At 65.4% G+C, this 57,671-nt stretch carries 48 protein-coding genes (1 of these 48 only partly in view); 33 read left to right on the forward strand and 15 right to left on the reverse strand.

Annotated elements, in window-relative coordinates:
- Together AC239G_RS00515 and AC239G_RS00520 are read left to right on the forward strand one after the other, a co-directional pair.
- Window positions 1-1,054, forward strand: the 3' portion of a protein-coding gene (locus AC239G_RS00515; protein WP_487489560.1) for an aspartate ammonia-lyase. It extends 350 nt beyond the left edge of the window; only the last 1,054 of its 1,404 coding nucleotides appear in the window; the start codon falls outside the window, past its left edge; its stop codon occupies window positions 1,052-1,054.
- Between the two features lie 94 nt (window positions 1,055-1,148).
- Window positions 1,149-2,636: an amino acid permease gene (locus AC239G_RS00520; protein ID WP_487489561.1), complete on the forward strand. Its 1,488-nt coding sequence runs from the start codon at window positions 1,149-1,151 to the stop codon at window positions 2,634-2,636.
- Between the two features lie 40 nt (window positions 2,637-2,676).
- Here AC239G_RS00520 and AC239G_RS00525 read toward each other — a convergent pair whose 3' ends face one another.
- Complete coding sequence (locus AC239G_RS00525) at window positions 2,677-3,357, reverse strand: DUF402 domain-containing protein (RefSeq protein ID WP_376905138.1); 681 nt, start codon at window positions 3,355-3,357, stop codon at window positions 2,677-2,679.
- 167 nt (window positions 3,358-3,524) lie between these two features.
- On the opposite strand from AC239G_RS00525, the gene AC239G_RS00530 reads away from it, so the two are divergent.
- Genes AC239G_RS00530 through AC239G_RS00540 form a run of 3 tightly spaced genes read left to right on the forward strand, consistent with a single transcriptional unit; the run spans window position 3,525 to window position 7,752 of the window.
- Window positions 3,525-5,165, forward strand: coding sequence for a class I adenylate-forming enzyme family protein (locus tag AC239G_RS00530; RefSeq protein ID WP_376905136.1), 1,641 nt, complete (start codon window positions 3,525-3,527; stop codon window positions 5,163-5,165).
- Between the two features lie 35 nt (window positions 5,166-5,200).
- The gene (locus AC239G_RS00535; protein ID WP_487489562.1) at window positions 5,201-6,550 is read left to right on the forward strand and encodes a beta-ketoacyl-[acyl-carrier-protein] synthase family protein; all 1,350 of its coding nucleotides are present in this window, start codon (window positions 5,201-5,203) and stop codon (window positions 6,548-6,550) included.
- Window positions 6,547-7,752, forward strand: coding sequence for an acyl-CoA dehydrogenase family protein (locus tag AC239G_RS00540; protein ID WP_139467707.1), 1,206 nt, complete (start codon window positions 6,547-6,549; stop codon window positions 7,750-7,752). The genes AC239G_RS00535 and AC239G_RS00540 overlap by 4 nt, the downstream gene beginning before the upstream one ends.
- 195 nt (window positions 7,753-7,947) lie before the next feature.
- Here AC239G_RS00540 and AC239G_RS00545 read toward each other — a convergent pair whose 3' ends face one another.
- Together AC239G_RS00545 and AC239G_RS00550 are read right to left on the reverse strand one after the other, a co-directional pair.
- Window positions 7,948-8,604 (reverse strand): GntR family transcriptional regulator, encoded by a 657-nt coding sequence (locus tag AC239G_RS00545; protein WP_487489563.1) that lies wholly within the window; start codon window positions 8,602-8,604, stop codon window positions 7,948-7,950.
- 73 nt (window positions 8,605-8,677) lie between these two features.
- Entirely contained in the window at window positions 8,678-10,078 is a 1,401-nt protein-coding gene (locus AC239G_RS00550) for an MFS transporter (protein WP_487490128.1), read from the reverse strand.
- A gap of 198 nt (window positions 10,079-10,276) precedes the next feature.
- On the opposite strand from AC239G_RS00550, the gene AC239G_RS00555 reads away from it, so the two are divergent.
- Genes AC239G_RS00555 through AC239G_RS00565 form a run of 3 tightly spaced genes read left to right on the forward strand, consistent with a single transcriptional unit; the run spans window position 10,277 to window position 13,094 of the window.
- On the forward strand, window positions 10,277-11,092 hold the full coding sequence (locus tag AC239G_RS00555) for an SDR family NAD(P)-dependent oxidoreductase (RefSeq protein WP_229664024.1): 816 nt from the start codon (window positions 10,277-10,279) through the stop codon (window positions 11,090-11,092).
- 47 nt (window positions 11,093-11,139) lie between these two features.
- Window positions 11,140-12,069, forward strand: coding sequence for a transketolase (locus AC239G_RS00560; protein WP_181271149.1), 930 nt, complete (start codon window positions 11,140-11,142; stop codon window positions 12,067-12,069).
- Entirely contained in the window at window positions 12,066-13,094 is a 1,029-nt protein-coding gene (locus AC239G_RS00565; RefSeq protein ID WP_487489564.1) for a transketolase family protein, read from the forward strand. The genes AC239G_RS00560 and AC239G_RS00565 overlap by 4 nt, the downstream gene beginning before the upstream one ends.
- A 195-nt stretch (window positions 13,095-13,289) precedes the next feature.
- Here AC239G_RS00565 and AC239G_RS00570 read toward each other — a convergent pair whose 3' ends face one another.
- The 5 genes from AC239G_RS00570 to pdhA form a co-directional block, all read right to left on the reverse strand.
- Entirely contained in the window at window positions 13,290-14,804 is a 1,515-nt protein-coding gene (locus AC239G_RS00570) for a sodium:solute symporter family protein (RefSeq protein ID WP_181271147.1), read from the reverse strand.
- Window positions 14,801-15,103, reverse strand: a complete 303-nt coding sequence (locus AC239G_RS00575) for a DUF3311 domain-containing protein (protein ID WP_259358100.1) — start codon at window positions 15,101-15,103, stop codon at window positions 14,801-14,803. Before AC239G_RS00575 ends, AC239G_RS00570 begins: the two co-directional genes overlap by 4 nt.
- A 236-nt stretch (window positions 15,104-15,339) precedes the next feature.
- Window positions 15,340-16,842 (reverse strand): dihydrolipoamide acetyltransferase family protein, encoded by a 1,503-nt coding sequence (locus AC239G_RS00580; RefSeq protein WP_487489565.1) that lies wholly within the window; start codon window positions 16,840-16,842, stop codon window positions 15,340-15,342.
- Entirely contained in the window at window positions 16,842-17,957 is a 1,116-nt protein-coding gene (locus AC239G_RS00585; RefSeq protein WP_181271145.1) for an alpha-ketoacid dehydrogenase subunit beta, read from the reverse strand. The genes AC239G_RS00580 and AC239G_RS00585 overlap by 1 nt, the downstream gene beginning before the upstream one ends.
- The gene (gene pdhA / locus AC239G_RS00590; protein WP_181271144.1) at window positions 17,954-19,075 is read right to left on the reverse strand and encodes a pyruvate dehydrogenase (acetyl-transferring) E1 component subunit alpha; all 1,122 of its coding nucleotides are present in this window, start codon (window positions 19,073-19,075) and stop codon (window positions 17,954-17,956) included. Before pdhA ends, AC239G_RS00585 begins: the two co-directional genes overlap by 4 nt.
- A 288-nt stretch (window positions 19,076-19,363) precedes the next feature.
- Here pdhA and AC239G_RS00595 point away from each other — a divergent pair, with 288 nt between their 5' ends.
- The 3 genes from AC239G_RS00595 to AC239G_RS00605 all read left to right on the forward strand — a co-directional run bounded on the left by AC239G_RS00595 (window position 19,364) and on the right by AC239G_RS00605 (window position 21,008).
- Entirely contained in the window at window positions 19,364-19,789 is a 426-nt protein-coding gene (locus tag AC239G_RS00595; RefSeq protein WP_039211600.1) for a hypothetical protein, read from the forward strand.
- Window positions 19,790-19,918: 129 nt separating this feature from the next.
- Window positions 19,919-20,338, forward strand: coding sequence for a VanZ family protein (locus AC239G_RS00600; protein ID WP_482401768.1), 420 nt, complete (start codon window positions 19,919-19,921; stop codon window positions 20,336-20,338).
- A 109-nt stretch (window positions 20,339-20,447) separates the two neighbouring features.
- Window positions 20,448-21,008: a hypothetical protein gene (locus AC239G_RS00605; protein WP_062860487.1), complete on the forward strand. Its 561-nt coding sequence runs from the start codon at window positions 20,448-20,450 to the stop codon at window positions 21,006-21,008.
- Window positions 21,009-21,513: 505 nt separating this feature from the next.
- On the opposite strand, the gene AC239G_RS00610 is transcribed toward AC239G_RS00605, so the two are convergent.
- Window positions 21,514-22,029: a YqeB family protein gene (locus AC239G_RS00610; RefSeq protein WP_181271232.1), complete on the reverse strand. Its 516-nt coding sequence runs from the start codon at window positions 22,027-22,029 to the stop codon at window positions 21,514-21,516.
- Window positions 22,030-22,138: 109 nt separating this feature from the next.
- Between AC239G_RS00610 and AC239G_RS00615 the strand changes: the two genes are divergently transcribed.
- From AC239G_RS00615 to AC239G_RS00630, 4 genes are all read left to right on the forward strand, one after another.
- Entirely contained in the window at window positions 22,139-22,747 is a 609-nt protein-coding gene (locus AC239G_RS00615) for a TetR/AcrR family transcriptional regulator (protein WP_229664026.1), read from the forward strand.
- A gap of 172 nt (window positions 22,748-22,919) precedes the next feature.
- Complete coding sequence (locus AC239G_RS00620; RefSeq protein WP_487489566.1) at window positions 22,920-24,869, forward strand: hypothetical protein; 1,950 nt, start codon at window positions 22,920-22,922, stop codon at window positions 24,867-24,869.
- A gap of 222 nt (window positions 24,870-25,091) precedes the next feature.
- Entirely contained in the window at window positions 25,092-26,984 is a 1,893-nt protein-coding gene (locus tag AC239G_RS00625) for a siderophore-interacting protein (protein WP_259358107.1), read from the forward strand.
- Between the two features lie 69 nt (window positions 26,985-27,053).
- Complete coding sequence (locus tag AC239G_RS00630; protein ID WP_181271140.1) at window positions 27,054-28,067, forward strand: ABC transporter substrate-binding protein; 1,014 nt, start codon at window positions 27,054-27,056, stop codon at window positions 28,065-28,067.
- A gap of 10 nt (window positions 28,068-28,077) precedes the next feature.
- Here the strand turns inward: AC239G_RS00630 and AC239G_RS00635 are convergent, their stop codons facing one another.
- Window positions 28,078-28,533, reverse strand: a complete 456-nt coding sequence (locus AC239G_RS00635; RefSeq protein WP_009883814.1) for an Lrp/AsnC family transcriptional regulator — start codon at window positions 28,531-28,533, stop codon at window positions 28,078-28,080.
- A gap of 419 nt (window positions 28,534-28,952) precedes the next feature.
- Between AC239G_RS00635 and AC239G_RS00640 the strand changes: the two genes are divergently transcribed.
- From AC239G_RS00640 to AC239G_RS00650, 3 genes are read left to right on the forward strand one after another with little or no spacing between them, the layout of a single operon-like run.
- Window positions 28,953-29,729 (forward strand): electron transfer flavoprotein subunit beta/FixA family protein, encoded by a 777-nt coding sequence (locus tag AC239G_RS00640; RefSeq protein WP_139467716.1) that lies wholly within the window; start codon window positions 28,953-28,955, stop codon window positions 29,727-29,729.
- Between the two features lie 11 nt (window positions 29,730-29,740).
- Window positions 29,741-30,718 (forward strand): electron transfer flavoprotein subunit alpha/FixB family protein, encoded by a 978-nt coding sequence (locus tag AC239G_RS00645; protein ID WP_181271139.1) that lies wholly within the window; start codon window positions 29,741-29,743, stop codon window positions 30,716-30,718.
- Between the two features lies 1 nt (window position 30,719).
- The gene (locus AC239G_RS00650) at window positions 30,720-33,317 is read left to right on the forward strand and encodes a cytochrome b/b6 domain-containing protein (protein ID WP_487489567.1); all 2,598 of its coding nucleotides are present in this window, start codon (window positions 30,720-30,722) and stop codon (window positions 33,315-33,317) included.
- Window positions 33,318-33,432: 115 nt separating this feature from the next.
- On the opposite strand, the gene AC239G_RS00655 is transcribed toward AC239G_RS00650, so the two are convergent.
- Both AC239G_RS00655 and AC239G_RS00660 read right to left on the reverse strand, forming a co-directional pair.
- Window positions 33,433-34,554 carry a YkvI family membrane protein gene (locus AC239G_RS00655; RefSeq protein ID WP_487489568.1) on the reverse strand — a complete coding sequence of 374 codons (1,122 nt, stop codon included), beginning with the start codon at window positions 34,552-34,554 and terminating at the stop codon, window positions 33,433-33,435.
- Between the two features lie 198 nt (window positions 34,555-34,752).
- Window positions 34,753-35,415, reverse strand: coding sequence for a GntR family transcriptional regulator (locus AC239G_RS00660; RefSeq protein WP_172172964.1), 663 nt, complete (start codon window positions 35,413-35,415; stop codon window positions 34,753-34,755).
- A gap of 136 nt (window positions 35,416-35,551) precedes the next feature.
- On the opposite strand from AC239G_RS00660, the gene glyA reads away from it, so the two are divergent.
- The 10 genes from glyA to dapA all read left to right on the forward strand — a co-directional run bounded on the left by glyA (window position 35,552) and on the right by dapA (window position 47,839).
- On the forward strand, window positions 35,552-36,943 hold the full coding sequence (gene glyA / locus AC239G_RS00665) for a serine hydroxymethyltransferase (RefSeq protein WP_172172962.1): 1,392 nt from the start codon (window positions 35,552-35,554) through the stop codon (window positions 36,941-36,943).
- Window positions 36,943-38,160 (forward strand): sarcosine oxidase subunit beta family protein, encoded by a 1,218-nt coding sequence (locus AC239G_RS00670; protein WP_139467722.1) that lies wholly within the window; start codon window positions 36,943-36,945, stop codon window positions 38,158-38,160. Before glyA ends, AC239G_RS00670 begins: the two co-directional genes overlap by 1 nt.
- Window positions 38,161-38,182: 22 nt before the next feature.
- Window positions 38,183-38,473 carry a sarcosine oxidase subunit delta gene (locus tag AC239G_RS00675; RefSeq protein WP_139467723.1) on the forward strand — a complete coding sequence of 97 codons (291 nt, stop codon included), beginning with the start codon at window positions 38,183-38,185 and terminating at the stop codon, window positions 38,471-38,473.
- Entirely contained in the window at window positions 38,470-41,397 is a 2,928-nt protein-coding gene (locus AC239G_RS00680) for a 2Fe-2S iron-sulfur cluster-binding protein (RefSeq protein ID WP_172172960.1), read from the forward strand. The genes AC239G_RS00675 and AC239G_RS00680 overlap by 4 nt, the downstream gene beginning before the upstream one ends.
- On the forward strand, window positions 41,390-42,118 hold the full coding sequence (locus AC239G_RS00685) for a sarcosine oxidase subunit gamma (RefSeq protein WP_259358115.1): 729 nt from the start codon (window positions 41,390-41,392) through the stop codon (window positions 42,116-42,118). The genes AC239G_RS00680 and AC239G_RS00685 overlap by 8 nt, the downstream gene beginning before the upstream one ends.
- Window positions 42,118-43,596 carry an L-serine ammonia-lyase gene (locus AC239G_RS00690; RefSeq protein ID WP_458310832.1) on the forward strand — a complete coding sequence of 493 codons (1,479 nt, stop codon included), beginning with the start codon at window positions 42,118-42,120 and terminating at the stop codon, window positions 43,594-43,596. Before AC239G_RS00685 ends, AC239G_RS00690 begins: the two co-directional genes overlap by 1 nt.
- 57 nt (window positions 43,597-43,653) lie before the next feature.
- Complete coding sequence (gene purU / locus AC239G_RS00695) at window positions 43,654-44,508, forward strand: formyltetrahydrofolate deformylase (RefSeq protein ID WP_092009573.1); 855 nt, start codon at window positions 43,654-43,656, stop codon at window positions 44,506-44,508.
- A gap of 157 nt (window positions 44,509-44,665) precedes the next feature.
- Window positions 44,666-45,334 (forward strand): GntR family transcriptional regulator, encoded by a 669-nt coding sequence (locus tag AC239G_RS00700; RefSeq protein WP_139467727.1) that lies wholly within the window; start codon window positions 44,666-44,668, stop codon window positions 45,332-45,334.
- Window positions 45,335-45,479: 145 nt separating this feature from the next.
- Complete coding sequence (locus AC239G_RS00705) at window positions 45,480-46,958, forward strand: flavin monoamine oxidase family protein (protein WP_181271135.1); 1,479 nt, start codon at window positions 45,480-45,482, stop codon at window positions 46,956-46,958.
- On the forward strand, window positions 46,955-47,839 hold the full coding sequence (dapA, locus tag AC239G_RS00710; RefSeq protein ID WP_139467729.1) for a 4-hydroxy-tetrahydrodipicolinate synthase: 885 nt from the start codon (window positions 46,955-46,957) through the stop codon (window positions 47,837-47,839). Before AC239G_RS00705 ends, dapA begins: the two co-directional genes overlap by 4 nt.
- A gap of 17 nt (window positions 47,840-47,856) precedes the next feature.
- Here dapA and AC239G_RS00715 read toward each other — a convergent pair whose 3' ends face one another.
- Window positions 47,857-48,846, reverse strand: coding sequence for an Ldh family oxidoreductase (locus tag AC239G_RS00715; protein ID WP_487489569.1), 990 nt, complete (start codon window positions 48,844-48,846; stop codon window positions 47,857-47,859).
- Between the two features lie 36 nt (window positions 48,847-48,882).
- Window positions 48,883-49,806 carry an IclR family transcriptional regulator gene (locus AC239G_RS00720; RefSeq protein WP_139467731.1) on the reverse strand — a complete coding sequence of 308 codons (924 nt, stop codon included), beginning with the start codon at window positions 49,804-49,806 and terminating at the stop codon, window positions 48,883-48,885.
- Window positions 49,807-49,920: 114 nt separating this feature from the next.
- Here AC239G_RS00720 and AC239G_RS00725 point away from each other — a divergent pair, with 114 nt between their 5' ends.
- The 3 genes from AC239G_RS00725 to AC239G_RS00735 all read left to right on the forward strand — a co-directional run bounded on the left by AC239G_RS00725 (window position 49,921) and on the right by AC239G_RS00735 (window position 53,894).
- A complete protein-coding gene (locus tag AC239G_RS00725; protein WP_487489570.1) occupies window positions 49,921-50,514 on the forward strand; it encodes a dihydrofolate reductase family protein in 594 nt (197 codons plus the stop codon).
- A 228-nt stretch (window positions 50,515-50,742) separates the two neighbouring features.
- On the forward strand, window positions 50,743-52,371 hold the full coding sequence (locus AC239G_RS00730) for a GMC family oxidoreductase (RefSeq protein ID WP_487489571.1): 1,629 nt from the start codon (window positions 50,743-50,745) through the stop codon (window positions 52,369-52,371).
- Window positions 52,368-53,894 (forward strand): aldehyde dehydrogenase family protein, encoded by a 1,527-nt coding sequence (locus tag AC239G_RS00735; protein ID WP_487489572.1) that lies wholly within the window; start codon window positions 52,368-52,370, stop codon window positions 53,892-53,894. Before AC239G_RS00730 ends, AC239G_RS00735 begins: the two co-directional genes overlap by 4 nt.
- A 110-nt stretch (window positions 53,895-54,004) precedes the next feature.
- Here the strand turns inward: AC239G_RS00735 and AC239G_RS00740 are convergent, their stop codons facing one another.
- The gene (locus AC239G_RS00740) at window positions 54,005-55,243 is read right to left on the reverse strand and encodes a PucR family transcriptional regulator (protein WP_487489573.1); all 1,239 of its coding nucleotides are present in this window, start codon (window positions 55,241-55,243) and stop codon (window positions 54,005-54,007) included.
- A 249-nt stretch (window positions 55,244-55,492) separates the two neighbouring features.
- Here AC239G_RS00740 and AC239G_RS00745 point away from each other — a divergent pair, with 249 nt between their 5' ends.
- Both AC239G_RS00745 and AC239G_RS00750 read left to right on the forward strand, forming a co-directional pair.
- On the forward strand, window positions 55,493-56,989 hold the full coding sequence (locus AC239G_RS00745) for a long-chain-fatty-acid--CoA ligase (RefSeq protein WP_487489574.1): 1,497 nt from the start codon (window positions 55,493-55,495) through the stop codon (window positions 56,987-56,989).
- Window positions 56,990-57,080: 91 nt separating this feature from the next.
- Window positions 57,081-57,593: a hypothetical protein gene (locus AC239G_RS00750; RefSeq protein ID WP_139467737.1), complete on the forward strand. Its 513-nt coding sequence runs from the start codon at window positions 57,081-57,083 to the stop codon at window positions 57,591-57,593.
- Window positions 57,594-57,671 lie beyond the last annotated feature (78 nt).

The raw sequence follows: 57,671 nt of genomic DNA on the forward strand, positions 1-57,671 counted from the left end.
GCTCGAGATCATCGGGCAACCGCGCGGAACCTACACGCGGATCAGCCCGAACGACCACGTCAACCTCAGCCAGTCGACGAACGACGCCTACCCGACGGCTGTCAAGCTCGGTACGATCTTCGCGATCAAACGGCTGCTCACCGCCCTCGGGGAACTTCAGGACGCGTTCGCCGTGAAGGCGTCCGAATTCCACGACATCGTCACGATGGGACGCACCCAGCTGCAGGACGCCGTGCCGATGACACTCGGCCAGGCCTTCGGCAGCTACGCGGTGACGATCGGGGAGGACCGCGAGCGCCTCGGGGAGGCCGAGTCGCTGGTCCACGAGATCAACCTCGGCGCCACCGCCATCGGCACCGGCCTCAACGCACCCGCCGGATACGCCGAGGCGGTCCGCGACCATCTCGCGCAGCTGACCGGGCTGCCCCTGGTCACCGCACCCGACCTCGTGGAGGCGACCCAGGACGTCGGATCTTTCGTCCACCTGTCCGGGGTGCTCAAGCGCATCGCGGTGAAGGTCTCGAAGATCTGCAACGACCTGCGGCTGCTGTCCTCGGGTCCGCGAGCCGGATTCAACGAGATCAACCTGCCGGCAGTGCAGTCGGGATCGTCGATCATGCCGGGCAAGATCAACCCCGTCATCCCCGAGGTGGTCAACCAGGTTGCGTTCGAAGTCATCGGCAACGATGTCACGATCACCGCGGCCGCCGAATCCGGGCAGCTGCAGCTCAACGCCTTCGAACCCGTCATCCTGCACAGCCTGCACAAGTCGATCTCCCACCTCGAATCGGCGTCGCGGACGCTGACGACCCGCTGCATCGCAGGCATCACCGCCAATCCGGAACTCACCCGCGCTGCCGTCGAACACTCCATCGGACTCGTCACCGCACTCAACCCGACCATCGGTTACCAGGCGGCGACGATGATCGCCCAGGAGGCGCTGAAGACCGGCCGCGGCGTCGCCGAACTCGTGCTCGAACACGGGCTGATGACCGCCTCCGAACTCGAACGTCTGCTCCGACCCGAACGGCTGGCGAACCTCACGACCGTGTGAGCGAACCGACTCCGGGCCGCCTGCAATCGACCACCTGACCACCTGACCGCCTGTTTCTGACAAGACCATCTGTACTCAACGAACGAGGACACTCATGACTGACAATCTCGGCTCCGACCGCAGCGCCGCCGTCGCACCCGCAGAACCGGGCTCGGGCCCGACCCGACCGAACCTCACCGCCGAGGACTCCGGGTATCAGAAGAACCTGGCCCCGCGCCAGGTGCAGATGATCGCCATCGGCGGGGCGATCGGCACCGGGCTCTTCCTCGGTGCGGGCGGTCGGCTCCACGAGGCGGGGCCGTCCATCGTGCTCTCCTACGCGGTCTGTGGGTTCTTCGCGTTCCTCATCCTCCGCGCGCTCGGCGAACTCGTCCTGCACCGCCCGACCACCGGGTCGTTCGTCTCCTATGCCCGTGAGTTCTTCGGCGAGAAGGCCGCGTTCATCTCCGGGTGGTTCTACTGGCTGGTGTGGGCGACGACCGCGATCGTCGACATCACCGCGGCCGCGCTCTACATGGGCTTCTTCGGCCGCTACGTCGCCTGGATCGCGACCGTGCCGCAATGGGCGTGGGCGCTCATCGCGCTCGTCCTCGTCCTCGGACTCAACGTCATCTCCGTCAAAGTCTTCGGAGAGCTCGAGTTCTGGTTCGCGCTCATCAAGGTCGCCGCCCTCATCATCTTCCTCGTCGTCGGGGTCGGTTTCCTCATCTTCGGCACCCCCGTGGCCGGTCACGATCCCGGACTGTCGATGATCCTCGACAACGGCGGACTCTTCCCCAACGGCGCGCTGCCGGCGATCATCCTCATGCAGGGCGTCGTCTTCGCCTATGCCTCCATCGAGTTCGTCGGCACGGCCGCCGGCGAGACGGAGCACCCGGAGAAGGTGATGCCCAAGGCCATCAACTCCGTCATCCTGCGCATCGCGGTCTTCTACGTCGGATCGCTCACCCTGCTTGCCCTCCTCCTGCCCTTCACCGACTATGTCGACGGAGAGAGCCCGTTCGTCACCTTCTTCTCCTTCATCGGCGTCAAGGGCGCGGACACCGTGATGAACCTCGTTGTGCTCACTGCGGCCCTGTCCTCACTCAACGCGGGGCTCTACACGACCGGGCGCATCCTCAGGTCGATGTCGGTGGCCGGGTCGGCCCCGCAGTTCGCGCAGCGGATGAACCGCAGCGGCGTGCCCTACGGCGGGATCGTCATCACGGCAGTGGTCGCCCTCCTCGGCGTGCCGCTCAACTACCTGCTGCCGAGCGATGCGTTCGAGATCGTCCTCAGTGTCTCCTCGGTGGGGATCATCCTCACCTGGGGCATGATCGTGCTGTGCCAGATGCGGCTCAAGCGGTGGGCCGACCGCGGACTGCTCGAACGCCCCTCCTTCCGGATGATCGGTGCCCCCTATACCGGCTATGCGACGCTGCTCTTCCTCGCCGTCATCCTCGTCATGGTCTTCGCCGATTCCCCGCCGACCCTGGTCGTGACGATCATCGCCTCGGTGTGCATGGTCATCGGCTGGTTCGCCTGCCGGAAGCGGATCAGAGCCATCGCCGAGGCGGGGGAGGCCGTCGAGTTCGAGATGTGAGGTTGGTCGGTCGGCTGGGCCGTGACGGTCACCGGGCGGCTCAGCTCGCGTCGATGTCCCAGGTCGCCTCGGCGGGGAGGTCAGGCATCGGCCAGTCGGGGTCCGGTTGGAAGTCCGGATAGTCGGAGTCGAAGGGGAAGGCCCAAGCGCGGATGTCGTCGATGGCTGCGTCCGCAGCGGTGCGGATGCGTGCGACTTTCTCGTCGGAGAACATTCCGGCTTCGCGCGCGAATTCGAGTTCGTCCTCGTCCTTGAGCCGAAAGGTGCCATCTGAGTCGACGACGATGTCGAGGACGTGGTCGGAGGTGAGGATTCCACGGTCGAAGCGGGTGAAGGGCTCCTCGAGGTTGACGTAGAAGGAATCGTGACGGGCCGAGTCCGGGTTCTCGAAGAACCACACCGAATAGGCTGCTCCCGGCTGGAAGACGGCGACGATGCCCGGTCCCTGCCACCGCTTGAGGCCCTGTGCCCGTGGGGCACCGAAGCGGGCGGGTCCGTCAGCGGTGCGGATTCCCGAGCCGTCGGCGAGCACATGATGAAGAATCCTCGTCCCCGACTCCAGCCAGACGGCCAGGTGGTTCTCGTCATCGGCGATGACCGTGACAGGGCGTTGGTCGTACAGCCCTGGGTGTGCCGGGTTGGTGTAGGTCCACAGGATCTGGTCGCCGTATCGCCAGCGTGGTTCGTCTGCCCGTTCGTCCTGGCTCCCTGCTCCGCTCATGCTCTCATTGTCCCGGACCGGGGTGAGCGTGAGCCGTGAGCAGTCGGCGGTATCGCAGGGCTCCTATACTGAGGATCGGTGCCCGGGGTCTGGTGATGTCAGTCGAGGATCGGGCACATGCCGGCCCGGAATTGGGCTCGTGAGAAACGAATTCGAGGAGGACGGAATTGCCCATCACGTCGAGGATCCTCGAGGTCGCGGCCACCGATCCGGACCAGTTGGCCATCGTCGGCGGCCACTCTGGCAGCCCTGCCCCAGATGAGAGCACCGACCCCGCCGCGGGCACACGGGCCCCACGTTCCCTCACCTATGCGCAGCTCGTCCGGGATTCGGCCGCGATGTTCGCCGCCGTCGACGTCCTCCACAGTGCCCAGACCGACCCGCCGACACCGGCACCCGAGTCCCACGGCATTCCGATCACGGCAGTGAGCCTCACCTCGGCGTTCGAGACCTCCCGCATCATCGCCGGCCTCGCCGGCTTCCGCGCAGTCTCGGCCACGATCGACCCGCGCTGGCCGCTCGACCACCAGGTCGGAGTCATCACGACCACCGGAATCGGCCTCGTCATCTCCGACTCGACCCGCCTCGCCGAGGCGCTCGCCGCCACTGGATGGACCGGAACCGTCATCACCGCGACCGAATTCCGTGCCCGCGAGGACGCCATCGACCCCGCCGACACCGCACCGCCGAGCGTTCGCGAAGCGTCCGAGCCGTTCCTCATGCTCTTCTCCTCCGGCACGACGAGTAACCCGAAGGCGTTCATCAAGACCCGCCAGCAGTACCGCGACAACGTGGCTGTGTCCTCGGCCCACCTCGAACCCTTCGCCGGAGTGGCCACCCTGGCACCTGGCCCCGTGTCCTACAGCCTCACCCTCTATGCCGTCGTCGAAAGCCTCGCCACCGGGGGCAGCGTCCACGTCGCCGACGACTTCGACCCCTTCACCATGGGTTCGCGCATCACCGACGAAGCCATCACCCGCGTCGTCGCTGTGCCCGCCGTGGTCAAGGCTCTCGCCGAGGCGGCCCGTCGAACGCCGGAGAACTTCCACGGCCTCGACCTCGTCGTCACCGGAGGAGCGAACCTGCCCGCTTCCATCCGCTCGGCACTCGCCGACGTCCTCCCCGACGCCCGGCTGATCAGCTACTACGGTGCCGCCGAGATCGGATTCATCGGCGATAGCCGCGACGGCGACGGCACCTGGATCTCGATCTACGACACCATCGGCGTCGAGGTCCGCGACGAATCCGGTGCCCGGCTGCCCGACGGAGAGATCGGCACGGTCTGGATCAGAGCCGCCGCCTGCTCCGACGGCTATGTCACCGGCACCACCGACGCTCGGCTGCGACGCCCCGACGGCTGGGCCACGGTCGGTGACCAGGGACGGATCGAAAACGGACTCCTCCAACTCGCCGGACGGGCCGGTGACATCGCGATCACCGGAGGGCACAAGGTGTCCCTGCCCGAGGTCGAACGAGCCTTCGAGGGATTCGACCGCGCGGATCCGCGGTCGGGGCAGGGCCGCCTCGGCGAGGTCTGCGCGATCGCCTTGCCCGACGGCGGTCTCGGCAGCATCGTCGCCCTCGTCATCGAACCAGGCGCCCTGGGTTCGGGGAGCCATGCCGGGGATGGCGAATCGACTGCGCCCGACAAAGCAGCACTGCTCGACCACGCCCGGGCGGAACTGGCCCCGCAGTTCGTGCCAAGACGGTTCTACTTACTCGACCGGCTGCCGCGGACCGTCGGTGGGAAGATTCGACGCCTCGAAACCGTTGACTTGGTCATGAGCGGAAAGGCACAGCGGCTGTGAACGCATCCCGGAGCAATCGGCACCGGACAGATGGCGTGCGCGAGGTCGTCATCACGGGACTCGGCGCCATCACCCCGAGCGGCCAGGATCCCGAAACCCTCTGGCAGTCTGTGCGCAGCGGCACCAGCGCCATCGACGTCCTCGCAGGTGAGCAGTTCGACGACCTCGCCGTGCGGATCGGTGGGCAGGTCAAGGACTTCGACGCCGAGGCGGTTCTGCCCCGGGCGCTCGCCCGCCGGCTCAGCCCCGTCCAGCATTGGGCCATCGCCGCGGCCGACCAGGCGGTGCGCGCAGGCGGAATCGAGTCCGCGGCCGACGATCTGCCTTGGGACCGCGACCGTACGGCAGTCATCGCGGCCACCGGCTCCGGACCCGTCGACGCCATGCAGGACGCGACGCGTCGCCTCGACGCCGACGGCCCCAGGTCGGTGCCGCTGACCCTGTCCATCCACGGTGCGCCGGACTCCGCGGCAGCGCTGATCAGCCAGCGCTTCGACCTGCGCGGACCCGGTCAGGGAGTCTCGGCGACGTGCGCTTCCGGGGCGATCGGACTCGGCGAGGCGATGCGTCGGATCCGCCACGGCTACGCCGACGCCGTGCTCGTCGTCGGCATGGAGGACTGCCTCGGTCCGGTCAATCTCGCCTCCAACTCGAACATGCGCGCGCTCGCCGCCGGATACGAGGACGATCCGACCGCCGCCAGCCGTCCCTTCGACCGGGCCCGCAACGGCTTCGTCATGAGCCAAGGTGCGGCTGCGATCCTCCTCGAATCCGCCGACTCGGCGGCCTCACGTGGGACGACGGAGCTGGCCGAGCTCGCCGGATTCGGCGCCGCCAGCGATGCCCACCACCCGACGAACCCGCATCCGCAGGGACGGGGAGCCGCCTCGGCAGTGGTTCAGGCTGTGAGAGACGCAGGGCTGGAACCCGGCGATATCGACCACGTCAACGCCCACGCCACGGGCACACCGGCCGGCGACCGAGCCGAACTCGCAGCCTTCGATGCGGCCTTGGGGAAGGCTGGACGGATGATCCCGATCTCGGCCACGAAATCGACGACGGGACACCTCCTCGGCGCATCGGGGGTCGTCGAGGCGATCATCGCGACCCTGACGATGCGTGACCAGACGCTGCCGCCGACGTTCAACCTCGACGACAACGAGTTCCCCGACTGGGACATCGTCGCAGGTCACGCCCGTGAGATGGGCGGTGGACCGAACCCCGCCGGGGCGGCCGTCGACACTGTGCTGTCAACGTCGTTCGGCTTCGGCGGGCACAACGGCGCGATCATTCTGCGCCGCAGCGCGCAGCCCGCGACACCCTCGACAGGCGCGACCGACCCCTCGACGGACGCAGACGACCCCTCGACGAAGGAGAGACGATGACCGACCGCGAGACACGCGTGAGCGAGCTCGCCGCGCAGTACCTGCCTGATGATGTGCTCGAACGATTCCGCGAACGAGCCGACGTCTATGACCAGGAGAACCGATTCTTCGACGAGGATCTCGCCGAACTGGGGGACCTCGGCTATCTTCAGCTGTTCGTCCCGCAGTCGCATGGCGGGCCAGGGCTGAGCCTGTTCGAGGTCACCCGACTTCAGCAGCGGCTGGCAGCGGCGGCGCCCGGAACGGCTCTGGCGATCAACATGCACCTCATGACCACCGGTGTGGTCAAGGCGCTGGCCGACCGCAGTGACGACTCGCTGAACTGGGTGTTCGACGAGGTCATGGCCGGTGAGATCTTCGCCTTCGGCATCTCGGAACCGTCGAACGACTGGGTCCTGCAGGGTTCGAACACCGAGGCGGTGTCGACGGCCGACGGCGGATACGAACTGACCGGGGTGAAGATCTTCACCTCGCTGTCTCCCGTGTGGACCAGGCTCATCGTCCACGGTGCCGTGGCCGCCGACGACGACGGCATCGCCGGCCCCGATGCGGACGAGCCGGCCGAGGGGCAGCTCGTCTACGGATTCATCGAACGCGATGCACCCGGGATCACGGTCTCCGACGAATGGGATGTGCTGGGAATGCGGGCCTCGCAGTCGCGGGCGACGATCCTCGACCATGTGCCGATGAAACCCGAACGGGTCTCACGCGTCATCCCCGCTGGCAAGCACCCTGACCTGCTCACCTTCGCGATCACGAGCAACTTCCAGCTGCTCATCGCCGCCGTCTATGCCGGAGTAGCGGCCCGTGCGCTCGAGCTGGGCGCTGCCGGTCTGCACAAGCGGAAGTCCGCGAAGGCCGGCGTCACCTTCGCCGAGGTGCCCGAGGCCCGGACGCGCCTGGCCGATGCGCATCTCGACTTCATACCAGTGACGGCGATGATCGACGCCTACGCTCGGGACTTCGATGACCTCATCGACCACGGTGCCGGTTGGCCGTTGCGCCTGGTGGGGGCGAGGATCAAGTCCGCCGAGGCGGCCCGCCGCAACGCTGAGACCGCGCTGATGTGCACGAGCGGCAACGGGTTCGGCAACAAGCACGAACTCTCCCGCCTCTTCCGCGATGCCACGGCCGGGCTCTTCCACCCGCCGAGCGCCGACGCCGCCCGCCCGATGTACGCGGCTGCACTGCTCGACGGGTAGGGAGTTTGGCCCGCCGCTCGTTCAAGGCGGCGCGCACTTTTCGAATTGCGCACCTATCGACAAGTGCGGGATCGCTTGATCGGGGTCGCGCACGTGCGCGAACGCTTGAACGAAGCGTGAACGCGGTCAAGCGGTGTGGTGCTCACGACCGCTGACTCTGGTTCGACCCAGCTGTCGCGCAGTCGGACCGAGGGTTCAGCTGAGGTTCGACTCGGCAGATCTCATGTGTTCGAGGACTGCCGCTCGCGCGGTCGCAGGATCTCCACCGGCGATTGCGTCGACGAGGACCGCGTGTCGGCTCGAGTCCATGTTCCGCACCGCACGCTCGAGTCCGGCGAAGACGATGGTCATTCGAATTGAGCCGCCGAGCGACTCCCACTGATGCAGAAGGGTGCGATTTCCCGAAAGCTCACAGAGGAGACGATGAACCTTGAGGTCGGCCTCGATGCGCTCGTCGAACGCCTCTTCGTCCGGAACGTCCATCGCCGCCACAGCCGAACGCAGCCGCCGGACTGCCTTTTCGCGATCTGCTTCGGGAAGCAACGCGACCGCCTCGGCAGCCAACCCCTCAAGCGCGCCGCGCACCGCAAAGATCTCCGTGAGATCGCGTTGTTCGAGATGTCTGACGGCCAACCGCCCCCGGGCACCGAGGGTGAGCAGCCGTTCTTGCTGCAGTTGGCGCATCGCTTCGCGCAGAGTGCCGCGGCTGATTCCCAGCTGAGCAGAGAGCTCAGTCTCAACGAGGTGGGTTCCCGGCGGAATGGCTCCGGAGGTGATCGCACGGCGCAGCGAATCGAGAGCCTGCTCCCGCAGATTCGTCCGCTCGAGCCCCGAGAGTCCGGAGAGTGGCACGTTTTTCCTCCTGTGCAGCCGGGTCTGCCCTATGGCGTGGTCTGTCAACAGTCTACGACGCACGCGGGCTGACTCAATTCAGAGCGTCGTCATGATTCGGAGAGCTGGGATGTGGTTCGGGGTGTTTCGACGATTCCGCCGAAGTGCTGTGACCGAGCTCTGCGATCTTGCGATTGACGAATTCGCGGTCTCCTCGGGTCCACGTCTCCCGGGTGACGAGCGCGGCTCCGAAACCGAGAAGAGCATAGACGACGAAGAGGAGCGCAGGGCCGAGCCATCCTAGCCACATGTAGAGCAACGACGTCGCAAAGGGCGTCAGGCCTGAGACCATCGCGGAGATCTGGTAGGCCAGCGAAGCGCCCGAGGAGCGTGTCTTGGCCTGGAAGAGCTCGGGGAACCAGGCTCCCTGAGCGCCGGCAAGAGCATTCTGACAGACGATGTAGGCGATGGTGATCGTCGCGATGATGAGGATGAAGGATCCTGTGTTCGCCGCGAGGAACATCGGGATGCCGAAAGCTGCGGCGAAGAGCGTCACCCAGATGTAGATAGGGCGTCGTCCGACGATGTCCGTCAGAGCTCCCCATCCTGTAGTCGCGAAGATCCCCAAAGCGCTGGCGATGCAGATCGCGGTGAGAGTCTGGTCTGTCGATGCCAACTCATGGTCATTGATGTAACTGATCATGTAGGTCACCGAGATCGCGTAGCCGGCTGTCTCTGCGACCCTGAGGAAGATGCCGCGCACAATGTTGCGCCAGTCGTCGCGGATGACCTCGACCACCGGAGACTTCACGGTCTGTCCCGAGATTTTGACCTCTTCGAACACTGGAGATTCGGGCACCTTCGAGCGGATGACGAGTCCAACGATGACGAGGACGAGTGAGACGAGGAAAGGCACCCGCCAGGCCAGATCGCCGGGCAGGTGAACGCTGACGAGGAAGACGAGGTTTGCCAGCAGCAGACCGATCGGGAAGCCGGCCTGGACAGTGCCGGTGAAGAGCCCTTTGCGTTTCCACGGCGCATGCTCGTAGGTCATGAGGATCGCTCCACCCCACTCGGCGCCGAAGGCCAGTCCCTGCACGACTCGGACGACGACCAGAAGGATGGGCGCCAGGATGCCGACGGTCTCATAGGTCGGCAGCACGCCGATGATGAACGTGGCCAGACCCATGACGATGAGCGACGTGACCAGCACCGGCTTCCGACCGACGCGGTCACCGAGGTGCCCGCCGATGATGCCGCCGAGCGGTCGGGCGATGAAGCCGACTCCGAGAGTCGCGAATGAGAGAAGGGTGCCGACCAGCGGGTCCTCGCTGGGAAAGAAGACGGCACCGAAGTAGAGCGCCGCGGCGGTGCCGTATCCGATGAAGTCGTAGGACTCGATGACCGCGCCGACAGCCGACCCGGAGGCCACCCGCTTTGCGTCTCTGGTCCCGTGGATCGGCCCGCGGAGGCCGGTTTTGCCTGGGGTGCTCATGGAAGTCCCTTCGTCGACGTTGACGTCTTGACGGTTCGTGTATTCGGCGAACGCAGAAGCATCATTGCACGGCATTATGTTGACTGTCAACAGTCAACATGTTAACTTCGAATCGCTTGCCAGATGCACTTTCCGACTCCGACAGCGATCGGTTCGGTCCAGGGGCGTTCGTACGCCCGACGTTCAAAGGAGAATCTCTTGAGTACCACCGTGACCGCCGAAACAGAACTTTCCACAGCGCATGCCCCCGTGGTTCGCACCGCGATCATCACCGGTGCCGCATCACGCAGCGGAATCGGACTCGAAACCGCGCGTCATTACGCCTCCGCAGGGTGGGGCGTCGTCGTGTTGGATCTCATCCAAGAGGCATCCGAGAGCGTTGCCGAGGAGATCTCACAGAAATTCGGGACACCCGCATTCGGTCACCGGATCGATGTCTCCGATGAAGATTCCGTCGCTGCGGCCGCATCGGCTGTTGCTGCCGAAGTTGCCGCTGGTCGGTTGCCGGAGGTCGGAGCCGTCGCCAATATCGCAGGCATCACCTCGCCGCTTGACTTCCTCGACACCGACCTTGCCCTCTGGAACAAGGTGCTGACCATCAACGCAACCGGAACCTATCTCGTCACCAAGGCGTTCCTGCCACGAATGATCGAGTCCGGTTGGGGGCGCGTGGTGAACATGTCCTCGGTCTCTGCTCAGCGAGGCGGCGGTGTCTTCGGAAAGGTCCCCTACTCGGCTGCGAAAGCCGCGATCCTCGGGTTCACCAAGGCGCTCGCCCGAGAGATCGGTGAAACCGGCGTCACTGTCAATGCGGTCGCTCCCGGCGCAGTCGATACACAGATTCGCGTCGGGTCGACCCCGGCGCAAGAGGATGCCATCGCCGCCAGCGTCCCTGTCGGTCGAGTGGCCACGCGGGCAGAAGTCGCCTCGGCGATCGTCTGGCTCTCCTCGGAGGAGTCGGCTTATCTCACCGGAATCACCTTGGATATCAACGGCGGCAGCCACATGCATTGATCAGCGGTCCGCTGTCGGCACGCCACACCATGAGGAGAAAACGCACGATGACCACCGAATTCAGACACACGACCATCTCTCCGGAACGAATCGTCCGAGTGAGAGAAGCGGCCTTCCGAATCCGCCAGAACGCCCTAGTCGAGGCTGAAGTGCAGGGACAGGGCTACATCGGCCAGGCTCTCGGCTTCTCGGATGTTCTGGCCGCACTGTACGCAGACCAGCTCAACCTCGACCCCACAGATCCTGAATGGGAAGGGCGAGACAGATGCCTCCTGTCGATCGGGCACTACGCCCTGGCCATCTACGCCGCGCTGGTCGAAGCGAAATTCTTCCCACAGGAAGAACTCAAGACCTACGCGACTGACGGTTCGCGGTTTCCGATGTCGGCGATGAGCACCTACACGCCGGGGGTTGAGATCTCCGGTGGATCGCTCGGTCACGGTTTGCCGATCGCGAACGGCATGGCCATGGGCCTCAAACGCAAGAACAGCACCGCAACTGTCTACAATCTTCTCTCCGACGGCGAGCTCGGTGAGGGATCGACTTGGGAGGCGGCCGCTGTTGCTGCTCATCACGAGCTTTCCAATATCATCGCGATCGTCGACTTCAACGATCAGCAGGCTGACGGAAAGTCGACGACCATGCTGTCGATGGAGCCCATCACCGAGAAGTGGGAATCGTTCGGATGGGAGACTCGGCGCTGCGATGGGAACGACGTCGAAGCAGTGCTGGCCAATCTCATCGAACTGCGCGAGCTCGAAGCTCCGCGTCCGCGGGTGCTCATCGTCAATACGCGCCTGGGCAAAGGTGTCGATTTCCTCGAGAAGCGAGAGAAGCTTCATTTCATGAGGGTCGCCGAGGAGGAATGGAGCCTCGCGCAGAAGCAGCTGCACAACAGCTTCGCCGACGAGAGCGCAGAGACGGATGAGCTACGCGAGAAGGAACGGTCAACGACGGAAGATGGGGGACGCGCATGAGTGTGAAATCTGAACACGGTACCGCAGTCGGCAGCGCCGGAGTCAGCACGGAGAAGAAGCTCGTATCGGGGGCGATGAGCGTCGACCTCGCGAAGGAGGGTCAGCGTGCAGTCCAGGCCCCGCTCGGGCAGGCCCTGCTCACCGCAGCCGATAGAGATGACCGAATCGTCGGCCTCTCGGCCGACCTCGCGAAGTACACGGACCTGCATGTGTTCCGTGACGCGTTTCCCGATCGCTTCTACCAGATCGGCATGGCGGAGCAGGCCCTCCTCGGTGCCGCCGCCGGATTGGCGATGGAGGGATTCGTCCCGTTCGCCTCGACATACTCCGTGTTCGCCACCCGTCGCGCCTATGATTGGTTGGCTCTCGATATCGCGGAGCCGAATCTCAATGTGAATATGGTCTGTGCACTGCCGGGACTGACCACCGGTTACGGTCCTTCCCACCAAGCCACTGAGGACATTGCGATCCTGCGGGGACTGCCGAATCTCACGATCGTCGATCCCTGCGACGCCACGGACATCATGCAGGCAGTTCCGCAGCTGATCGCCCATGACGGACCGACCTACACGCGTATTCTCCGAGGCCGAGTGCCGCAGGTGCTCGATGAATACGGCTACGAGTTCGAACTCGGCAAAGCCAAGCTGATCCGCGACGGCGCCGACGTCCTCATCATCTCCTCGGGGTTGATGACGGAGAACGCCCTCGAGGCGGCAAAGGTCTTGCAGCAGGACGGCGTCGACGTAGCTGTCCTTCACTCGCCGACGCTCAAACCGTTTGACTCCGAGATGGTGCTCAAGGAGGTGGCGCGAGATCGCCTGATCCTTACAGCCGAGAACCACACAGTGATCGGCGGTCTCTTCGATTCGGTTGCACACGAACTCGCACTTGAGGGCGTGACGAAGCAGGTCACTCCCATCGGTCTTCCCGATGAATTTCTCGATGCAGGTGCGCTGCCGACCCTCTACGACCGCTACGGATTGTCTGTTGCCAAGATTGTGGAAACGGTCAGAGGGCGGATGTAGAACATCGCGCGGAGCAGCGCAGTCCGATAGGTGCGGCGACTCTGCCCGACGGGTGAGGGTGCGACTCGCTCGCCCGAGCAGGAGCGCAGATGTCGAAACGTGCCCCCTCGATCAGGGCGCTCGCGCTTGATCGAGGGGTGCATTCGGGTCTGGACGTTTGAACGAGATGTGAAGATGGTCGGAGCCCTCGCCGCCTCAGCCGGCAACCGCCTCGGTGCGCGTCTGCCGCTGGGCTGACGGCACCCACCGTGGGTCCGGCTTGGCCAGAGTGACGATGACGACCACGATGAGGTTCGCCGCGACAGCCCAGAGGCCGCCGTTGATGCCGAGCAGCGGATCATGGCCGGTGTAGTGGAGGCCAACCATGACGATCGAGCCGACGATGAGGCCCGCCGCAGCGGCCTGCTTCGACATCCGTGGCCAGTAGAGAGCGAGCAGCGCAGCCGGCACGACCTGGGCCAGTCCTTCGTAGCTGAGCACGGAGAGCTCGACGAGCGCATCCGGCATGAGCAGGCTCATGATCAGGGCGATGATGCCGACGGCCAGGCACACCCACTGGGACAGTGTCTTCTGCCGCAGGCCCCGTGCGTTCAGCTGCTCAGGAGTCATCGAAGCGGCGTTCTTCGGTCCGGCCAAGCCGCCGCCCAAGACAGTCCGTCCCCACATCGAACCGATCGAGAGCATGTACACGCTCATCGGCACGATCGCCGAGAGCGCGCCTGCGACGCCGATGATCGCGACGATCGGCGCGGGCAGGGAATCGATGACCACGGAGAACAGGGCCAGGTCGGCGTCTTTGAGGGCAGGGACGACGAAGAGTGCAGCCACACCGACCATCATCGGCACGAGGAGCAGCAGCTGATACCACGGCAGAATGATCGAGTTGCGTCGCAGAGCATTCGCCGAGGTGCCCGACAGGTAGCCGGCGATCGACGTGGGGAACACGGTGATCGTGATCCCGTTGAGGATGATCGTCGAGATGAACCATGCACCCCCGTAGATGCCATCGCCTGCGCCGGGGAAGGTCAGCCACTGAGATTTCTCACTCACGACGCGGTCAAGCAGAGGAGCCAGGCCGTCGAAATAGTGCAGCGGCACGTAGATCGCGAGGAACGCGACAGCGAGGATGACCAGTCCGTCCTTGAGGACGCTGACCCAGGCGGAACCGCGCAGACCGGAGAAGAGGATGAACGCCTCGGCGACGATGAAGGAGACGATGGCGGCGATCTTGAGGTCGATCGCTCCGTAGCTCATCGCGTTGACGACCGCACCCATGCCCTGGATCTGCAGCTGGATGTAGGGAACGATGAAGATCGTTGCGAGGACAGCCACGAGGATCGCCAGCCCGCGCGAGCGAAATCGGTGTTCGACGATGTCGGAGAGACTGACGAGCTTGTGCCGGGCGGCGTAGGTCCAGAACAGTGGGCCGACGAGATAGGCGACGACGAGACCGATGCTCAGGTAGCCGATGAGGTAGAGGATCGGCACCCCGTAGGAGTAGGACCAACCGGCCGTGCCGAGGAACGAAAAGCTCGTATATGTTTCGCCTGCCATGAGCAGCAGGATGAAGACGAAGCCCAGCCCGCGTCCGGACACCGACCATTCGTCCAGCGACTTCTCCCGGCCGCGGCCGGACCAGATGCCGATGCCGATGGTCGCGAGCATGGCGAGGCCGAAGATGATGCAGGCGATGATCGCGGAGGTGCTCATTTCCCGGCCTCCTCGATCTCGTGGTCCTCACCGAAGGCGACATCGGAAGGGATGTGCTCGGGCAGATCGTGCCGGTAGTACCGGTCGCCGCGAGCGGTCATCCACACGAAGAACCAGGTGAGAATCGTGACCGCGATCGTATAGGCGAGGATGAACGGCAATCCGGCGATGCGCGGCTCGACCGAGTTCGCCACGACCGGGGTGAGGGCGTAGAGGACCACGGGAACGATGAGGAGGACCAGCGAATACCGCCGCCGAGGCGACCCCGCCTGGCGTACCGAACTGGGGTTCCGTGACATGCTCAACCTCGTTTCCTTGCGTTCGCGTCCGCGGTGAGCGGACTCGGCAAGGTTAGTGCTGTGAGTCACAGACGGAATGGCCGTCCGAAGTGTGGAACCGCAGCGGTGAAGTGCAGTGCGGGAAGCGTCGTTCAAGGCGGCCCGCACTTGTCGAACGGTGTACCTATCGACAAGTGCGATGCCGCTTGAACGAGCGTCGTGCCGGCTCCGAACTGGAAGCTACGGCTCGGCGGGACTCAGAGCTCGGGCAGCAGGGAGATCGGGTTCTCGATGCAGTCGGCGACGAAGGTGAGGAACTCGCTCGGCTCCTGACCGTCGCACGCCCTGTGGTCGAAGACGAAGGACAGGTACATCACCTTGCGCACCGTCAGCTCACCGTCGACGACCCACGGGCGGTCCTTGATCCTGCCGAGACCGAGCATGGCCACCTCGGGGAGGTTGATGATCGGGGCCGAACCGTCGACGCCGAACACTCCGTAGTTGTTCAGGGTGAACGTGCCGCCGGACAGCTCCGACGGATCGAACTTCCCCGTGGCCGCCTTCCCGACGGTCTCGGACACGGAGTCGCGCAGCTGCCGCAGGCTCATCTCGCCGGCCCCGTGGACGACGGGGACCATGAGTCCGCGCGGGGTCTGCGCGGCCAGACCGAGGTTGATGTCCCCGTGGGTGACGATCTCGCCGGCGGCCGTGTCGATCGACGAGTTGATGATCGGGTGCTTCTTCAGACCTGCTACGACGAAGCGGGCGACGAGGGACAGCAGCGAATATTTCTCACCGGTGCGCGCCTCGAGCGCGCGCTTCGTGCCCAGCAGCTCGGTGGCATCGACATCGAGCCAGATGGTGGCCTCGGGGATTTCCTGTCGCGACTTCGTGAGGCGTTCGGAGACGACCTTCCGAAGCCCCGTGATCGGGGTGCGGGTATCGCGGTCCGCCCGCCCGACGAGGGAAGATGCCCCCGCCGAGGTGGTGCTGCGTTCCGTGGTCGACTGAGGTTCGCCGGCCGGTGACGTCCCCGCGGGGACGTGAGCGCTCGCCGCGTCGACGTTCGCAGCCGTGCCCGACTCGATCGCAGCGAGGACATCGGCCCTGGTCACGATCCCACCGGGACCGCTGCCGGGAAGGTGCTTGGCGCTGATGCCGTGATCCTTCGCCAGCTTGCGCACGAGGGGAGACGACACGGGGGAGACCTGCTCGCCGGCGGCCGTTGCCGACTCTCCGATGGCGGTCTTCGACGAGTCATCGGTGGGAGTCTGTTTCTCTGTCGGCGGCTGCAGGGGAGCGTCCGGGATGACTGTCGGGACGGCCGGGGCGGCGCCCGGGGTCACGGTGGATGTCGCGGCCGGAACAGCTGTGTGCTTGCCGCCGAACGAGCGCTTCTTCGTCGAACGGGTCTTCGGCTCCGATGTACCGTAGCCGATGAGGTTCGCCCCGCTCGATTCGCCGGCGCTGTCGTCTGCGCTCGCGCCCGCCTCGGCGACGGAGAGCAGGGCCTGACCTGCACTGACGGTGTCCCCAGCGGCGGCGTGAAGGCTGACGATCCTCCCGGCGTACGGGCAGGGGAGTTCGACGACTGACTTCGCGGATTCGACCTCGACGACCATCTGATCGACGTGGACCTCGTCCCCGATCTCGACCTTCCAGGAGATCAGCTCCGCCTCGGTGAGGCCTTCGCCGAGGTCGGGAAGGATGAACTCGCGCGTGCCAGTCCCGCGCATCCCGGTATTCAGATCAGCACTCATCACAGCTCCCAATCCCAGGACTCGAGCGCATCGAGCACGCGTTCGACGGTGGGCAAGTAGAACTCCTCGAGCTTCGGCGACGGATAGGGCACATCGAACCCGGCGACCCTCAGGATCGGGGCCGACAGGTAAGTGAAGTTGCGTTCGGTGAGGCGGGCGGCCACCTCGGCGCCGTATCCGCCGAACTGCGCGGCCTCGTGGATGATCGCCGCGCGCGAGGTCTTGCGCACGGACTCAGACACCGTCTCATCATCGAACGGAGACAGCGTGCGCAGGTCGATGACCTCGATGGACAGTCCGTGCTCGGCCCCGGCCTCGGCGGAATCGAGCGCCGTCCGCACCGTCGGACCATAGGCGAGCAGGGTGACGTCGGTGCCCTCGCGGATGACCTGCGCCCGATTCATCGGCGCCGTCGTCACCGGCAGACTCAGCGTCTCCTTCATCCAGTAGCGGGACTTCGGCTCCATGAACACGACCGGATCATCGGAGGCGATCGACTCGCGCAGCAGCGAATACGCATCGGCCGGATTCGACGGCGTGACGACGGTCAGACCCGGCGTCGACGTCCAATAGGCCTCGGACGAATCCGAGTGGTGCTCGACTCCGCCGATATCGCCGGCATAGGGAATCCGGATCGTGATCGGCAGGCTGACCCGGCCTTTCGTCCGGTTCCGCATCTTCGCCACATGGGACACGATCTGCTCGAACGCGGGGTAGGCGTAGGCGTCGAACTGCATCTCGACGACCGGCCGCATGCCGTTCATCGCCATGCCGATCGCGGTGCCGATGATGCCGGACTCCGCAAGCGGGGAATCCCACACCCGGTTCGACCCGAATTCGGCCCGCAGTCCTTCGGTGACCCGGAAGACCCCGCCGAGGCGGCCGACATCCTCACCGAAGACGAGCACAGTGTCGTCGTCGGCCAGGGAATCCCGCAGCGCCTGGTTGAGGGCCTTCGTCATCGTCACCGACGACGGGGCGGGTGCAGCGTCCGATGCCGCTGTGCCGTTCGCGGTCGCCGTGCTTGCCCCATCGTTCGCCGAGGCGGCGCTGCCCGTTTCGTCGTTCACCGCGGTCGGATCCGTGGTCGGGGTGGTGCCCGTCTCGACGCTCATGCCTGCCCTGCTGCGGCAAGTTCGGCACCGGCGAGTTCGGCCTCGAGGACCTGCTGCTGTTCGGCAAGGCCCGTGCGCGGGGTCGCGTAGACGTGGGCGAAGAGCTCGCGCGGGTCGACCTCGGCCTCTTGGTTCATCGCATCGCGGACGGACGCGGCCAGAGTCTCGGCCGCCTCGGCGACCTCTGCGACTGACGAATCGTCGAGTGCACCGGTCGACCGCAGGTACTTCTCCAGACGGTCGATGGGATCGAACTGCTTCCAGTGCTCGACCTCCTCGGCGTCGCGGTACTTCGTCGGATCGTCGGAGTTCGTGTGCGACTCCATCCGGTAGGTGAGGCACTCGATGAGGGTCGGACCGTCCCCGTTTCGACCGCGCTCGAGAGCGGTCGAGACGGCGGCGAACACGGCGGCGACGTCATTGCCGTCGACGCGCAGGCCCGGCATTCCGTAGCCGGCGGCTCGGTCGGCGAGCATCGTCGCGTTCGTCTGCTCCCGCAGGGGAGTGGAGATCGCGTACTGGTTGTTCTGCAGCACGAAGACCGTCGGCGTCTGCCAGACGGAGGCGAAGTTGAATGCCTCGTGGGTGTCGCCTTCGCTGCTGGCGCCGTCGCCGAGGAAGGTCAGAGTCGCTGCATCCTCGCCCTTGAGCTTCGCGGCCATCGCGAATCCGGTGGCATGCAGAGTCTGCGTCGCCAGCGGTGTCGCCGCAGGTGAGGCATGATACTCGTGCGGATCGAAACCGCAGTGCCAGTCTCCGCGGAAGGCGGCGAGGATCTCGGCGACGGGCACTCCGCGGGTCAGCAGCGCGGCCGAGTCGCGGTAGGTGGGGAAGAGCCAATCGTTCGGGGCCAGCGCGGTGGTGGCCCCCACCTCGGCGGCTTCCTGACCTGCCGCGGAGGGATAGGTAGCGAGTCTACCCTGTCTGGTCAGGTGCGTGACCTGCGCTTCGAACCGGCGGACGAGGACCATCTGCCGGTAGAGACCGGTGAGGGTGGCATCGCTGGGGATCCGCAGCCCTTCGGTCGGAGTGTCGGTGAGCCGGCCATCTGCGCCGATGAAGCTGATCGGCTGCAGCTGGGGCAGTGAACGGCCTGTGGTGGGAACGTCAATGGTCATGGCCCCATGGTGGCGTGAGCCGAGTCACGATTCCACGGCTGACGTGCAGGTGAGGACGGGCGGCCAAACGTGTCGCGAACTCGGGACGAAGGGACCGGTTCCGGCAGGCCGAGTGGACGTTTGGCTGGGCGGTGAGGGCTCTTTCACACAGCCGTGCGTGCAAGTCCAGCGCAGTAGATCAACATTTCTTGTGCAATTTCATCTTTTTGGGGGATGTGCGGGGGCCGAGTATGAACATAACCTCTATACCGGCTGAGAACTACCGGAGTTCCAGCAGAGAGGAATCATGTGAAGAAGATGCTCATTGCAGGGGTAGCGGCAGCGGCCCTGACGCTGGGGGTTTCAACCAACGCTGAAGCAGCAAGCTACACCTGGTATAACGCGGGATATAACGACGTGCAGAACGGCTCTCTCAACGCCCAGGTCTACTCCAATGGCAACCGTGTCTCGAAGGCCAAAGTCACGTACAAGAAGACGAAAGGTTCGGGGGTTTCGGTTAAGTTCGGATTCCAGGCGGTCAACAAGAAGGGCGGAGCTCAAGGCCCGGTGTCGTGGTCCGGAACCTACAAGATGAAGTCGAAGCAAACAAAGACAGCGACGTTCTCGGGCTCTGCGTCGTTGAGCAGCAAACGGCCATGCGCTCGTGCTCTGATGAAAGACACGATTTCGGGCAAGAACTACTACACGAGAACGACGTTCTGTACAGGACTGTAAATGCTTAGATATCTAACTGCACTGCCCTACGCACTTCCGGTCGCGGCAGTTGGTGTGATCGTTGCAGCAGTAATCGCAAAGCCTGTTGGCCGACGGCTTCGAGAGCATCCAGTAATCGTGTTCTTCTGGATGGCGAGCGTGTCCGTTGTGATCGCTGCGACAGTGACACCGTCAGGGCACGCGCCGGGATTGAACGATGGTTTGACGACGACCCGAGTCTGGGCGTGGTCGTTCCCGGCCCCAGGGGCGCTATTCTCGGTCAATTGGCAGTCGATGAACCTGTTGCTTTTTGCGCCATTAGGGGTAGCTAGTGGACTGTTCCTTCGGTTCCGCCACATTGTCAGGGCCGCTTCCATTGCAGCGTTACTGTCGCTTGCTGTCGAACTTGTCCAGTACATGGTTATCCCGCTGGGCAGAGCACAGTTCAACTCAGCGACGGTCGTAATCGGATGGGTCGGGATTGTAGTGGGAATGCTGGTGGGAAGACTGGTAGCGATCCAGATTCGGAAGACTAAACAAAAAGGGGATCAAGGCCAGCTGCAGAGCTGACTATGCCCCAAGTGTCAATACTTCAGACACGCAGATAGGGAACGAACATAGATGGGTCGAGTCGAATACGATGATTGGACTCCGGCCACACTGGATAGAACGGATAATTATGAAGAAGCTTGTCTCAATTGTTGGTGGGCTTGCCCTGGTCGCCGGTTCAACGTTCGCCGCGGGACCAGCATCGGCAGTGTTGAGTGAAGACATCCAGCCGGTAGCGTCTTCGCCTGCAGATGAAGACGCTCGAGTTGATTCGCTACTGAAAGACGGTGCCGAAGCAGACCCGCTGGAGCTTGTACCCGGTGCGACCACCGACCCTGACAAGGTCAAAGAGATTGACGAGTCGGGAGCTCCGGCAACTGTAGTGGTCGATCCTGACAACGGGAAGATCGTCGCAGCAAAACTGGAAACCACAATCTCGGCCCACAAGATATCAATTGTCGGCCCTGGGTGTTCGGCGGCGAGCGGATATTTCTGTATGAGGGGCTCTAATTACTACGGGTTCAAAGGAACTGGCTCTCTGTCCGGGAAGTGGAAGAGCATCAAGTGGTTCCACACCGGCAATAAGCAGGGTGCAGTCCGATATGGAGGAAAGTGGCAGGGCTGGCACCCGAAGAACCGGGCCGTGCAACTGACGAAAGCCGTTACAGTGACTGGGCTAAAACGGCAGTAAAAGAAAGAAACGCAACTGTCACACTAAACACAGCTGAAGCCATGGACTATTCAGCTTTCGGCATCGAATTATGCGCGTTGTATTTGGGAACGTTCTCAGCGCTAGATGCTTTCGGGGTCTCTACCCTGGTTCGCGGATAAGTCTGAAACCGGGACGTTGCGTCTAGCAAGCATGTGGACGTGTATGAGAGATTGCGTTTCTTGCCGCGTGGTTGCCTGCGTTCCCACATTGTTAATCGGCCTCGGAGAACAATATTTCGGGGCCGATTCTCATTCGTGCCGACGAGAGAGCAGCGGTGTCGGCTTGGCTCGGCAATCTTCGTTGTCGCGGTTGTGGACGACGACCGCAGGGTTGGCATCGAGGACGTTGAAAAGCCTTATCGATATCGCCCTCGCCAGCTCGTCACTTCTGGATTACTTCCTCCCGTCGATCGCATCAGCTCTCGGTGAGAAGTCCTCTCCGAGCGGGGCGATGTACGCCGTCCCAACCTTCGGCGCCGCGGCCCTCAGATCTCTCCCCACCGGTAGCCGCGGGAGGTGAAGGCCTCGGCGATTGCAGCCTTCTTGCCTTCGACATCGCCCTTGAAGGCCTGATGCCCGCCTTCGGTGACGACGACGAGCTTGCCGTCGGTGAAGTACGCGGTCGAGAACGAGGCGCGGGAGATGCGCAGCGGGTGGTCGTCGTCTCGGCCGATGGTGATTCCGTGTTCGTCGACGATCAGGGGAGTCGTCGAGGCGGCGATGAAGAAGGCGGCGATGAGTCCGAGTGCTCCGCCGATGATCGGTCGGGCGATGACGACCCACGCCTGGTCGAAGCGGCTGAGCTTCTCGATGACGTCCCCGAAGGGAATGGGAAATGTTGCGGCAAGCGATCCGAGGGCCGGAAGGAAGAAGCCGAGAGCCACGCCGATGCCGATGCAGACGAGGCCGATGACGACGACGTCGGTCCGACTGAGCGCGAACGTCGCAGGGGCGTGGGGCCGCTGGGTTGCCGAGTCGTTCTTCTGCTGGGGCTGATCCATCACGTGCTCGATCCTCGAAGGCGTTGTCGGTACTCCATGATACCAAAGTGGAACACACGTGTTCCACAAGTAGACTGCTCTGTATCGTTCGCAGAGTCAGGGAGGGGTTGTGCCGGTGCAGGGAATGCGTCGATTGGGCCGAGAGGCCCTGGTCAGCGAGGCACTGACCCACCTTGCCGCGAACCCGCAAGCGTCGATGATCGAGCTCTCGCAGTCGATCGGCGTCGGCCGCACCACTCTTTACCGACATTTCGGTGAACGGGAAGCTCTCGTTGGCGCGGCGGCGAGGCTCGGGGCCCGGCGATTCGGTGAGGCGGTCATGAAGGCCCGTCCCGGCGAAGGGACCGGGCTGGCTGCGCTCGAACGGATCTGTGCGGAGCTGTTCACTCTGCCCGATGTGCTCACCCTGCTCTTCGCCGACAACCCGATCATCACCGATGAGACCTTCGCCGAGGCGGCCGCCGAGTCCCGGTCGGGTGCTGAATCTGCGGGCGACGAAGATGATCCCCTCGAGGCCGTCATTGCGAGAGGGCAGGCGGACGGGTCCATCGATGAAGGAGTGCCGATCGGATGGGCGGCGGCGTTCGTCTACCTCACCATCGGCTCCGGACACCTCTACAGCGTGAGCGTCGGCGTCGACGATCCGACCGCGCGCGCCCAGTCTCTCGAGCTGACCATCAGAGCGGTGCGGAAGACCCTCGCATCGTCAAGGGGCTGAGCGCTGACCAGGGCGTGAACACCGACCGGGCCCGCAGAGCTGTGTGCGGTACCGCCGACTCCCGAAATGTGATCTCGGTGAAGCCGCGGGGCCATGCCGGGGCAGTTGTGCGGCCGACGAGGTCTGACTTGTTACCGTTATTGCTTCAGTTCATCCTCGGCAGGAGCAATGCGTGTCTACTTTCTTCGACGGTCCCGAATTCCACGGAATGGCAGCGGGCGGCAAAATCAGCCACGACCCCGGAATGTCCGATCGGATGATGCGGGAGCTGGCGCCGTTCCTCAAGGCCGAAGGAATCGACATCGATGATCCGAATGCGGACTTCACCGAAGCCGACTTGCACATTGCCATGGAGAAGGCGCAGGTGGAATACAACCGCCGACTATTCACCCCGGTCGGTGCCCACCGCGGGCTGGCTCTGGGGAAGCTTCGGTCGTTCTCCGTGGCCTTTGCCGAAGGCGACATCAAAACCGCCGAGGCTGTTGTGGCCTCCCTGCCCTCCGATCCCGAGGACTTCAGCCCGAGCGTCGCGCAGGTGACCGGGGCGGCGATGGGCCTCGTTGACGAATGGTTCACCGACGACGTGCACGGGCCGAAGCTCGGCGGAGTGATGGCACCGAAGTGGTCGGCGAAGAAATCCCGCAACGTCGCCCGCGACATCCTCGCCCTGGCACATAAGGGTCGCGTCGTCGACAGCCTCGATCGCCTCATCACCAACAACAGCGGACTCCCCGTCCTCGAAGGGGCCATGCTCGCCGTAGCCGCCGCGGTCGCGCGGTTGGCCAAGCGAAACAAGGTCTCGGAGCAGGAAGTCGTCGACGAGCTCTTGCCGCTCGACGGTTATCCGGAACCGGTTGAAGGCACCTACGGCTCCACCGGCCGAGTGTTCCAGGGCGACCAGGACGTCCAGGACGGCCCTGCCGCAGAACAGGGCCTGCCGGAGTGGCTCGGCGGATCGAGCGCCGAGGCGAGTGCACAGGCGAATCCCAACGCTGACCCGCAGGGCATCGATGCACGAATGGACGAGGTCGAGAAGACCGTCTACGAGATGCCGCTCTACCAGCGCTTCCGCGACTGGCTGGCCGAGACCTACGATGATGTCGATGAGGACTCAGAGGTCTTCGACATCGCCCATCTCCTGTTCTGCATCGCCGTGTCCTCCCGCGCAGATATCGACGAACCGGAGGGAATCGACGACCTCCTCGACGTCCTTGAAAGCTTCGCAGTCGACGGACAGGAGGAAGCGGAGAAGACCGATGGCGAATCGCCTTCGACGGTGATCTTCCTCGACAGCCTCGAAGCTCTCGACAACTATCTCCGCTTCCGCATGGACACCGGCGAGAACCCCGAACGCTGGAGTGCTGCCCGGGCCCGCGCCGAGGCCGCGAGCATGCGCACCGATCCGCTGCCCTCGGCGCTGATGGCCGCCGTCGAAGCCAATGCTCTGAGCGAGGAGCAGCTCGCGCAGCCTTTGCCGCACAACCGCCTCGTCGAGGGCGTGGTCGGCATCCTCGACTGGGTGGGCGAGTCCCGGCCGCTGACCGGTACGGGGCGGGTGAAGCGTGCCGATATCGCCGAGGCGGCCGAAAAGTTCGGCATCAAAGCCGTCGGAGTTGCGTCGAACGCCCGTTATGAAGACGGTGTGAACTATGCGCGCAGCGCCGACGAGGTGCCCGTCCTCGAAGCGATGTGGGCCGTGATGCAGAGTGCCGAGATCACCGAGATCACCGGCACCAAGGTCCGCCCGGGAAGCGCTGCCGACGAGTGGAAGAAGGGTGAGGTGAGCGCGGATACCGCACTGCCGGTCATCGGCGCCTTCATCTACGAGCGGCTGCTCGACGTGATCAACCTCGTTCCCGGAGAAGACTACGGCGCCCCGGCGATCACGATCGCCCAGCGCCTCATCGAGATCCTCACTCCCGACTCGGCACCGGAACGCCCCGAACTCGACCTCGGCGAGGTGCGCAGCGAACGGCTCTCCACGCTCTTGGAGGACGAACTGCAGGAGCTCACCGAGCTCGGGCTCCTCATGGCCGACGGAGACACGCTGTCAGCCGAGCCGGTGTACAAGCGCATCGTCGCCGGTGCCGCGCTCATGCTGCTGTCGGGACCGCGCGAATAAGACGAGGCGAGACCAGGGGTGTCGGAGCGAACTGAGGTGGCGGCCTCTGGTCGGTGTTGAAAATAAATGGTTGCACCTGCTGCGATCTCAGGTTAGGCTCACCTATGAGATATAGGGAACATCGGTCTTGCCTAAGGCAGTTGACACACCTGCTTGAAGTTGTGGGTCCGGCTTCTCTGTTTCTCGCTGTTTCATACGTCAAGAACCCTCGGAGCTGAATACATGCCGCGTACTTCCAGGCCTCTGCAGGTGCTGCCGATCATCCTGCGAGAAGTGGAAGTCACCGGCATCGTCGACATCACCCCGAACATGCGACGCCTGACAGTGGCAGGCGATCAATTGGCGGCCGGTGGGGTCGGCGAGGCTGCACGGCCTGCATTCCGCTCCGAGGGTTTCGACGATCACGTGAAACTCGTCATTCCCCCGCCCGACGGCTCATCCCTCGATATCGGCGAGCAGGAGGAGTTCCGCTTCAACTGGAATCGGGAAGCGCTCAACCGTGCCCGCGACTACACTGTTCGCAGCGTCGACCACGAGACGAACTCCTTCAGCATCGACATCGTGCGCCATGACTCCGGACTGGCCTCTGACTGGGCTTTCGGCGTCGCGGTCGGTGATCGGATCAGCTTCGCCGGACCGAAGACCTGCGCCGGGCTGGCCGACGGCATCGATTTCCACCTCCTCGTTGCCGACGAGACGGCGCTGCCCGCTGTCGGGCGCTGGCTCGAAGAGGCACCTGCTGGCACCCGCGGTCACATCATCATCGAAGTGCCCACCTCCGACGACATTCAAGACATCCCCACCGAAGCCGATGTCGAAATCGACTGGCTCATCCGCGGATCCACCGCACCGGGCGAATCGCGCCTGATGTTCGACGCCGTGAAGAATCTCGATCTGCCCGAAGGACGCACGTTCGCCTGGTGCGCGGGCGAGACGCTGACCATCGCCCCCATCCGCCGCTACCTGCGCCGGGAGATCGGCCTTCCCAAAGCGGACGTCGAGGTCGTCGGCTACTGGCGGAAGATGCCGACTCGTCCCGCCGCGCCAAGTGCGGCAGTCGCCTCCACGCCCGAGGCCACGCTCGAGGGATCTGGGGCCGAGTCCGGCCCGGCCGATGATTCGGCCCCTTCTGCAGCAGCCGGCAGCGAGGGCAGCGCCGAACCGGACGGAACTCTCGAGGTCCTCCACCAGGTCCACGAAATGACCGAACTGCTCCCCGCGATCATCACCCGGACAGCCGTCACCCTCGGCATCAACGACCTCATCGCCGGCGGAGTCGCCACCGCCGAGGCGATCGCCGCCGAACTCGATATCGATGCCGACCGTGTGCGCCCGGTGCTGACGGCTATGTGCTCCCTCGGGCTCCTTGCGCGTGAGGAGGAGAACTACCGCAACACCCCGACCGGAGCGGTCCTCACAGGCGACGGTGCCTCCGACGGACTTGACCTGAGCGATGCGGCGCTGCTCGACCTGTTCTCCCTCGTCGACCTCATCGATGTGCTCAGAGGCGGGTTCGCCTCCCGCACTTCGCGCGCCTCGACGATTCAGGCTCCCACCTGGCATGCCCAGCGCGACGCTGATTCCGAACTCGACTCCGCCCACCGGCGACGCAGCCTCGACCACCTGCAGTATGTCCTCGATCTCATCCTCGACCTCGAACCCGTGGCTTCGGCCGAGAGCCTCGCCGTCGTCGGTGATGTCGACGCCGAGGCGGCCGCCGCCCTGACGAGGAAGGCCTCGCACTCTGGGCGGACGATCCACACTCCCGGCGCACAGGGCCTGTCCGGTCGACGACCCTGGCCGGATGTCGACTGCACCCTCGTGATCGCCGGATTGACGGGGCGATCTCGGACAGAGGTGACCTCGTTGTTGGACCGGATGCTCGCCGCGAGCCGGACCCTGGTGATCGTCGAACCCTTCACCGATGATGCCGAGACCGACGACCATCAGGCCGAAGAACTCATCACGGTCCTGGCCACCACCGGGAATCCGTCGCTGACCAGCGGCGAGCTCGTCACGGATCTGCATAAGCTCGGAGCCGCGCACGTGCAGGTGAGAGACATCGGATGGGGGTTCGGCCGGTTCCGATCGGCCGTGATCGCCGCATGCTCCTGAACTGCCTCTCCGGGGCCTGGCCGCCTCACCCGGACGTTCACCAGATCAAAGAAGAATAAGGACAAACGTATGTCATTGACGCGCCTGACCGCTGCTGCCATCGCCGGAGCCACCGGCCTCGCTCTCCTCGCCGGATGCGCAGGCGGCAGTGAGGAAGCAAACCAGGGCGCTGCCTCCGAGACGCGCACCGTCACCGATGCGACCGGCGCGGAGGTCGAAGTGCCCGCGGCTCCGAAGGCCGTCGCGACACTGCACTACGCCGCCACCGAGACCCTCATGGATCTTGACGCGCCTCCCGTGGCGCAGGGCGAGTACCAGGATCCGGCCGTGCCCGAGGAGTGGCTCGATGAACTCGAGGGGATCCCCACAGTCAGTCAGCAGGAGCCGGACCTCGAGAAGCTCGCCGAGGCCGAACCCGACCTCATCCTGTCCCCGAACATCTTCGAACCGGAGATGATCGAGCAGCTCGAGGAGATCGCACCCGTCTACCAGTTCACCCTGCGCGGCGGAGACCGCGCGAATTGGCAGCAGCGTGTTGGGGAAGTCGCAGACGCCGTCAACAAGACCGATCAGCTCGACGAACTCGACAGAGAATTCACTGCTCGGCAGAAGCAGCTCGGCGAAAAGCATTCCGAGGTCACCGAGGGTACCACGATCGGAGTGGTGTCCTCCTTCGAGGAGAACTCGGCATATCTGTGGGGCAGTGAGAACATGCTCGGCACGATTCTGTCCCCACTCGGGTTCGATTGGTCGGCCGACGAGGACGCCATGGTGAAGAAGTACGGCAAGGCCGAACAGGGAGGCAATAAGTCAGGGACCGTCGAGCCCGAAGCTCAGATCTCGCTGGAAGTCCTCGACCGCAGTCTGTCCGATGCCGACATCATCTTCGTCAACTCGGACCTGCGCGGCGACTATGACTCGTTGACGAAGGCGCTCATGGACTCGGCTGTGTTCAAAGACCTCCCGGCTGTCCGGGCCGGACACGTCTATCCGATCGGCAAAGCCACAATCGCCGGATACGCCGACGCGGATTACGGTCTCGACCTTGCCGAGAAAGCCATCACCGAATACCAGAAGGACTGAGCCGCACTACTCAGCCGGCGCCCGGCCTGTGGCCCTCGGCCTCATCGAGGATGAGGAGCGAGCGGGAGGACACGACGCCCGGGACTTCGTGGATGCGGCGGAGGATCACCTGCGACAGTGCGGTGTTGTCCGGGGCGTTGACCGTCACCAAGGCGTCGATGTCCCCGCTGACGGCTTGAACCTTCTCGACGAAGGGGAGTGCTGCCAGGTCGTCACGGACCTGCGGCCAGGGGCGCTCGCCGATCTTGACGACGACGACCGCAGTCACGGTCATGCCGAGGGCCTCGCGGTCCACCTCGGCGGTGAATTTCCTGATCGCACCCGATTCGATGAGGGTGGTGAAGCGCTTATGCGCGGCGGAGCGGGAGATGTGGACGCGTTCGGCCAACTGGCGCACGCTCAGGCGCGAGTCCTCGACGAGGGCGGCGATGATGCTGCGGTCGATGTCGTCGAGGTCGAATGCCACGGGGCGCTCCTTCACCATTGATGTCTGCGTCTTGCCTGCGACCTCTGCGTCCAGCCTGCCCGGATGCACTCGCACGGAGGGGCGGCGATGGCCACCGGCAGGACTGGTCGGTCTGCGTCCCATTCTAGGGCCCCGCCTCGGCGATGGGACGACCCCGCGTCGAGGTCCCGACGTCGACGACAGGGGGACCACCTCGGTGGGGGAAGTGCACGAGGTTACAGAGTCCGACGCACTGGACAAATTCTGTCGATCGTTCGTACAGTAACGGAGATATCTGTGGTGCCTACCACGTACCATGGGTGATGGACATGATCGGTTCTAACCCGGACCCGGTCAACGGACGGAAATCAGCCACCTGTAGATTATGAGACGAAAGTCTCACGCAGCTGGAACTGCTTCACGAACCTAAGGAGTCATCCTTGAAGATCGCGGTGTTGGTCAAAGAGGTCCCGGATACGTACGGCGACCGCAAGTTGAACTTGGAAACCGGGCTCGCCGATCGCGGCGCCTCGGAAGCCGTCCTCGATGAGATCGGTGAGCGTGCCCTCGAGGTCGCCCTGACGCAGAAGGACTCCGACGGCGACACCGAGGTGACCGTCATCTCGATGGCGCCCGATACCGCGACCGCGACGATCCGCAAGGGTCTGGCCATGGGTGCCGACAATGCCGTGCACGTGGCCGATGAAGGTTTGGCCGGTGCGGATCTCGGGCTGACCGCCGAGGTGCTCGCCGCCGCTCTGCGCCGCGGTGAGTTCGACCTCGTCGTGACCGGCAACGTCTCCACCGACGGCAACGGCGGCATGATGCCGGCGATGCTCGCCGAGCACCTCGACTACCCGCACGTGACCGGCCTGACGACCGTCGAACTGACCGACGGCAAGGTCTCCGGCACCCGCGCGGTCGAAGGCGGCAAGCAGCAGGTCTCGGCCGAACTGCCCGCCGTCATCTCCATCACCGAGGCGCTTCCCGAGGCCCGATTCCCGAACTTCAAGGGCATCATGGCAGCGAAGAAGAAGCCCTTCGAGGTCATCAGCCTGTCCGATCTCGACATCGACGCCGAGGACCAGTCCGTGGCCCGCTCGATCATGGTCACCGTCGCCGAGAAGCCGCCGCGCGAAGCCGGCGAGAAGGTCGTCGACGAAGGCAATGGCGGAGTCGAACTCGCCGAGTACCTCACCAAGAACCGTCTGGCCTAAGGAGAATCGTCATGTCAGAATTCCCGCAGGACTCCATTCTCGTCGTCCTCACCGCCGATGCCGAAGGCCAGCTGGAGAAGCCGGCCGCCGAACTGCTCGGCGGTGCCGCTGAGATCGGCTCACCCGTCGCCCTCGTGCTCGCCGCCGGCAGCGCCGACGCCGCTGCCGACAAGGCCGCCGAACTCGGCGCCGTGGCGACCCTGACCGCCGCAGCCACCGAGGGCAACCTCGGCACCGCGGCCGTCGACGCCGTGGCCGCAGCCGCGGAGCTCACCGCTCCCGACGCTGTTCTCGTGCCCAATACTCTCGACGGTCGTGACATCGCCGGTCGCTACGCCGTGCGCAGCGGATCGGCCGTGTCCGCCGACGCCACCGGACTCGAACGCGACTCCGAGGGCATCGTGGCCAACCACTCCGTCTACGGCGGCGGCTACACCGCCTCCTCGGCCCCGACCTTCGGTGCCCCCATCGTCACCGTGCGCCTGGGCTCGATCGAGGCTCGCGCAGAAGCGCAGTCAGCGAACACGCAGGCCCTCGAGGTCGCCGATTCCGGCAAGCGCTCGGCCGCGATCGACTCGTTCGAAGCCGTCGTCGAAACCTCCTCGCGTCCAGAGCTGCGCGGCGCGCAGAAGGTCGTCTCCGGTGGTCGCGGCGTCGGTTCGGAGGAGTCCTTCGAGCTCGTCGGCGAATTCGCCGACACCCTCGGCGCTGCCGTCGGTGCCTCCCGTGCGGCCGTCGATGCCGGTTACATCGCCCAGTCGCACCAGGTCGGCCAGACCGGTGTGTCGGTGTCCCCGCAGCTCTACGTGGCTCTCGGCATCTCCGGCGCGATCCAGCACAAGGCCGGTATGCAGACCTCGAAGACCATCGTCGCGGTCAACAAGGACGCCGAAGCCCCGATCTTCGACATCGCCGATTTCGGCGTCGTCGGCGACCTGTTCAAGGTCGTTCCCCAGGCCATCGAATCACTGAACGAGAACAAGTCCTGATATGGCAACCTATTCCAGTTCGCTGCGCTCGGGTCTGCCCCGGGTCGAAGGCGGAGACCCCTGGCCCCCGGAGGGCACCATCGGCGAACCTTTGGAAGAGGGCGCGTCGTGGCTGCCGGAGACTGCCGAGACGGAGGAACTGGATGAAGGTTCCCCCGCCGAGGCGGCCGAGTCCGATGTGACCGACGCCGAGGAGTCGACGGGGGCAGAGGCTTCCGCTGAAGCGGAGGAGCCAACTGAGGACTCCGTTGAGGACGCCGCTGAGGAATCGGTCGATGAATCGGCTGACGAATCGTCGTCGGGTGCTGCTGTTGCGGCGGGCGTCGGCGCTGCCGGTGTCGCCGCTGGTGCTGCGGGTGTTGCCGCAGCCGGTGCCGATGACGCGGGTGAGTCGGCTGACTCGACTCCTGCCGGTGAGCCTGAGGCCGACGCCGCTCCTGCGGCCGAAGTGCCTCTGCGCCGCGGCCTGCCGCGCGTCGAGGGTGGAGAGCCCTGGCCGCCGGAAGGTCTTGCTCCTGCAGGAGTGAAGGCCACCGGTGCCTCAGCTGCTCCCGTTGCGTCCGCTGAACCGTCGGCTCCGGAAGAGACTGCAGTCGAAGAGGATGTCGCTGTCGAGGATTCGACCGAGGACGCGGCGCCCGCTGAATCGGACGAACAGTCCTCGGCTGCCCCGGCTGCCGCTGCCGCGACGGCTGGTGCCGGAGAGGCTGCCGGCGCTGCCGTCGCCGCTTTCGGTTCGGACGATGAGTCGGCTGCCGCAGAATCTGCCGCCGCCGATGCTCCCGCTGCCGAATCGGCTCCTACCGCCGAGGTTCCGCTGCGTCGCGGTCTGCCGCGTGTTGCCGGTGGAGAGCCCTGGCCGCCGGAAGGCTTCGCGCCCGCCGGGGCCAAGGCCGCAGGCGGCTCGGCTGGCGCTTCTGCACCGGCAGCAGCTGCATCCGCTCCTGCCGAAACCGCTTCGGCTGAAACGTCAGCCGATTCCACGTCTGAATCCTCGTCCGCTGCTCCTGCGGCGGCCGCCGCAGCTGGTGCTGGCGTTGCCGGTGCCGGTGTGGCTGCAGCAGCCGCGAACGGCTCGGGCTCCGGAGAACTCTCCGATGTACCGTTGCGCCGCGGACTTCCCCGCACCGCCGGGGGAGACCCCTGGCCGCCGGAAGGCTTTGCTCCGGCACACGCTGCCAAACCTGCCACAGGCTCGGCCGCCGCTTCGGCTCCGGCTGAAGAGAAGGCCGCCGGCGCCACGTCGACGGGTGCCGAATCTGCCGACGAAGCGCAGGCGCTGGCCGAGACGAAGCCGGATGCGAAGCCGGCTGCAGCTGACGAGTCCGGTGAGAAGAAGCCCCAGGGCCGACGCACCGGAATCGGCGGTGTCGGTGCCGGCGCGGCAGCCGCAGGTGCGGGAGCCGCTGCCGGTGCAGGTGCCGCAGCAGCGGGAGCCGCCTCGGCGTCGGAGAAGAAATCCGACGAAGCCGAGAAGAAGCCGGCCCAGCGCAAGCCGATGGCTAAGCCTGCGGCGAAGACCGCGGACAAGCCTGCCCAGCGCAAGCCGATGGCCAAGCCCGCAGCGAAGTCGGACGACAAGGCTGCGGCTCGCACCGCGGACAAGCCGGCCGCGAAGACGGCACCGGCTGCGAAGGCCACATCGTCGAGTTCAGGCAGCACCGCCTCGGCGAAGCCTGCAGCGAAGAAGGAACCGGTCATGATCGGTTCGAAGTCGCTGGGACAGTGGTCCAAGCTCGTCGGACTGGGACTCGGCGGACTCATCGTCGTGGCCGGGATCCTCATCCTCGCCGCGCGCGGTGTCACGACCCTGCCGGGCGTGCCGGAGTTCCTCGAACGCTACCCGGGCGAATACCACATCCCGGAATTCGTCGAGCCCGGCTTCCCGGGCTGGGTGCGGTGGACGCACTTCCTCAACATCTTCTTCATGGTGCTCATCATCCGTTCGGGTCTGCAGGTGCGTCATCAGCAGAAGCCGCCGGCGTTCTACACCCCGAAGAAGGGTGGGAAGAAGATCAGCATCAACCTCTGGCTGCACACGAGTCTCGATCTGCTGTGGCTGGCCAATGGTGTGGTCTTCGTCGTGCTGCTCTTCGTCTCCGGGCACTGGGCGCGCATCGTGCCGACCAGTTGGGAAGTGTTCCCCAACGCGCTGTCGGCGGCGCTGCAGTACGGAACGATGGAATGGCCGATGGAAGATGCATGGGTCAACTACAACGCTCTCCAGCAGCTGATGTACTTCATCATCGTGTTCATCGCCGCTCCGCTGGCCGCGATCACGGGTGTGCGGATGAGCGAATGGTGGCCGAAGAACGCTTCGACGCTGAACAAGATCTACCCGGCGCCGCTGGCACGGGCGATCCACTTCCCGACGATGCTGTTCTTCGTGTTCTTCATCCTCGTCCACGTGTTCCTCGTGTTCACGACCGGACTGCGGCACAACCTCGGCTACATGTTCGCGGGAACCGAGATGCTCGGTTGGGCCGGACTCGTCTGGTTCCTCATCGCGATGGTCGTGGTCGTGGCCGGTTGGTTCGCGGCCAGGCCGCTGCTGCTCGCCCCGATCGCGAATCTCTTCGGACGGGTGTCGAGCAGGTAGCGCTATCAGCCCAGACGCGCGGCGATTGACAGCGAAAGGCCCTGTCGGACATTCGGTCCGACAGGGCCTTTCTCGTGGACGGATCGGGCCGCCTCGGCGAGGGGAATGTTCCGGCTCAGACCCTGCCGTGGGTGGCCACGTGGCGGATCGTGCGGACGATCATCAGCGCCAGGAGGACGATGCCGACGTAGCCGTTGATGACGTAGACGATGTTGACCATCTGCGAGAACGGCAGGACGAGGCCGATGATCGTGCCGAGAAAGGCGAGGGCGATTGTCACGTACTTGAACTTCTTCGTCTTGTCGTCGAAGAAGCGCGATGACACCGTCCACAGCAGCGGAATCGCGGTCGTGTAGATTCCGGCGAGGATCATCACGGAGATGAGCGCCCCGATCCACGGTCCGAGGCTGCTGGCGAGAACGAGCATCGGGATCTCGGCGTCGAAGACCTCGCCGATGTTGGCCAGCAGCCCGAGTCCGACGACCATGCAGGCCAGGGAGAAGGCAATGCCTCCGACGAAGCCGCCGGCCGTGGCCTCGCGCCGGTTCTTCACGGTCTTGCCGAGGGCGGCGAGGAATGCTGCGAGCCAGAGCATGCAGAATCCGACATAGGACAGCCCTGAGAGGAACCAGTTCGACGACGCCTGAGTGACGTCGAGGCTCGGCAGGATCTCAACTCCGGTGGAGACGCCTGCGGGGTCGCGCATGATGCCGTAGACGCCGAGGGCGATCGCGACGACGACGATGACCGGGCCGATCTTGCCGATGACGTCGACGAGGCTCGTCAGCCCGAACCACACGGTGGCGCAGACGACAGCGGCCAGGGCGATCCCGCCGATGAACTTCGACAGTCCGTAATGCTCCTCGAAGACCGCGCCGGCACCGGCGATCATCACGGTGAAGGACAGGAAGACGAAGAGGATCGAGAAGTAGTCGAAGAACGTGCCGAGGTACTTTCCGCCGTAGTAGTAGAAGACGCGTGAGGGTTTCTCGAACTGCTCCCGCCTGCCCGTGAGGAAGAGCTCGACGGCGACGTAGGAGATGAGCACGAGCACCAGAAGACCGGTGCCGAAGACGCCCCAGAAGCCGTAGGACGCGTAGTACTGGAGGATCTCTTGACCGGTGGCGAAGCCCGAGCCGATGAGGAACGCGATGATTGCCCCGGCATAGGTGATGACCCGCAGAATGCTGGTCTTCTCGGTCGTGGCCAGATGGGCGGCAGTGGAGGTCTCAGCCATGGAAGTCCTTCGTCGTTGAGGGAATGAGGTGGTCGACGGAGTCAGGTCGACAACTGATATATCACATTCATGCACGTTAGCGTGTGAATGTGATCACGTCAATGGCGGTCGAGGTTCAGCAGCGGCGCCGTTGTTGGTGCGGCTCTGGGCGGCTGGTTTCCAGTGGGGTCTGGGACTGCGTGCGGGTGAAGCGGGGACTCAGCGCAGGGTGGTGCGGACGGTCTTGTCGAATTCGCGGACGTGCTCGGCGGCGCGGGCGGCGACAGTCTCCTCGTCGCCGTCGAGGATGGCCTCGAGCAGATCGATGTGCTCGCGGATGTGGGTGACGAGATCCGGAATCCCCGGGATGACGAGGCACCAGATGCGAGTGGCCAGGTCGTCGAGGCGGATCAGCGTCTCCGACAGGTGCGGATTGTCCACTGAGCTGTAGATGAGGCGGTGGACGTCGAGGTCGCGTTCCATCAGCGTGCGCTGCTCGTCGGTCGATTCGAGTGCCTTGAGGTCGGCGATCGAGGCCGTGAAATCCGCGCGCCGCTCCGGGGTGAGGTTGCGTGCCGCACGCCGGGCGGCGATGGGCTCGAGTGCTTCGCGCATCTCGGAGATCGTCGACAGATCGGTGAGGTCGACGTTGGTGGCGAAGGTGCCGCGCCGCGGATAGGACACGACGAGGTGATCGCGCTCGAGTCGCTTGAGGGCCTCGCGGATCGGCGTGCGGCCGACCTCGAGCTCGGCGCTGAGGGCCGCCTCGTTGATCGGATCGCCAGGGGCGATGTCGAGCATGATGAGACGGTGGCGGAGGATCTCATAGGCGCGATTCGCCAAGGACGTCGTCGGTGACGTCGCGTCGGCGGATGTGCTCATGAGAAGCCCCTTCATAATCTCTGCGGCAAACGTATTGCATCGGCTGGAATTCTCTGCCTACACTACAGGAACGCATCTGATATATTAGTTGCCGATCAGCTGGGAAAGGCCGATCGCGACAGGTCGAAGGAGATCCATGACAGAGCAACTCGCCAATCCCGCAGAAGCCGGCACGGCCAGTGCCCCGGCAGGCGCTTCCGCTGGGACCTTCCCCAGCCGTGAACCCGTCGAACTGAGCACCTCGATCGCTGAACTCGATCCGCAGATCGCCGGATTCATCGATGCCGAACTGGCCCGGCAGCGCGAGGGACTGGAGATGATCGCCTCGGAGAACCACACCGCCTCGGCCGTCATGGAAGCTCAAGGGTCAGTGCTCACGAACAAGTACGCCGAGGGCTACCCGGGCCGCCGCTACTACGGCGGCTGCGAACACGTCGACGAGATCGAACGCATCGCCATCGACCGCGTCAAGGCACTCTTCGGTGCCGAGTACGCAAACGTCCAGCCGCACTCCGGCGCCCAGGCCAACGCCTCGGTCATGCACGCCCTCATCCGTCCCGGCGACACCGTCCTCGGACTCAATCTCGCCCACGGCGGCCACCTCACCCACGGGATGAAGATCAACTTCTCCGGCCGCCTCTACTCGATCGTCCCCTACGGCCTCGATGCCGAGACTGGACGCGTCGATATGGCCGAGGTTGAACGCCTCGCTCACGAGCACCAGCCGAAGCTCATCGTCGCCGGCTGGTCGGCCTACACGCGACAGCTCGACTTCGCAGAGTTCCGCCGCATCGCCGATTCCGTCGGTGCCTACCTCATGGTCGATATGGCCCACTTCGCCGGACTCGTCGCCGCCGGACTCCACCCCTCACCGGTCCCGCACGCCCACGTCGTGTCGTCGACGACGCACAAGACCCTCGGCGGCCCCCGAGGCGGCATCATCCTCACCAATGACGCGGACATCGCGAAGAAGATCAATTCCGCCGTCTTCCCCGGACAGCAGGGCGGACCCCTCGAACACGTCATCGCCGGCAAGGCAGTGGCCTTCGGCTTGGCCGCCACCGACACCTTCGTCGACAAGCAGAAGCGCACCCTCGCCGGGGCCGGCGAACTCGCCCGCCGCCTGACCGAAGGCGATGTCGCCGAACGCGGAATCTCCGTCCTCACCGGCGGCACCGACGTCCACCTCGTCCTCGTCGATCTGCGTAACTCGACCCTCGACGGAGCCCAGGCCGAAGATCTGCTCGCCCAGATCGGCATCACCGTCAACCGCAACGCCGTCCCCGACGACCCCCGACCACCGATGGTCACCTCCGGTCTGCGGATCGGCACCCCGGCGCTTGCCAGCCGCGGATTCGGCAGCGAAGCATTCGCCGAAGCAGCCGACATCATCGCCGAGGTGCTCAAGGCCGGCACGGACGAAAACGGCGCGAGCCCGGAGATCATCGCCGAACTGAGCGAACGCGTCACCCGACTGGCGAACGATCACCCCCTGTACCCCACCCTCACCGAGATCGGAGCACGCTGATGGCTGACCAGCTTCCCGAACACCCCGACTTCCTGTGGCGCAATCCGGAGCCGAAGAAGTCCTACGAAGCCGTCATCGTCGGCGGCGGCGGACACGGACTCGCCACCGCCTACTACCTGGCGAAGAACCACGGAATGACGAACATTGCCATTCTTGAGAGAGGCTGGCTTGCCGGGGGCAACATGGCCCGCAACACGACGATCATCCGCTCGAACTACCTGTGGGACGAATCCGCCGCGATCTACGAGAAGTCCCTCAAGCTCTGGGAACAGCTGCCCGAAGAACTCGAGTACGACTTCCTCTTCTCCCAGCGCGGCGTGCTCAACCTCGCCCACACTCTTCAGGACGTGCGCGAATCCCAGCGCCGGGTGAACGCGAACAAGCTCAACGGCGTCGACGCCGAATGGCTCGATGCAAGCCAAGTCAAGGAAGTCTGCCCGATCATCAACATCGGCGACGACCTCCGCTACCCCGTGATGGGCGGCACCTATCAGCCGCGCGCCGGCATCGCCAAGCACGACCACGTCGCCTGGGCCTTCGCCCGCAAGGCCGATGAGATGGGCGTCGACATCATCCAGAACTGCGAAGTCACGGGCATCGAACGCATCGGCAATCAGGTCGTCGGCGTCCAGACGAACCGCGGACCGATCGCCACCGAGAAGGTCGCTCTTGCCGTGGCTGGCGACTCCTCGGTGCTCGCCGACATGGCCGGGATCCGCCTGCCGATCCAGACCCACCCGCTGCAGGCGCTGGTCTCCGAACTCTTCGAACCCGTACACCCGACCGTGGTCATGTCCAACCACGTCCACGTCTACGTCTCCCAAGCGCACAAAGGCGAACTCGTCATGGGCGCCGGCGTCGACTCCTACAACGGATACGGTCAACGAGGCGGCTTCCACGTCATCGAGGAGCAGCTGGCCGCCGCGGTCGAGCTGTTCCCGATCTTCGCCCGCGCCCATGTGCTGCGCACCTGGGGCGGCAACGTCGACGTCACCCTCGACGCCTCACCGATCGTGTCGAAGACGGAAGTCCAAGGACTCTACGCCAACTGCGGCTGGGGCACCGGCGGCTTCAAGGGCACCCCCGCGGCGGGCTTCACCTACGCACACACCATCGCGAACGACGAACCCCACCCGCTCAACGCCCCATTCGCCCTCGACCGCTTCGAAACCGGTCACCTCATCGACGAACACGGCGCCGCAGCCGTGGCTCACTGAGCGGAAGGAAAGAGACACCGACATGCTGCTCATCGACTGCCCGAACTGCGGGCCACGCGACGAAACCGAATTCCACTACGGCGGACAGGCGCACGTTCCCTACCCCGAAGACCCGCACGCCCTGACCGACAGGGAATGGGCCGAGTACCTCTTCTACCGTGAGAACAGCCGCGGCGCCTACGCCGAGATGTGGAGCCACAGCGCTGGCTGCCGGAAGTGGTTCAACGCCATCCGCGACACGGCCACCTACGACTTCACCGCCATCTACCCGATCGGCTCGCCCCGTCCCGACACGCAAGGAGAGGTTCGATGACGAACACCACCCGCCTGCACTCGGCGTCTCGTCTGCCCGGTGCCACCGGCATCGACACCGCCCGCCCGATCGACTTCACGGTCGACGGAGCGACCTACTCGGGCTTCGCCGGTGACACGATCGCCAGCGCGCTCATCGCCGCGGGCCGCATCGACTGCGGCAACTCGACCTATCTGGGTCGGGCCCGCGGCATCCTCGGCGCGGGCGTCGAGGAGTCCAATGCGCTCGTCCGCGTGCATTCCCGATTCCCCGGAGACGTCTCCGAGTCGATGCTGCCCGCCACCCGCGTCGCCATCGCCGAAGGACTCGAGGCCGACTACCTCGCCGGGCTCGGCATCCTCGATCCCGGCCAGGACGAACTGACCTACGAGCACAAACACGTCCACACCGACGTCCTCATCGTCGGGGCCGGCCCCGCCGGACTCGCCGCGGCCCGGGAGGCCGGCAAGTCCGGTGCGCGCACCCTGCTCCTCGACGACCAGTCGATTCCCGGCGGCTCGCTGCTCGCCGCGGGACCGGCCACGGCCGAAACGATCGACGACGTCGACGCCCTGGCGTGGGTCGAGTCCACCGTCGCCGGATTCGCCGAGCATGAAGAACTCACGTACGTGCCGAACACCACGGTCTTCGGCAGCTACGACTCGAACTACTTCGTCGCCCTCGAAGACCGCACCGACGCCGTCGCCGCTGCCGGTGGCCGCGGAGTGCGCCAGAAGGTCTGGCACATCCGCGCCGGTCAGGTCGTGCTCGCCACCGGTGCGCACGACCGTCCGATCGTCTTCGCCGACAACGACCGTCCCGGCATCATGCTCGCCTCGGCCGTGCGCACATACCTCGGCCGCTACGGTGTGGCCGCCGGTGACAATGTGGCAGTGACGACGACGAACGACTCCGCTTACGATCTCGTTACCGACCTCCATGCGGCAGGCATCACCGTCCCCGCGGTCATCGACTCCCGCACCTCAGCCTCGGCGATCGCCGAATCCGTCACCGCAGCCACGGGCACCCGTCTCATCCTCGGCTCCGCCGTCACCGGCACCGCCGGTGAAGGACCCGCCGGGCGGGTCAGCGCCGTCACCGTCGCCGGACTCGACGACGACGGCGTCGCAGCCGAGAACGGTGAGAGCATCCCCGTCGACCTGCTCGCGGTCTCCGGCGGACATTCGCCGGTCATCCACCTGCACGGTCAGCGCAAGGGTCCGATCCACTGGAACGTCGACATCGCTGCCTTCGTGCCGACGACCTCAGTGCGTGACCAGTTCACCGTCGGCGCAGTGACCGGGGACTACTCGCTCGAAGCGGCTCTGCGGCAGGGCGCCGAGGCGGGGAACCAAGCGGCGAACCGCACCGGCTTCCCGGCCGCGCTCGCCGTGCCCGCAGCCTCGGCGATGGCCTATGCTCCGGCCCGTCCGCTGTGGCTGGTCACCTCGGCGCAGGACGATCACGCTAACCTGAGCACGCACTTCATCGACTTCCAGCGTGACCAGACCGTCGCCGATGTGCAGCGGGCGATGGGCGCGGGCATGCGCTCGGTCGAGCACATCAAGCGCTACACCTCGATCTCGACGGCGAACGATCAGGGCAAGACCTCAGCGGTCAACGCGATCGGCGCGATCGCCTCGGTGCTGGGGGAGGCCGACGATCTCGGTCAGGTCGGGCACACCACCTTCCGCGCCCCCTTCGCACCGGTGCCCTTTGCGGCGCTGGCCGGACGGCGCAAGGGCGAACTCTTCGACCCGGCCCGGGTCACCTCGATCCATCCCTGGCACGTCGCCCACGGTGCCGAGTTCGAAGACGTCGGGCAGTGGAAGCGCCCCTGGTACTACCCGAAGCCGGGCGAGGACATGGAGGCGGCGGTGCTGCGCGAGGGCAAGGCCGTGCGCGAATCCGTCGGCTTCCAGGACGCCTCGACGCTCGGCAAGATCGAGATCCGCGGGAAGGACGCCGGGGAATTCCTCGGCCAGATCTACACGAACGGCTTCAAGAAGCTGGGGGTCGGCAAGGGCCGGTACGGGCTGATGTGCAAGCCCGACGGAATGGTCTTCGACGACGGCGTGACCCTGCGCGTGGCCGAGGACCGCTACTACATGACGACGACGACCGGCGGGGCGGCGACCGTCCTCGAATGGCTCGAGGAATGGCACCAGACCGAATGGCCCGACCTCGACGTCGTCTTCACCTCGGTGACCGAACAGTGGTCGACCGTCGCCGTAGCCGGACCCCGGTCCCGCGATGTCATCGCCAAGGTCGCACCGAACCTCGATGTGTCGAACGAGGCCTTCGAGTTCATGGGCTTCCGCGAGACCACGCTGGCGAACGGCATTCCCGCCCGTATCTGCCGGATCTCGTTCTCCGGAGAGCTCGCCTTCGAGATCAACGTCGACACGTTCTACGGGCTGGCCGTGTGGGAGGCCGTCGCTGAGGCGGGTGCCGAATTCGACATCACCCCGTACGGCACCGAGGTCATGCACGTGCTGCGTGCTGAGAAGGGCTTCATCATCGTCGGGCAGGACACCGACGGGACCGTGACCCCGCAGGATGCGGGTATGGAGTGGATCGTCTCGAAGGTCAAGGACTTCATCGGCAAACGCTCCTACTCCCGGGTCGACACGGCCCGCGAGGACCGCAAGCACCTCGTCGGAGTCCTGCCGGTCGACGGTACGACGCGTCTGGCCGAGGGCGCCCAGCTCATTGCGGCGGGCACGCCCGTTACACCGGAGGACGGTCCGGTGCCGATGATCGGGCATGTCACCTCGTCGTATATCTCGCCGAGCCTCGACCGGCCGTTCGGTCTCGCACTCGTCGAGAACGGCCGCAACCGCGAAGGTGAGATCGTCAAGTCTCCCTTCGGCGACACCCTCGTCGACGTCGAGATCACCTCGCCCGTCTTCTACGATCCGGAAGGAAACCGCCGCGATGGCTGACACCACCTATTCCACCCCTGCGACGGCAGAGTCCCCCTCGACGGCTGAAGCGCAGACCGCCCACACGGGCACCGGGTCGAGCGGACTCGATGACCTGCGGGTCTCGCCGGCCGCGCACCTCGCCGGACTGATGTCCGAGGCGAGTGCCGCCGGCGGCCGCAGCGTCGGCCTGCGCGAACTGCCCTTCACGGTACAGATCGGCCTGCGGGCACAGCCTGACTCCGCATCGTGGACGTCACTCGAGGACACGTTCGGTCTCAACCTGCCGCGCAGCGTCGGCGAAGTCACCGGTGATCCGGCGGCTCAGCACGTGCTGTGGCTGAGCCCCGACGAGTTCCTCGCCGTCGATGTCTCCCGCGAGCAGCAGCCGGGAGAGACGATCGTCGCCGAGGCAGGACTCGAGGGACTGCCCGGACAGGCCGTCGATCTCTCGGCCAACCGGACGATCCTCGAACTGACGGGGGAGAAGGCCCGGGACGTGCTCGAGAAGAGCTGCCGCGCCGATCTCCACCCTCGCGCCTTCGGCATCGGATCCGCGATCGTCACGGCGCTGGGTCCCGTGCCGGTCATCCTCCACCACAGCGGTGAGGACACCTACCGCGTCTACCCGCGGGCGAGCTTCGCGGACTTCACGGTCCGTTGGCTGCTCGATGGAATGGCGGAGTTCCTCGACAGCGTCGATGCCAGCGGAGCCTCGGCGCGTGAAGAGGACGTCGGCTGATGGCACTCGGGGTCCTCGATCTGTTCTCGATCGGCATCGGCCCCTCCTCCTCGCACACGGTGGGGCCGATGCGTGCAGCCTTGCGATTCGTCGACGAACTCGAGGGGCACGGTCTCCTGCACCGGGTGCGTCGGGTCCGGGTCGGACTCTATGGTTCGCTGGCCGCGACCGGCATCGGGCACGGTTCGGATTCGGCGGTGCTCGTGGGTCTGAGCGGTTTCGATCCCGAAACGCTCGACCCCTACCAGGTGGGTCCGCTGGTCGCCGAGGTGAAGACCCAACGCAAGCTCCACCTCGGCGGGCGTCTCGTCATCGAATTCGAACCGGAGACGGATCTCGTCCTGCACATGCGGAAGAATCTTCCCGGCCATCCCAATGGGATGCTCATCCGCGCCGAGGTCGATGATGAGGTCATCGAGCGCGAGTACTACTCGGTCGGTGGGGGATTCGTCGTCACCGCCGAGGAGCTCGCGGCCGAGAAGGACGCTGCCGAGACGATCGAGGCGTCTGAACAGGCCGGGCAGGAAGTCGGTCGGACGATTGATTTCGCCACGGCCGATGAACTCCTCGCCCGCTGCCGCGAGCATGGGCTGAGCATCGCCGAGCTCATGGCCGTCAACGAACGCGTGACCCGCAGTGATGAGCAGCTGCGGGAGAAGCTTTTGGCGATCTGGGCGGTGATGCGCGAATGCGTGCACAACGGGTGCACGCGGGAGGAGACGACGCTGCCCGGCGGGCTCAAGGTCCGCAGGCGCGCCCCCGAACTGCGGGCGAAGCTCGAGGACGCGGACTACCGGGCATCGGGTTCGCTCGATGCCCTCGAGTGGGTCAACCTCTATGCCTTGGCCGTCAACGAGGAGAACGCCTCGGGCGGGCGGATCGTCACTGCCCCGACGAACGGGGCCGCGGGCATCATTCCCGCGGTGCTCCATTACATGGACCGGTTCGTCACCGGCGACGAGGGAGCCGGCTCCGACGGCGCGGATGCCGGCGCATCAGACGACGGAGCTGGCACCGCCGCTGGTGCGAGTGCTGCCGACGATGCCGTCGTGCAATTCCTGCTCACGGCCGGGGCGATCGGGATCCTCTTCAAACGCAATGCGTCGATCTCCGGCGCCGAGGTGGGTTGCCAGGGGGAGGTCGGATCGGCCTGTGCGATGGCTGCCGCAGGCCTGTGCGCCGTACTCGGCGGAACTCCCGAACAGGTGGAGAACGCCGCGGAGATCGGACTCGAGCACAACCTCGGGCTGACCTGCGATCCGGTTGGCGGCCTCGTGCAGGTGCCGTGCATCGAACGCAATGCCATCGCCTCTGTGAAGGCGATCAATGCGGCCCGGTTGGCCATGCACGGCGACGGCTCCCACCGGGTGAGCCTCGATCAGGCGATCGAGACCATGCGGCAGACTGGAGCCGATATGAAATCGAAGTACAAGGAGACATCGCGCGGCGGCCTCGCCGTCAACGTCGTCGAATGCTGAGCACCATCCCGACCTTGCACCACACAGACCTTGCCCCACGGACAGAAGGACACGGACATGCAGGACTACATCTTCACCCTCGAATGCGCTGAGCGCCCCGGAATCACCCACGCCGTGACCGGTGCCCTGCTCACCCACGGCGGAGACATCAAGGAACTCAAACAGTTCGACGACCAGTCGACCCAGCAGCTGTTCCTGCGCATCGACTTCAGCGTCTCCGACGAGCCCGGCAATGGTGTCGAGGCTCTGCGGACCGACTTCGAAGCGATCGGCGAGGAGTTCGGCGCGACCTGGCAGCTGTGGCCGCAGGGGGAGAAGCGGCGGGTGCTCATCATGGTCTCGAAGTTCGAGCACTGCCTCAACGACCTGCTCTTCCGCGCCCGGGTCGGCGAGCTGCCGATCGAGATCGCCGCGGTCGTATCGAACCACCCCGACCACCGTGAGCTCGTCGAATGGCACCACATTCCCTTCTTCCGGATCCCCGTGACGAAGGAGACGAAGCCCGAGGCCGAGGCGAAGCTGCTCGAACTCGTCGACCGCTTCGAGGTCGACCTCGTGGTGCTCGCCCGTTATATGCAGATCCTCTCCGACGACCTCGCGCGCGAACTCACCGGACGCGCCATCAACATCCACCACTCGTTCCTGCCGTCGTTCAAGGGTGCGAAGCCCTACCACCAGGCATGGGAACGCGGAGTCAAGACCGTCGGGGCGACCGCGCACTTCGTCAACAGCGAACTCGACGAGGGTCCGATCATCGCTCAGCAGCTCGTCGAGGTCGACCATGCCTTCACTCCCGAGGACCTCGTGGCCGCCGGCCGCGATGCCGAATGCAAGGCGCTGTCCAACGCCGTGAAGTGGCACTGCGACGGCCGTGTGTTCCTCTCGGGCAAGAGGACGATCGTCCTGCGCTAGAACCGCTTTCGCGCCGACCGCTCAGGTTGCCGTCGCTGTACCGCGGTATGCGGCGAGCGGTCGACGGCAACCTGAGCGGTCGGCGTATCCACGGTGCCGAGGGGACAGAGGCCATGAAACCGCTGCATGCCGCCTCGGCGTGGATAGACTGTCGACTATGAGCGAGACCCAGACCGAGATCGGCCCGCGCATCGGCGACCAGGTGTTCGAAGCGCTGCAGGCGAGCATTCTCTCCGGCGAATATCGCAGCGGCGATCGACTGCGGATACGCCAGCTCGCGGCGTCCCTGGGTACGAGCGTCATGCCCGTGCGGGAGTCGCTGGCCCGGCTCGAGGAGGTCGGACTCGTCGAGACCAGCCCGCACCGCGGGGCCGTGGTCAAGGAATTCACCGCCGAGGAGCTGCTGCAGATCTATTCCGTGCGTCGCATCCTCGAGGTCGAAGCGACGGTCCAGGGCGCGCAGAAGCTCGACGGGGCGGGCCGGGCGCGGCTCGATGAGGAGTTCGCGGCGATGGAGGCGGCTCTCGACTCCGGCGATGCCTCGGAGTATCTCGACCACGACGAGGAGCTGCTCGCGACGATCTATTCTGCCTCGGGCAATCCCGTCCTCGTTGAGACGATCCGGACCCTGTGGCTGCGCTGCCGGGCGTACAAACTCGTCGGCGCCAGGCGAGAGATCGCGGCCGACGCCAAGGCGCCGCTGCTCAAGCACCAGCGCCGACTCATGGACGCCGTCGACGCCGGCGATCCGGGGGCGGCCGCCGAGGTGACCGAAGAGTCCTTCGACGACGCCGTCCGCCGCATCCGCGCCGGGTTGGGCGCTTGAAGGGCCGGCAAGTGCGGGCCTGAAGAAACTCCTGAAATCGGATGTGATCAAACACTTGCGGAAAAATGTGATCACATCCTATTCTGAGTGCAGTTGATCTGCGTGAAGGTGCGCGGACGCTCAGAGTAGAGAGGGGGTGCTCCCCATGAAAGATGCCGTCATCGTCGGCGGCGGACTCGCCGGACTGTCAGCAGCATGGCGACTGCGCAATTGGGATGTGACGCTGCTGGAATCGGGTTCCCGAGTCGGCGGTCGGATCCGTTCGGAGAACCGCGGACGCTATTTCCTCAACTGGGGCGGACACATGTTCGCCGGAGGCAAGACAGCGACGAATTCCCTTATCACCGAGACACAGACCCGCTCGTCGGAGATCCCCGGATCGCTGTCTGCGGTGTCGATGAACGGCAAGCTGCTCATTGACGGACCCGTCCAGTCGTATCCGTTCCGGATCCCGATGTCGTTGAAGGACCGCGCATCGATGATCAAGGCCGGGGTCAAGGTCTCCGCCGACGTCCTCCGCTACGCCAACGCCGTGCGACTGCGCCCGAACGAGAGCTCGGAGATGCGTCAGCAGAGGATCTACGACTTCGAGAACGACCGCTCGTTCGCCGACTATATCGGGGAACTGTCCGAAGACGCCGAGGCGATGTTCCGGCCGACGATCACCCGTTCGGCAGCCGACCCCGATGAACTCGCCGCCGGTGCCGGCATCGGCTACTTCAGCCTCGTGTGGAACATCGGGCAGGGTCTCAACCGCAGCATCGGCGGCGGGCCGTCCAACCTCGTCGAGTCGATCGCGGCTCCGCTGCAGGAGAACATCCAGCTGGATGCGAAAGTCTACGAGATCGTCCATAAGAAGGACCATGTCGTCGTCCGCTATCGGCAGGACGACATCGACCATGAGATCGAGGCCCTGTCCGTCGTGCTCGCCACTCCGGCGACCGTGGCCCATAAGATCGCCGTCGACCTGCAGGAGGATAAGCGCGAGGCGCTCGGGCAGATCGTCTACGGTCCCTATGTGTCCGCGGCGTTCCTCACCAACGAGACCGAACCTCAGCCCTGGGACCGGGCCTACGGGATCGCCACGCCGAAGCGCTCGTTCAACGTGGTGATGAACCAGGGCAACATCGTCCGCGGCACGGAATCGGAGCGTCAGCCGGGCGGAAGCATCATGACCTTCTCTCCGGCGAGCTTGGCTCGCAAGCTGCTCGACCAGGATGACAAGGACATCGTCGACACCTACATCGGCGACCTCGACGAGGTCCTGCCCGGGTTCGCCGGCATCGTCGAAGAGGCCCAGGTTCAGCGGTGGCGCACCGGCGCACCCTACTGCTTCCCGGGTCGCGGCAAACTTCAGCCGACACTCAACGCGCTTTCCGGGCGGGTGTTCCTCGCCGGCGACTACATGGGCACCTTGTACACGGAGACCGCTATCAGCTCCGGCTTCACTGCCGCACAAGAGGCGGCGAACATTCTCGTCACGGCGCGCCAGACCCGCCGGCACCACCCCGTCCAGCACCCCAACGAGAACGAACCGCCTCAGCATCAGGCGGGGACCGCCTCGGCGGGGGAGACGACGGACACCAACTCAGCATCGACCACCATCACTTCGGAGGCATCATGACAACCACCCTGCGCGGAGTCCTCACCGCACTGACCACCCCCTTCGACGCCGAGGAGAACATCGACTACGACGCCCTCGGGCGCGTCGTCGACCGTTCGATCGACGGCGGAGTCGACGGCCTCGTCGTCGGCGGCTCGACTGCGGAATTCGCCACGATGAGCGGGGACGAACGCCAGCAGATGCTCGAATTCGTCATCGAGCGCACCGCCGGGCGCGTGCCGATCGTCGCGCAGACGGGAGCCACCTCGACGCGGGAAGCCATCCGTCACTCCCAGGCGGCGCAGGCGGCCGGAGCCGATGTCCTCATGATCGTCACTCCTTACTACGAGCCTCTGACCTTGGCCGAGACCGTTGACTACATCAAGACCGTGGCCGCGGCCGTCGACATCGACGTCATGCTATACAACATCCCGGCCGCCACCGGCGTCAACCTCGACCCCGGCACAGTGAGGCAGCTCGCCGAGGATGTCGCGAACATCCGCTTCATCAAGGACTCGAGCGCGAACTGGGAACAGGCACTTCAGCTCATCCACCACCACAGCGACGTCATCTCCACCTTCATCGGCTGGGACAGTTACATCTACTCCGGCCTCGTCGAGGGAGCGGCCGGAATGGTCGCGGGGGCCGCGAACGTCCTGCCGTCCGAGATCGTGTCGGTGTCGACGAAGATCGCTGACGGCGACCTCCACGGGGCCCGCGAGGAGTGGCAGCGGCTCTACCCGGTCATCGACGCGATGATCTCAGAACCGTTCATCCAGGCGGTCAAGACCGGCCTCGAGCTGCGCGGCGTCCCCGTCGGTTCACCGAGGCGGCCCCTGGCCGCCACCGATCCCGACGCCCGGGAACGGATCAAAGCGGCACTGGCCACCCTCGGCAGCTGAGCACAGGCACCGACCGCTCAACTACGGCTGCGAGTGATCAGCGCAGAGTGGAGTTCCTCCGGCAGCTTGACGACCTCGAGGCTGCGTTTGCGGCCGAAGTCGAAGCCGAACCGTGCATGCAGACGGTCAAGATGCTCGGCGACCCGCTGCGAATAGTCAGGGTCGAAAGCATCTGCCGCGATCGCGATGATGAACAGGCCAGTGCCCGGACTCTCCTGTCCCGAGTCGAAGGCAGGTGCGTCGACGGAGAAGCGGCCCCCGCCGTGGACGGCGAGGAGTTCGATCATGAGAGCGACATTGCTGCCCTTGACCCCGCCGAATGGCAGCAGGGAACCGGCGAGGGCGGCCTCGGCATCGTTCGTGGCCGCTCCGCCGGGTGCGAGTGCCCATTCGTCGGGGATCGTCTCTCCTCGATCGGCGGCGTCGCGGACGTTGACCCACGCGGTAGCACTGGTCGCCTGATCGAACATCCGCGGGCCATCGGAATGGGGAACGGCGAACGAGAACGGGTTCGTTCCGGTCGCCGATCCCGGTGCGCCGAACAGCGACATCAGCGCCGGTGAGTTGGCCCCGGCAAACGCCACCAGGCCTCGTTCGGCCAGTCGCGTCGTAAAGTGGCCGAGCTCTCCGGCGGTGAAGGCGTTGGCGATGTTGAGGACGGAGATGCCGAGCGTTGCGACAGACGAGGCGTAGTCGTCGAAGGCTGCGTCGAAGGCGAGCTGCGCGGTGCCGCGGTCGGCGTCGACGTGGTGTGCGGCGGGCAATTGGTTCGTCACCTTCGGCTGCGCCCGCCCGTTGATGCGGCCGGCCTCGAGGCCGTCGAGATAATCGCCGAGATGCGCCGTGCCTACAGCAGTCTTGCCCCGTCGCTCGGCCGCCACTGTCGCGTCCGCCAGAGACTGCGCCAGCGCTGGTGATCCGCCGGCCGCGGTGATCGCTGCGATGCACAGGTCACGCAGTTCGGGAATCGTCAGGGACACGGTCGCGGCGTCAGGAGTCTCCGGCATGCCCATCACGCTACCGGACGCCGACCGCTGCTCGTCTCAGAGGTCGCCGGAGTCCGGAGTGAGATCGGATTGGGAGCTCAGCGCCTCGGCGATGGCCTTCGCCTCCCGGCGCAGCAGAGCGACGAGGCGTTCGACCCGGGAACCGGTGACACGGTCGGCGATCGAGGCGATCGACAGGGCCGCACGCGGTCGGGAGCCGCGGATACGCAGCGGAACCGCGACCGCCCACGACCCCTTGGCGAAGAGCCCCGGATTGTGGACGAAGCCGTCGATGCGGGCCTGATCGATGATGTCGCGCAGGTGCGGAACGGAGACCTTCGGATACCTCTCGGCGAGGATCTCGGCGTTGGCCTCGAACTGGGCGTCCACCTCGGCGGGGGAGAGCTCGGAGAGGATCGCCAGCGATCCGGCGCCGATGCCCAGCGGGTGGCGGTCGCCCACGGACAGGGCGTTGTTGAAGATCTCACCGAAGCCCTCCTCGCGGCGGGCGCAGATCGAATAGCTGCCCGTGCGCAGGGTAAGGAAGACGGTGTCCTGACTGAGTTCGGCCAAGCGCATCAGACTCGACTCGGACTCCGTGACCAGGGGGTCCACCGATTTCTGGGCCAGCTGACCGAGGATCTGCGACTGCACGCCGAGGCGGTACCCGCCCTCTTCGAGGCGTTCGACGTAGCCCATGGCGATGAGCGCCTGGAGCATGCGGTGGACGCTGGCCTTCGGGCGGCCGCTGATCGAAGCGAGCTCGGACAGGCTCGCGCCCTCGCGCCGCTCCCCGGCGATGAGCCCGACGAGGTTGAGCAGGGTCAGCGCGCGTTGGATGCTCTGAGCGCCGGTGCCCGGTTCGAGGCTGTCGACGGCGTGGGCGACGTTGAACGAAGCGGACCGACGCAGCAGCCGACCGCGCATCTTGATGCGATATTCCTCGCGGAGGTCCTCATTCGAATCGGCGGCATCGTGCATGACTCCATTATGGCCCGTCGCCGGAACCGGTGCCCGGGGGTGGTGCGCGCGGCCGCCGAAGCGCACACTTGGACCACCGCACCCACTTCGGGGCGCGTTCTGACAGGAGCGACCATGTCCGCGACCTACACCTTCGATGTCTTCATGAGCCTCGACGGGTTCGCCTCGATCATCCCCGAAGGCGACTGGGGAGGCTACTGGGGCAAACAGGGCCCCGAACTGCTCGACCACCGGCTGCGAACCTACAGCGACGGCTGCCGTGTGGTCCTCGGTGCGACCACCTTCCGCGAATTCGCCGCCATGCTCGCCGCCGCTGACGAGTTCCCCGATGTGCTCGACCCCTGGGTGACGGCCATGAGACAGAGCCCGACCACAGTCGTCTCGACCACTCTGGACGAGCCGATCGATTGGCCCGACGCCACCATCGCCCGTGGCGATGCCGCCGATGTGGTCGCTGCGCTGAAGGACGAATCAGATGTGCCGATCCGCTCACACGGATCCCTGTCGATGAACAGAGCGCTCATGGCCGCCGGACTCGTCGACCGAGTCCAAGTCACCGTCTACCCCGTCATCACAGGTCAGACCGGGGCCCAGCCGGTCTTCGCCGGAGCCGCGGATTTCGACCTCGACCTCCTCGAATCGACGCTGCTCGACGGAAGCATTCACGAACTCGTCTACCGACCGAGACTGCACACCCGGGCCGACTGACACCGCACCGATCCCCCACTGCCGCCTGCGACGAGTCGAGGGCCGCCTCGGCGAGCTGACCTGGGACGATCCACCTTCCCTGGAAAACGCCCCGGGGTCCAGGGTCCATTTGTGGTCGACTCACAATCGAGCGCCGTGAAGTCTGGGCCGACTCACGAAGCGTCCTTACTGTGGCCTGCACCACACTCGAACTGCACCCCGAAGCAATGACGCAACAGTGAGGACATCATGTACGACTACATCGTGGTAGGCGCAGGATCGGCCGGATGTGTGCTGGCCGCTCGGCTGAGCGAAGATCCCGACGTCAAGGTCGCGCTCATCGAAGCCGGAGCCGCCGACACCGCCGACGAGATCCACATCCCAGCCGCATTCAGCACCCTGTTCAAGAGCCAGTGGGACTGGGACCTCGACACCGAACCGGAACCCGAACTCCACCGCCGCCGCGCCTACCTTCCCCGCGGCAAGATGCTCGGCGGATCGAGCTCGATGAACGCGATGACCTACATCCGCGGCAACCGCGCCGACTACGATCAGTGGGCCGCCGACGGTGCCACCGGCTGGTCCTATGACGACGTCCTTCCCTACTTCCGGAAAGCCGAATCCAATGAGCGCGGGGCAGACGACTTCCACGGAGCCGACGGCCCACTGACCGTCTCCGAATCCCGGTCGATGAACCCTCTGTGCGACGCCTGGGTCGACGGTGCCGTCGAAGCCGGATTCGACCACAACGAGGACTTCAACTCCGGTGAACAGCTCGGCGTCGGCCGCTTCCAAGTCACCCAACGCGACGGCATGCGCTGCAGCACCGCCGTCGCCTACCTCCACCCCGTGGCGGAGCGGAAGAACCTCACCGTCATCACCGACGCCCACGCCCGCAAGGTGCTCATCGAGGGCAGCCGTGCCGTCGGCGTCGAGATCGAACGCTACGGCGAGATCGAACAGATCCGTGCGAACCGTGAGGTCGTGCTCTCGGCCGGCGCCTACGGCTCCGCCCACCTCCTCCTGCTCTCCGGCGTCGGCCCGGCCGCCCAGCTCGACGCCTTCGGCATCGAGAAGGTCGCCGACCTGCCTGTCGGTGAGCGCATGCAGGACCACTACATGGTCATGCTCAACTACACGACCGACCTCGAAACGCTCAAGACCGCCGTCTCCCCGGCCAACGCCGAACTGCTGCAGACCGCCGGCCGCGGCCCGCTGACCTCGAACATCGGCGAAGCCGGCGGCTTCTTCGAAACCCGAGAAGGGCTGAACGGTCCCGATGTGCAGTTCCACTCCACCCCCTGCCTCTTCGCCGAGGAAGGGCTGGGCGCCCAGACGGTCCAAGGACTGGCCGCTGGTCCCTGCGTCCTCAAACCCACGAGCACCGGAACGCTCACCCTGCGCTCGCCCGACCCGAAGGTCGCACCCCGGATCCTCCACAACTACCTCGGATCCGAAGAGGACAAGCAGAGCATCCTCGCCGGACTGCGCATCGCGCTGAAGATCGCCTCCCAGCCGGCGATGCAGGCCGTCATCAAGGACGACTTCATCGTCCCCGAGGGCTTCAGCGACGAGGAGCTGCTCGACTTCGCCCGGCAGGTCGGACAGACGCTCTACCACCCGACCTCGACCTGCTCGATCGGCCACGTCGTCGACCCCGAGCTCAAGGTCATCGGCGTCGACGGACTGCGCGTTGCCGACGCTTCGGTGATGCCCACCGTCGTGCGCGGCAATACGAACGCCCCGACGATCATGATCGGCGAGAAGGCCGCCGACCTCATCGCCGAATCCCGCACCACCGCCACTCGCACCGCGAAGCCCACCACCGCCACCGAGGCGGCCACCCCCATCACACAGAAAGACGAGGTTCCGGCATGACCGAGATTCCCACCTACCGAATGTTCATCGACGGCCAATGGATCGACACCGCCGAGAAACACGCGATCACGTCACCGGCCACCGGGCAGACCGCCGCCCGAGTCGCCTTCGGCGGAGTCGAGCATGCCGATGCCGCGGTCGCCGCTGCCGTTGCCGCTCACGAAGAGGGCACGTGGCGGAACATGACGCCTGACCAGCGCGCGGACATCCTCGACCGGATCGCCGCGAGCATGGAGGCCAAGGCCGAGCGGCTGTCCGCCCTGGCGACCGCCGAGAACGGGGTCACCGTGCGCACCGCCGGCGCCTTCCACATCGGCCTCGGTGTGGCGAACCTGCGGGTCTTCGCGGGCATGGCCCGCGGCTTCACCCCCGAGCAGGACAATCCGCTGGCACCGGCCACCGGCGATGCGCGAGCGACCATTCGCCGCGAACCCATCGGGGTCTGCGCCGGCATCGTGCCCTTCAACTTCCCCCTCGTTCTCGCCGGATGGAAACTTGGACCGGCCCTGGCGGCAGGCAACACCTTCGTCCTCAAGGCTGACGAGAACACCCCGCTGACCCTGCTCGAACTCGCCCGCTCCGCCGAAGAGGCGGGCCTGCCGCCCGGAGTCCTCAACATCATCACCGGCCCCGGCGAGACCGTCGGCGCCCGGCTCGCCGAACACCCCGACGTCCGCAAGATCGGCTTCACCGGATCGACTGAGGTCGGCAAGAGCGTCCAGCGCGCAGCCGCCGACAACCTCAAGAAGGTGACCCTTGAACTCGGCGGCAAGGGCCCGAACATCATCCTCGATGACGCGGACCTCGACGCCGCGATCGACGGATCGATCTTCGCCTTCCTCATGTACTCCGGGCAGGTCTGCGAATCCGGCACCCGACTGCTCGTGCCCAATTCGCGCAAGGACGAGATCGTCGACCGCCTCATCACCCGATTGCAGGATGTGACGATCGGCGACCCGACCGATCCCGCCTCGGACATGGGCCCGGTCGCCTCCCAGGACCAGAAGGCCAGGGTCGAACGCTACCTGGCGATCGCCGCCGAGGAGGGAGCGACGCTGGCCTACCGCGGAACCCTTCCTGCGGGGGAGATGTTCGAGGCCGGGGCCTGGGTGCCGCCGATCGTGTTCACCGATGTCACCAACGACATGCGCATCGCCCGCGAGGAGGTGTTCGGTCCGGTCCTCGTCGTCATCGGCTACGACGACGAAGCCGAGGCGATCGCGATCGCCAACGACAGCGAATACGGACTCTCCGCCGGAGTCTGGGGCTCATCCGAGCGTGCCCGCGCTGTTGCGAACGCCCTCGAGGCCGGCACCGTGTGGGTCAACGACTGGCACGCGGGCTTCCCGTTCAACCCGTTCGGCGGGTACAAGCAGAGCGGCATCGGCCGCGAACTCGGCCCCGACGCCCTGACCGAATACACCCAGGTCAAAGCGGTCCAGGAAAGCCTCGACACCGACTGGGCCAAGCACGGATACGCGCTCGTGCTGCCGGCCCCGGCCGAGGTCCCGGTTCCGGCCTGACCATCCGACGTCAGGTCCTGAGGATCCGACGTCGGTTCGTGAGGTCATCGATCCCCACGCCGAGGCGACTCTCCCGTTCCGGGGATGGGCCGCCTCGGCGCGGGGATCGTTCAATTCGAGATCGGGACGTTTCCGCGCGCGGTGAGCATGCGGATGGCGATGATCGTCTCCTGTAGGTCGGTGAAGCTGCGGACGTTGCGGCCGGTGCGGTCGGCTGCGGTGTCGAGTCGGTAGTACGCGGTGTTCACGTGGACATGGAGGTGCTCGGCGGCGAGTTTGGCGTTGAGGTCACACGCCGCGTATTCGAGCAGCGTTTCGATGAGGACACCGCCGGCGGCGAGATCGTCCTCGACGAACCGGCGCAGTTCGGGACGGATGAGGCGGTGGGCGACCTTATCGTCGAGGGTGACGAGGTAGTCGAGCGGAGTGAGGGCATGCAGCGACCTCACCCCCGGCACACCGTTGAGACTCTCCTGGGCGAGCACAGCCTCGCGGTACGCCTCGGGCACACGGTCGAGGCCCTCATGGACGGTGGAGGTGCCCACGCACAGGTCGGTGCCGTGGCGGGACAGCTCCCGGTGGACCCGTTCGAGATCGGCCAGGGTGGTCGTGCCGTCGGAGGTCACCGGGGTGATGCCGACGATCTGATCCTGGAGGACCACGGCGATGCCGCGACGGCCGACGTCGAAGACCGAGCGCAGGGCGGTGATGACCTCCCGCATCCCTCGATCATCACGCAGCGGAGTCTGCGAGGTGGCCGTGGCGACGAGCAGGCGCGAATCCGGGCGGAGGTCGGACACCTCGGCGAGGTCCGCGCTCGGCCCCGGTGCCAAGCGGCGACCGGAGAGCAGATCGTCGACGAGGTCACGGCGGACCCGGTCGCCCTCAGCCATCTCAAGCTGCTGGGTCTCAAGGAAAGCGACGGCCCCGACGGAGCTGCCGACCTCGATGACGCTCATGACGTGGATGGCGATGTGCAGCGCCTCGTCGCGGGTCTCCTGTTCGGAATCCGAGGCATCGACGATCGCCTCCCACAGAGTCTCCTGCCCGATCCGGAAACCGGTGAGGAAGTCCGGCAGGGTCACTCCCTGCCGCAGTCGCCGCCGGGCTTGGGAAGCGGTGATCGGGAAGTCCTCGGCGGTCGCGCGGCGGCCCTCCTCCAAGGGGGTGAGCGCGGCTTCGAAGACGGTGAACGTGTGTGCGGTGAGATCCTCGGCGAGATTCTTGTCCGGGCTGGCCGGATAAGCGGGCACTTCCCGCCAGGTGCGGCTGACCGAACGTTGGACCGTGGCCGGCAGCGTTGCTCGGACACGGTCGACGATGCGCAGGACGAGTGGATTGGCGACCATGGCAGAAGCTTACGGGCATCCTTGTCGTCCGACCACAATCGATGACCCGTGTTTCTGTTGCGCATCCTGTTGCCCGAGGTCGCCGGCAACGGCAGAGTGGGCACCATAGAGCCGGACGGCGGGAACCGAACGGGAGTCGGACACGTCCGCTCAGTCGACTCTTCTCCTGTGCTGGGGCCACAACCAGTGGTGGTCCCAGCGCCAGCACCGAGCCGATCAACGACGAACGAATCAAGCCTGGAGGAAGACATGACCAACCTCGCCGACAATCTCACCGCCACCGCGAGCCGGCACGGGCAGCGACCTGCCGTCCGCCTCGGCGATTCCGTGCTGACGTATGCGCAGCTGCAGGACCAGGCGCAGCGGGTGGCGACGATGCTCAAGGACAGGGGAATCGGGCCCGGCGACCGCGTCGGACTCGTCCTGCCCAACGTTCTCGAATTCCCCGTCCTCTTCTACGGTGCACTGTCCGTCGGCGCGATCGTCGTGCCGATGAACCCGCTGCTCAAGGACCGTGAGGTGCAGTACTACCTCGAAGATTCCGGGGCTCAGATCGTCTTCGCGTGGAAGGATATGGCGGGCGAGGCCGGGAAGGCGGCGGCCGCGGTCGGCATCGAATGCGTGCGCGTCGACCCCGCCGATTTCGCCGATCAGCTGGCCGTCTTCGACCCGACACCTGAGGTGGTGTCCCGCGCCGACGACGACACCGTCGTGCTCCTCTACACCTCGGGCACCACCGGACAGCCGAAGGGCGCGGAACTCACCCACTTCAATATGATGACGAACGCGGCCGTCACCGCCGAGACCCTCACCTTCCTCACCGAGGACGACATGGTCATGGGCTGCCTGCCGCTGTTCCACTGCTTCGGCCTGACCTGCGGACTCAATGCCTCTGTGCTCAGCGGATCCTGCCTTGCCCTCATCCCGCGCTTCGACCCGATCGAGGCCCTCGAGACCATTCAGGAAGCGAAGGTCAGCATCTTCATCGGTGTGCCGACGATGTACGCGCGCATGCTCAACGCCGAAGGGCGGGAGAACTTCGACGTCTCCAGCCTGCGCTCATGCATCTCCGGCGGATCGGCGATGCCGGTCGAGGTGATGAAGAACTTCGAATCCGCTTTCGACTGCATCATCCTCGAAGGCTACGGGCTGTCCGAGACCTCACCGGTCGCCTGTTTCAACCAGCCGGGCATGGAACGCAAGACCGGCACCATCGGCGTGCCCGTGCGTGGAGTCGAGATGAAGCTCGTCGACGATGACGACAACGACGTTCCAGTCGGTGAGATCGGCGAGATCGCCATCAAGGGCGAACCCGTGATGAAGGGGTACTGGGGTCGGCCGGAGGCGACGCAGGTGGCCATCCGCGACGGATGGTTCCACTCCGGCGACCTCGCCGAGCAGGACGAGGACGGCTATTACACGATCGTCGACCGGAAGAAGGACCTCATCATCCGCGGCGGCTACAACGTCTATCCGCGTGAGGTCGAGGAAGCGCTCTACGAGCACGAAGCCGTCGCCGAGGCGGCTGTGATCGGCATCGCGAATGACGACCTCGGTGAGGAGATCGGGGCCGCCGTCGCCCTCAAGGCCGGCAGCAGCGTCGACGCCGAAGCGCTGCGTGAGTTCGCGAAGGACCGCGTCGCCGCGTACAAATACCCCCGCAATGTGTGGATCGTCGACGAGCTGCCCAAGGGCCCGACCGGCAAGATCCTCCGCCGTGAGATCTCGGCACCGGAGGACGCATGAGCGGTGTGCACGAGCCAGCACATGTGCCCTCGAAACACTGAGTCCTGTTCCTGGTGAGCGAATACAGTGCAGTCGGCGTAGAGTGCGGTTGATGAATGCTGAGTCTTCGCCAGATGATCACTTCCAGAGACTTCTCAGTGATTCCGAGAGAAGGCGTGAGTGGGTTCGAGCCTGGGCTCAGGCCGTGGGGGCTGGTGTTGATGATGCGAGATTCGACACGCTTTGGGCTGACTTCTGCTCATTGTGCGACCAGGGCAACATTGCAACATCGAACCGCATTCGTGTATCGCCGTCTCAATCCGTTCTTCTGATCACTGCCTTCAATGACAATCAACTGAACTCTGAGTTGGTGGGCATAGATCTCTCTGAACATGTCTGCGTCAGAAGATCGAAATGGGAGAAATCTGATTACGAAAATGCCATGACTATATTCGAGGGAATCGAAGACGACCATATTTATGAAGTTCGCGAATCGATCGATGACGCTGGTGATATTCGGATTGAAGCAATGATCTCTGCTGAAGCTGAGGAGACTATTCGAGACCGCATAAGTGGTCTGCCAGAAGGGCTTGTTGCGGTTTCCTGCAACTACGATCAAACCTGAACTGAGCTCACCTTTCGAGCCATCTCTGACCTGAACGGGATCCGATCACAGATCCACGATGCGGAACGTAGGCCTTGC

The organism is Brevibacterium sp. Lmc1, from assembly GCF_057654315.1.

Excerpts from the sequence above, each read along its gene's own strand:
- AC239G_RS00520 (WP_487489561.1), top strand. The coding sequence starts at position 1,149 with ATGACTGACAATCTCGGCTCCGACCGCAGCGCCGCCGTCGCACCCGCA.
- AC239G_RS00525 (WP_376905138.1), bottom strand. The coding sequence starts at position 3,357 with ATGAGCGGAGCAGGGAGCCAGGACGAACGGGCAGACGAACCACGCTGG.
- AC239G_RS00540 (WP_139467707.1), top strand. The coding sequence starts at position 6,547 with ATGACCGACCGCGAGACACGCGTGAGCGAGCTCGCCGCGCAGTACCTG.
- AC239G_RS00550 (WP_487490128.1), bottom strand. The coding sequence starts at position 10,078 with ATGAGCACCCCAGGCAAAACCGGCCTCCGCGGGCCGATCCACGGGACC.
- AC239G_RS00560 (WP_181271149.1), top strand. The coding sequence starts at position 11,140 with ATGACCACCGAATTCAGACACACGACCATCTCTCCGGAACGAATCGTC.
- AC239G_RS00565 (WP_487489564.1), top strand. The coding sequence starts at position 12,066 with ATGAGTGTGAAATCTGAACACGGTACCGCAGTCGGCAGCGCCGGAGTC.
- AC239G_RS00570 (WP_181271147.1), bottom strand. The coding sequence starts at position 14,804 with ATGAGCACCTCCGCGATCATCGCCTGCATCATCTTCGGCCTCGCCATG.
- AC239G_RS00575 (WP_259358100.1), bottom strand. The coding sequence starts at position 15,103 with ATGTCACGGAACCCCAGTTCGGTACGCCAGGCGGGGTCGCCTCGGCGG.
- AC239G_RS00580 (WP_487489565.1), bottom strand. The coding sequence starts at position 16,842 with ATGAGTGCTGATCTGAATACCGGGATGCGCGGGACTGGCACGCGCGAG.
- AC239G_RS00585 (WP_181271145.1), bottom strand. The coding sequence starts at position 17,957 with ATGAGCGTCGAGACGGGCACCACCCCGACCACGGATCCGACCGCGGTG.
- pdhA (WP_181271144.1), bottom strand. The coding sequence starts at position 19,075 with ATGACCATTGACGTTCCCACCACAGGCCGTTCACTGCCCCAGCTGCAG.
- AC239G_RS00600 (WP_482401768.1), top strand. The coding sequence starts at position 19,919 with ATGGCGAGCGTGTCCGTTGTGATCGCTGCGACAGTGACACCGTCAGGG.
- AC239G_RS00605 (WP_062860487.1), top strand. The coding sequence starts at position 20,448 with ATGAAGAAGCTTGTCTCAATTGTTGGTGGGCTTGCCCTGGTCGCCGGT.
- AC239G_RS00610 (WP_181271232.1), bottom strand. The coding sequence starts at position 22,029 with ATGGATCAGCCCCAGCAGAAGAACGACTCGGCAACCCAGCGGCCCCAC.
- AC239G_RS00625 (WP_259358107.1), top strand. The coding sequence starts at position 25,092 with ATGCCGCGTACTTCCAGGCCTCTGCAGGTGCTGCCGATCATCCTGCGA.
- AC239G_RS00630 (WP_181271140.1), top strand. The coding sequence starts at position 27,054 with ATGTCATTGACGCGCCTGACCGCTGCTGCCATCGCCGGAGCCACCGGC.
- AC239G_RS00645 (WP_181271139.1), top strand. The coding sequence starts at position 29,741 with ATGTCAGAATTCCCGCAGGACTCCATTCTCGTCGTCCTCACCGCCGAT.
- AC239G_RS00650 (WP_487489567.1), top strand. The coding sequence starts at position 30,720 with ATGGCAACCTATTCCAGTTCGCTGCGCTCGGGTCTGCCCCGGGTCGAA.
- AC239G_RS00655 (WP_487489568.1), bottom strand. The coding sequence starts at position 34,554 with ATGGCTGAGACCTCCACTGCCGCCCATCTGGCCACGACCGAGAAGACC.
- AC239G_RS00660 (WP_172172964.1), bottom strand. The coding sequence starts at position 35,415 with ATGAGCACATCCGCCGACGCGACGTCACCGACGACGTCCTTGGCGAAT.
- glyA (WP_172172962.1), top strand. The coding sequence starts at position 35,552 with ATGACAGAGCAACTCGCCAATCCCGCAGAAGCCGGCACGGCCAGTGCC.
- AC239G_RS00670 (WP_139467722.1), top strand. The coding sequence starts at position 36,943 with ATGGCTGACCAGCTTCCCGAACACCCCGACTTCCTGTGGCGCAATCCG.
- AC239G_RS00675 (WP_139467723.1), top strand. The coding sequence starts at position 38,183 with ATGCTGCTCATCGACTGCCCGAACTGCGGGCCACGCGACGAAACCGAA.
- AC239G_RS00680 (WP_172172960.1), top strand. The coding sequence starts at position 38,470 with ATGACGAACACCACCCGCCTGCACTCGGCGTCTCGTCTGCCCGGTGCC.
- AC239G_RS00685 (WP_259358115.1), top strand. The coding sequence starts at position 41,390 with ATGGCTGACACCACCTATTCCACCCCTGCGACGGCAGAGTCCCCCTCG.
- AC239G_RS00690 (WP_458310832.1), top strand. The coding sequence starts at position 42,118 with ATGGCACTCGGGGTCCTCGATCTGTTCTCGATCGGCATCGGCCCCTCC.
- purU (WP_092009573.1), top strand. The coding sequence starts at position 43,654 with ATGCAGGACTACATCTTCACCCTCGAATGCGCTGAGCGCCCCGGAATC.
- AC239G_RS00700 (WP_139467727.1), top strand. The coding sequence starts at position 44,666 with ATGAGCGAGACCCAGACCGAGATCGGCCCGCGCATCGGCGACCAGGTG.
- AC239G_RS00705 (WP_181271135.1), top strand. The coding sequence starts at position 45,480 with ATGAAAGATGCCGTCATCGTCGGCGGCGGACTCGCCGGACTGTCAGCA.
- dapA (WP_139467729.1), top strand. The coding sequence starts at position 46,955 with ATGACAACCACCCTGCGCGGAGTCCTCACCGCACTGACCACCCCCTTC.
- AC239G_RS00715 (WP_487489569.1), bottom strand. The coding sequence starts at position 48,846 with ATGCCGGAGACTCCTGACGCCGCGACCGTGTCCCTGACGATTCCCGAA.
- AC239G_RS00720 (WP_139467731.1), bottom strand. The coding sequence starts at position 49,806 with ATGCACGATGCCGCCGATTCGAATGAGGACCTCCGCGAGGAATATCGC.
- AC239G_RS00725 (WP_487489570.1), top strand. The coding sequence starts at position 49,921 with ATGTCCGCGACCTACACCTTCGATGTCTTCATGAGCCTCGACGGGTTC.
- AC239G_RS00730 (WP_487489571.1), top strand. The coding sequence starts at position 50,743 with ATGTACGACTACATCGTGGTAGGCGCAGGATCGGCCGGATGTGTGCTG.
- AC239G_RS00735 (WP_487489572.1), top strand. The coding sequence starts at position 52,368 with ATGACCGAGATTCCCACCTACCGAATGTTCATCGACGGCCAATGGATC.
- AC239G_RS00740 (WP_487489573.1), bottom strand. The coding sequence starts at position 55,243 with ATGGTCGCCAATCCACTCGTCCTGCGCATCGTCGACCGTGTCCGAGCA.
- AC239G_RS00745 (WP_487489574.1), top strand. The coding sequence starts at position 55,493 with ATGACCAACCTCGCCGACAATCTCACCGCCACCGCGAGCCGGCACGGG.
- AC239G_RS00750 (WP_139467737.1), top strand. The coding sequence starts at position 57,081 with ATGAATGCTGAGTCTTCGCCAGATGATCACTTCCAGAGACTTCTCAGT.